Source organism: Mesorhizobium sp. CA8 (assembly GCF_020164955.1).
Lineage (GTDB): Bacteria > Pseudomonadota > Alphaproteobacteria > Rhizobiales > Rhizobiaceae > Mesorhizobium.
In genome coordinates this window covers 1-56,029 of record NZ_JAIUHG010000016.1, presented here as the reverse complement: position 1 = coordinate 56,029, position 56,029 = coordinate 1, and the positions used below count along the sequence as shown (strand labels likewise).

Genomic DNA, 56,029 nt, shown 5'->3' with positions numbered 1-56,029 from the left:
CGCTCAGCGGGTAGTAGATCATCGGCTTGTCGTAGATCGGCAGTATCTGCTTAGAAACCGCTAATGTAAGTGGATAAAGGCGTGTCCCGCTCCCACCCGCAAGGATAATTCCTTTCAACAAGCTCTCCTTGAACTACCGCGGCCCCCGCCTCGACGCCAAGTTGCCCGTGCTTAGGTTTCGGGCGCTTGCTTGTCAATGTCGGCTTTGACTGCTTCCCGACGTTACTTCACCCCTTTCTACCATCCGGCATGCGGTGGTTTCGAGCGAAATCCGACTACACAATGAAAAAGGGCCGGCGGGCGCTTGTCGCCCGCCGGCCCCTTTTTTCGTCGCTCTGGCTCAGCCGCGCTTGAGCAACGTCCACACGGCCGGCACAAGGCTGGCCGCCAAAGCCACCTTGATCAGGTCGCCGACGATGAAGGGCAGGACGCCGAACTGCCAGGACTTTTCCGGTCCGATGAGGATCGCCAGCCAGGCAAAGCCCATGGCCATCATGACCACCTCCGCCGTCAGCATGGCGCTGAACAGCTTGAAGGGATTGCGGTCCCAGCCGCGATCGGCGGCCCAGCCGGCGATCGCGGCCATGACCACGAAGCCCGCGAGGTAGCCGCCGGTCGAGCCCAGCATATAGGCGACGCCGATGCCCTTTTCCGGCGTGCCCTGGAAGACCGGCAAGCCAAAAGCGCCCTCGGCGAGGTAGAGAAGGAGCGTCGCGACGGCAAGGCGCAGGCCGAAGGCAGAGGCAATCAACAGCACGGCCAGCGTCTGCAGCGAAATGTCGACCGGGCCGAGCACCATTTTGGTCTTGGCCGAAAGCGTCAGCAGCAGGGTTCCGGCAAGCGCCAGGAAGAGCTGGGTCGCGAGCCGGGCAGCGCCGCGATCCGGCAGTGTGAGAGAAACAAGCGGGCGCATCGTGGTTGCAGTTGCCATGGTCTTCCCCGTTCTGGCTGATTTGCCGGGTGGCTGAGTTGCTGGCTTTAAAGCGCATCGCGCAAAAACGGATTCAGGCGGCGCGCTTTAAAAATTCGTCTTGGTGTATGTCGTTCTCCCAAACCGCGGCGCAGTTTTGGGCAACATGCATTGATTTTCCTATATTGGCTTCCGTATCGGACGGCAATCATTTTGCCGCATTGCAACGGAGCACGCCGGCATGGCCCTTGAATTCGACACCAGCTTCGATCCCGCCTATGGCCGGGCGGTTGCGGTTGCGCCGGGTGTGCTGCGCGTCACCTCCAGAAATCCAAGCCCGTTCACTTTCCACGGCACCAACAGCTATCTCGTCGGCCGCGACACACTGGCGGTGATCGATCCAGGGCCGGACGACGATGCCCATCTCGAAACGCTGCTTGCGGCGATCGCTGGCCGTCCTGTCAGCCACATTTTCGTCAGCCACACCCATCGCGACCATTCGCCGCTCGCGGCGCGATTGAAGGAGCTGACCGGCGCCCCGACGCTTGCCGAAGGCTCGCATCGGCCGGCCCGCGCCTTGCGCATCGGCGAGGTCAATCCGCTCGACGCCAGCGCCGACCTGGACTTCGTTCCCGATGTCGTGCTGGCCGACAATGCGCTGACCGAGGGCGACGGCTGGGCCATCCGCACCGTGCTGACGCCCGGCCACACCGCAAACCACGCCGTGTTTGCGCTCGAGGGAACCGGAACCCTGTTTTCAGCCGACCATGTCATGGCCTGGTCGACCTCGATCGTCGCGCCGCCCGACGGCGCCATGGCCGACTATATGAGCTCACTCGACAAGCTTTTGGCGCGCGACGATCGCTTGCTTTTGCCTGGCCATGGCGGAGCTGTGGCCGCGCCCCAAAGCTTCATGCGCGGCCTGAAGACGCATCGCAAGATGCGCGAAAGGGCGATCCTGGAACGCATCCGCGCCGGAGATCGGACGATCACGGAAATGGTCGCGGCGATCTATCGCGACACCGACCCGCGGCTGCACGGCGCAGCCGGCCTGTCGGTGCTTGCCCATCTCGAGGATCTGGTCGCGCGCGGACTGGTCGTCACCGACGGCGATCCGGCCATAGACGGCGTTTTCGCGCCCGCCGCGTAGGTCCGGAGTGCCTTACCGTTTCACGGAAACGGCGAAGCGCTCCCTCTTCCTTTTTGACGCAAATTCCTGACGGAAAACCGCTTCACACTTTTCCTGGAATTGCTCTACTCGGCTGGCGCCGCGCCGACCTGCCCGGCGACCTCCTGGTCGAGCTCGCCAAGGAAAGCCGTGATGCGGGCGGCGTTGTCGCCGAGGTCGTAGCGGCCGTAGCGCGAGGCCGAGCGCATGTCGACGATGACCTGCTCGCCGTCGTCGGTGATGCGGATGGCGACGTCGGCCGGCAATCCGAGCACGAAGCCCTTGGCCAGCGCGTTGATCGTCGCTTCGCTTTGGCCGTTGATGTCGGGATAAGGCGCCGTCAACTGCCAGTCGCGGCGGTCGAGCACGGTTTCGACAGCGTCGACGACGGTTTCGAAAGGCAGATTGTAGCTGCGCCCGCTTACCAGCGGATAGGCCTCCGCCTGCAGGGCCTGTTCGCCCGGCGTCGGCGGCGACAGCTCGTTCATGTCGGCGGTGCGGTCGCTGATGTCCAACGCCGGCGGATCGTCGAGATCGGTCGAGATGTCACGCAGCGGCGGATAGATCGTGGCCCAATAGACCGCGACGCCGTAGGGTGCCAACACCAGAAGCGCCAACAGCGCGCCGATGGAGAGATCGCGGCCGCCGCGATCGCCGAAGCTCCAGACCCGCGACAGGGCGAGGCCTGCCAGCAACAGGGCAAGCGCCGCCAATAGTGCTACGACCGCCAGCACCCACAGGAAAGGCGGCGTCTCGATGAGATCGAGCCGATAGCCGGCCACGACGGTCAGCAGAAGGACGAGCGAAAATGCGCCGATCCGCCGCGACCAGCCGGCCGCCCTCGACGTCTGCCGTTCAGGAATTGTAGCCATTGTCTGCCGCATTACCCCAGTCCGAACCGAGACTTAGAGGTTTTTAGCGCGGGCTTGAAGCCGAAGATCGAACATTTTTCGTCAATCCGTCGGCAGGCGGTAATCCTTGAACTGGGCGCGCAAACTGGTCTTCTGGATCTTGCCGGTGGCGGTGTGCGGGATTTCGCCGACGAAGGCCACGTCGTCGGGCATCCACCACTTCGCCACCTTGCCGCTCATGAAGGTCAGAATGTCGCCCTTGCTCGGCTCCCTGCCGGGCTTGCGCACGACGACGAGCAGGGGCCGCTCGCCCCATTTGGAATGCGGGATTCCGATGGCCGCCGCTTCCGCCACGTCCGGATGGCCGACGGCGAGATTCTCGAGATCGATGGTCGATATCCATTCGCCGCCGGACTTGATGACGTCCTTGGCGCGGTCGGTGATCTGCATATAGCCGCTGGCGTCGATATGGGCGACATCGCCGGTGTCGAACCAACCGTCGGCGTCGAACTGCTCGGCGCCGTCGCCGCCATAATAGGCGCGGGCTACCGCGGGGCCGCGCACCTTGAGATGTCCGAAAGTCTTGCCGTCCCAGGGTAGCGCGTTACCGTCGTCGTCGGTCACTTTCATTTCGACGCCGAAGGGCGGAAAACCCTGCTTGCCCTGGACATCGAGCCGCGCCTCGCCGGTCCGCATCGCATGTTGCGGCTTCAAGGTGCACAGCGTGCCCAGCGGCGACATCTCGGTCATGCCCCAGGCATGCACCACCTGCACGTCGTAATTGTCCTGGAACTTGGCGATGATGGCACGCGGGCAGGACGCCCCGCCAATCACGACCTTCTTCAGATAAGGCAGCTTCTTTCCGGTCTCCTCCAGATATTGCAGCAGCATCATCCAGACGGTGGGCACGGCGGCACTGAACGTCACCTTTTCGGTGTCGAGCAGTTCATAGATCGAGGCGCCATCCATCTTGCAGCCCGGCATCACCAGCTTGGTGCCGATCATCGGCCCGCTCTGGCCGAGCCCCCAGGCGTTGGCGTGAAACATCGGCACGACAGGCAGGACGACATCGCGCGTCGACAGGCCCATGGCGTCGGGCATCGCCGCCATCATCGCATGAAGCACATTGGAGCGGTGGCTGTAGAAAACGCCCTTCGGGTCGCCCGTCGTCCCGGAGGTGTAGCACATGCCGGCGGCGGTGTTCTCGTCGAACGTCTTCCAGGTGAAGGCGCCGTCGGCTTCGGCCAGCCATTCCTCGTAGGCGACGGCATTCGCCAGAGATGTTTGCGGCATATGCGCGTGGTCGGTCAGCACGATAACCCGTCGCAGCGATCGGACCGCGCCGGCTATCTTTTCCAGGAGCGGCACGAAGGTCAGGTCGACGAAGATCGCCTTATCCTCGGCATTGTTCATGATCCAAGCGATCTGCTCGGGAAAAAGCCTCGGGTTGAGCGTGTGATAGATCGCGCCAATGCCCATGATGCCGTACCAGGCCTCGATATGGCGGGCCGTGTTCCAGGCGAGGGTCGCGATGCGGTCGCCCAGGCTGAAGCCGTCGCGCTCCAGCCGTTGCGCCACCTTGAGTGACCGGTGATGAATCTCGGCAAAGGTCGTGCGCACGATCGGGCCTTCGATCGAACGCGACACGACCTCCCGGCTGCCGTGCTGGCGTTCCGCATGGTCGAGCAGCTTATGGCAAAGCAGCGGCCATTCCTGCATCAATCCAAGCATTAATTCCTCCCTTTGCGCATTCGCGTCATTTGTTTCACGCATTGTGAAACGAACCGGCGGTTTGTCCAGCCGCCATAAGTCGAAGCCGGTGGATGGATCGAAGGACCGGGAAAACCGCCATAATCCGGCCATCGTCGCCGTTAAGCTTCATTAACGGGCTGGGTGAGATTGGCGAATGGAGAGATTCGCATGGGTGCGCAGCTTGATGAAAAAGCCCTCGAAAGCACGCTTGCCGAAAGTCTAGACGATCTGACGCCGGACATCAAAACCGTTTCCGAAGATGAATTTGCCGAAGTCGTCGGCGGCGCGCTGGAGGCCGTCGGCGGAACGTTACTGTTCAAGATGCGGGTCGAAAACGGCGCGGAGGGCGAGCATGTCGCCGCCGCCTGCATCGGCGACGCCGGCAACCGCCAGTTCCTGCTGCTGACGCTGCCGACCAGCGGCGGCGCGCTCAAAGTCGAAGCCGCAGCGCGGAGCACCAATCCGGTCGCAGGCATTGCCGCCGCCTATGCCGGCCTTATGGATGCCTTCAAGACGGCCGCCTGACGACTGGAAAACAGACGTTCAATGAATGGTGATGACACCAAGCGGAACGCGCGCTTGCGCGATGCGGCTGGCGGACACATGTAAGTCTTCCCCGAGAACGTCTCACCGTTTCACGGAAACGACGAAACGCTCTCTCTGTTTTGACGCAATTCCGGACGGAAAACCGCTTCGCACTTTTCCTGGAATTGCTCCAGGAGACCATTCATGGACAAGCCCGCCAACCCAGCTCCCGGCTTTCAGCGCAATCCCGACAAGGTGATCAGGGTCGAACCCTATCGCGGCAGCGTCACCGTGCGCGCGGGCGACACCGTCATCGCCCGATCGACCAGGGCCAAGGTGCTTTCGGAACCGCCCTATCCGGCCGCCTTCTACATCCCCTTCGACAACATCGACTTCAGCAAGCTCGCCGGCACCGAGCACTCGACGCATTGCCCGTACAAGGGCGATGCCAGCTACTGGAGCGTCCAGCCGGCCGGCGAGGCAGGCAAGAATGCGATGTGGGCTTATGAGACGCCATTCGACGAAATGGCCGAAATCCGTAATCACGGCGCGTTCTATACGAACAAGGTGACGGTTGAAGCCGAACCGGGCTGAGCCTTCGTTGGCGCGCCACGGCACCTCAGTCGGTCGTGCCGTCGTTGCCTATACCCTCGGCATCGTCGAGGCGTACGAAGGTCATGCCCTTTTGCTTCAAGGCGAGCAGGCCCTGAACCACACCCTCGCCGGCGGCATGGGTCGGCTGGTTGATGTGGGCTATGATGACGTCGCCGTCCTTGGCGGCGCCGATACGGCGCGCCGTTTCCTTGGCGCCGAGCAGTGAGCCGCCGTCGCCGTTGACCGAGAAGCCTGCGATCTTAAAGCCCAGCCTGCGGATCATGCCGATCGCCGAGGGACTGTATTCGGCGGTGGCGCCGCGGAACCATCTCGGCGCCGGCCCGCCTGCCCCGGCAAGGGCGGCGGCGCCGGATTCAACCTCGGCCTGCACGGCGTCCGGGCTGCCGGCGCTGCGGATGCCGTAGATCTTCTGCGGCGTATCGACCGCCGGAATGTGGCGGCCGCCATGGTTCTCCAATTCGAACAGGTCGGGATGTGCCCGCATGATCCCGACGGCTTCGGCATTGCGTTTCAGCCAGATGCCTGTAACGAAGATCGTTGCCGGTATCCTGTTGTCGACAAGCGCCGAAAGTATCCTTGTGTCGGTCTTGCCGCCGCAGGCATCGAGCGTCAGGGCGACGCGACCGCCGCCGCCTTCAACGCCCTGCGGCTTCAGATGCAGCGTCGGCTCGAGCAGCGTCGCGGCATTGCCCGCCGACCCCGCGAACAGCGACAGCGCCATCGCGCAAAGGGAGTTTCGAAACAGGCTCATCATTCGTTCCAAACCGGCACGCCCGGGCATTCCCCGCGCCGCGCCAAAAAGCTTGTCCCTACAAAACCGGCATCTAGGCGAAAATGGGAACGGCAAACAGCGCAAAAAGCAGCAGTCGCGCAAATTTGCTTTCGCCTTACACCACGGCCTCCGGGGCCATCTCCGTTCGCGCCAGCAGTTGGAGCACGGCATCGACGACCGTGTCGGCCTCCAGGCGCCAGACGCAACACGCCTTGTTGGGGTCAGGCCGTTGGCACAGGTCGCCGCCGACGCAGTCGCAAGGCATGGCCGGGCGCACCGCGATGCTCGGCACGCCGACCGGTCCCCAGTGGACCGGGCTCTGCAGGCCGAAAAGGCCGACGACGGGAGTGCCGACCGCGGCAGCCATGTGCATGGGGCCGCTGTCGTTGCCGAGAAACAGCCGCGCCTGTTTGAACAACGCTGGCAAGGTCTCAAGCGGGAGCGCTCCGACAAGGTTGACGATCCGAGCCTTCGCAGCCGCCAAGACCTTTTCGACCACTTCGTTCTCGTCCGGGCTACCGACTAGAGCGACGTCCAGATCGGTTTCGGCCGATATCCGGTCGATTGCGGCGGCAAAGCGCTCGGGCTGCCAGCGGCGCCCGGGGAAGCTTGCCCCGACATGCACCGCGACGAAGGCGTTCGGCCGAAGGTGGAACTTGTCCAGCAGCGCCAAGGTTTTCGTCGTCTCCAGCGGCAGCGGCCGGATGTCGGGATCCCGCACGCGCAACTCTATGCCAAGCGCCTCCAGCGGCGAAAGATAACGATAAAGAAAGTGCTGCCCGCCATAGCCGAACGGCTTTGCCTTGACGTTGGCAGGTTGGCGCTCTAGCCGACTCGGCGGCCTTTCGGATGGATGATATCCGACGCGAACCGGTGCACCAATCAGCCCCGAGATGAACCGCGACGTCCTCGTATCTGTGATGTCGACGACCATATCGAAATGGCTCCGGCGCAACCTAAGGAGCGTGAGAATAAGCTCCTGCGCGCGCCGCAGCGGCGTGCCACGCATATGGGAACGGCGAAATGTCACGACCTCCGAGGCGACGTCGTTGGCCGTGAGGAAGCCGGCGAAGCGGCCATCGCAGAGGAAGATACGCACGCCGGGATATTCCAGTTGCAGATTCCTCGCAAGCGCGGAGGAAAGAACGAGATCGCCAATGTGCTTCGTTTGCAGGATCAGGATCGACCGTAGCGGGCCGGAGCGAAGCCGCGACATCCGTGTCCGGGCGCCGGACGGATCGGAGTCCACGAAGCTGGGCTGAGACGTAGACATGTGGAGCCGCCATGCGTGTGTTTCACGTGGCTCTCATACAAGACGGCAAGGTTGTGGACCAGAGTGACTCGCGCGCCCATAGGCACGAAAGACGGAGGCGCCGAGTCCGGCGTTTCCGGCCTTTCCTGGAATTGCTCCAGGAGGCGCGACGCAACCGATGCGGGGCTTTCCCGCGGATGTCAGACTGCGGCCTCCAGGGACATCTCCGTCCGTGCCAGGAGTTCCAGCGCGGCCTCGACGACCGGATCGACCTCCAGGCGCCAGACACAGCATGCCTTGCTCGGATCGGTCCGGCGGCACAGGTCGCCGCCGACGCAATCGCAAGGCATGGAAGGCCTGAGCGAGATGCTCGGCACGCCGACCGGCGCCCAACGGACCGGGTTGGTCAGGCCGAACAGGCCCACCACAGGCGTGCCTGCCGCGGCCGCTATATGCATAGGCCCGCTTTCATTGCCGAGAAACAGCCGCGCCTCCTTGAGCAGCGCCAGCAGAGTTTCCAACTCCAGCATGCCCGCCAGGTTGACGACACGCGTCTTCGCCGCCGCGATGATCCTGTCGGTCGCCTCGCTCTCGTCCGGACCGCCGACTAGAACCACCCGCAGGCCGGTTTGCCGCACGATCCTGTCGATTGCTTCGGCGAAGCGCTTCGGCTGCCAGCGCCGACCCGCGAAGCTTGCCCCGGCATGAACGGCAATGAAGGCGTTTGGCTGAATTCTGTGCCTGGCAAGCAGCGCCAGGGCGCGCGTCGTCTCGAAGGGCGGCGGCCGAATCGCCGGAGCCCTGACGCGCAGCGCGATGCCAAGTGCCTCCAACGGAGACAAGTAGCGATAGAGATAGTGCTTTTTGCCGAATCCGAAGGGCTTCATCCTGACATTGGCGGGTTGACGTTCGTGCCAGCGCAAAGGCCGCTCCGTCGGAAAATAGCCGACCCTGACCCGGGCGTTGACCAATCCGGAAATGATCCGTGAGGTCTTGGAGTCTGTGATGTCGATGGTCACGTCGAAGCGGTGCTGCCGCAAAGTCCGTACCATGCGGAAGAGCTCGCGTCCCCGCTGGAGCGGCGAGCCGCGCATCTTGGCGCGGCTGAAGGGGACGACCTCGGTGGCAATGCCGTGCGCCGTCAGGAAGCCGGCGAAATGCGCTTCGCAGAGAAACACGATCCTGACGCCCGGATATTGAAGTTGCAGGTTCTTCGCCAGCGCCGAGGCCAGCACGATGTCGCCGATGACTTTGGTCTGCAGGATCAGGATGGAGCGGCAGGCGGACGAGGAAATCTGCAATATGGGCTTCCGTCACCAATGAATTCGGTGTCGGAACCTCCCCTGAAACGATGTCGAGATTCAGGGCCGTCACGCGCACGTTCGCGTGACATTGCATACAAAACCGTAAGGCATCGGGACGCCGCTAGCCGAAGCCCGTCAGGCGCGTTTTGCCGCGCTCTTTGCTGCAGCCACCGCAGCCTGCGCGGCTGCGAGCCTGGCGATCGGCACACGGTAGGGCGAGCACGACACATAATCGAGGCCGACCTCCTCGCAGAAACGGATCGAGGCCGGATCGCCGCCATGTTCGCCGCAGATGCCGAGCTTGATAGCGGGCCGCGTCGTCTTGCCTTTTTCGGCCGCGATCCGCACCAGCTCGCCGACGCCGTCGATATCGAGCGACACGAACGGATCTTGCTCGATGATGCCCTTCCGCCGGTATGTTTCGAGGAAGGAGGCCGCGTCGTCGCGCGAGATGCCGAAGGTGGTCTGCGTCAGATCATTGGTGCCGAAGGAGAAGAATTCGGCTGCTTCGGCAATGACATGGGCGCGGATCGCCGCACGCGGCAGCTCGATCATCGTGCCGGTCAGGTAATCGATCTTGGTGCCGGTCTCCTGCATGACGCTTTGCGCCACCGCATCGATGCGCGCCTTGACGTATTGCAGTTCCTTCACAAGGCCGACCAGCGGCACCATGATCTCGGGCACCACCAGCGCCCCGGCCTTGCGGCCGGCCTCGACTGCCGCCTCGAAGATGGCGCGTGCCTGCATCTCGGCGATCTCCGGATAGGAGACGGCGAGCCGGCAGCCGCGATGGCCGAGCATCGGGTTGAATTCGTGCAGCGCCTCCGTGCGCTGCCTGAGCTTATCGGCTGAAACATTCATGGCGGTCGCGACCTCGGCAAGCTCGGCCTCGGTCTTGGGCAGGAATTCATGCAGCGGCGGGTCGAGCAGGCGGATCGTCACCGGCAGGCCGGCCATGATCTCGAACAGCTCGAGGAAGTCCGAGCGCTGCATGGGCAGGAGCTTGTGGAGCGCTGCGCGCCTGTCCTTCTCGGTGTCAGCCAGGATCATCTCGCGCATGGCGACGATGCGGTCGCCGTCGAAGAACATGTGCTCGGTGCGGCAGAGCCCGATGCCCTCGGCCCCGAAAGAGCGCGCCATGCGCGCGTCGAGCGGCGTTTCGGCGTTGGTGCGTACCTTCATGCGGCGCGCGGCATCCGCCCACTCCATGATGGCGGCGAAATCGCCCGACAGCTCCGGCTGCAGCATGGCGACCGCGCCCTTCAGCACCTGGCCGTTGCCGCCGTCGATGGTGATGATGTCGCCCTTGCGGAAGGTCTGGCCCATCGAGATGAGCGTGCCGGCCTTGTAGTCGACGCGCAGCGAGCCAGCGCCGGACACGCAGGGCTTGCCCATGCCGCGCGCCACCACCGCGGCGTGGCTGGTCATGCCGCCGCGCGTGGTGAGGATGCCTTCGGCGGCATGCATGCCGTGGATATCTTCCGGACTGGTCTCGATGCGCACCAGGATCGCCTTGCGCCCTTGCGCCTTGGCGTCCTCGGCATCGGCGGACGAAAAGACGATCTCGCCGGTGGCGGCGCCCGGCGAGGCCGGCAGGCCCATGCCGATGACATCGCGCGCCGCCTTCGGGTCGATGGTCGGATGGAGCAGCTGGTCCAGCGAGGCCGGATCGATGCGGGCGACCGCCTCCTCCTTGGTGATCAGCCCGTCCTTCGCCATCTCGACGGCGATCTTCAGCGCCGCCTTGGCGGTGCGCTTGCCGGAGCGGGTTTGCAGCATCCATAACTTGCCGCGTTCGATGGTGAATTCGAGATCCTGCATGTCGCGATAGTGCTTTTCCAGCCGGTCGGAGATGTCGACGAAGGCCTGGAAGGCGTCGGGCATAAGCTTCTGCAGCGACGGCTTGTCGGAGCCGGCGGCGATGCGCGCCGCCTCGGTGATGTTCTGCGGCGTGCGGATGCCGGCCACCACGTCCTCGCCCTGGGCGTTGACCAGGAACTCGCCGTAGAGCTGCCTGTCGCCGGTCGAGGGATTGCGGGTGAAGGCGACGCCGGTTGCGGACGTGTCGCCCATGTTGCCGAACACCATGGCCTGGATATTGACCGCCGTGCCCCAGCTTTCCGGGATGTCGTGCAGGCGCCGATAGGTGATGGCGCGGCTGTTCATCCAGCTCGAGAACACGGCGCCGATCGCGCCCCAGAGCTGCTCGTGCGGATCCTGCGGGAACGGCTTGCCGAGCTCTTCCTCGACCTTGGCCTTGTAGAGCGAAATCACGCCTTGCCATTCTTCGGCCGTCAGCTCGGTGTCGAGCTCATGGCCGAGGCTGGCTTTCTGGTCCTCCAGGATTTCCTCGAACACTTCGTGGTCGAGGCCCATGACGACGTCGGAATACATCTGGATGAAGCGGCGGTAGCTGTCATAGGCAAAACGCGCATCGCCGGAATCGGCTGCCAGAGCCTCGACCGTCTCGTCGTTGAGACCGAGATTGAGCACCGTATCCATCATGCCGGGCATGGAGGCCCGGGCGCCGGAGCGCACGGAGACCAGAAGCAGCTTCGACGGATCACCGAAGCGGCGGCCGGTGATCCGGCCGATATGGTCGAGAGCAGCGACGACATCCGCCTCGAGCGCTTCGGGGTAAGTGCGGCCGTTGGCGTAGTAGGCGTTGCAGACCTCAGTGGTGATGGTGAAACCGGGCGGCACCGGCAGCCCGAGGCTGCACATCTCGGCCAGATTGGCACCCTTGCCGCCGAGAAGGTTGCGGTCGCCGGCACGGCCCTCGGCGGCGCCATCGCCGAAGGTGTAAACCCACTTGGTCATGCTTGCCCTCCAGTTCGTGGAAGATAGAAACAGCCGGACCACGGCCCGGTTCCCCGCCTTCGCGATCCGAGCGATAGGATGCTGCAGTGCGAAAGGCAAGCACCGGTCCGGGCACTGTCGCGACTACAATCGATTAAGCAAAAGCTGCGTCAAAAAGACTTGCCGGAGGGCATGGCGCGATATAGAACATAACAAGAACGTAGTGGAGTAGCGTGATGAAACTCAACGGAAAACTCGACTATCTTGAACTGCCGGCGACGGGCGGCACGCTGGACAGCGTCAAATCCTTCTACAGCGCAGCGTTTTCATGGTCGTTCGCCGACTACGGCCCGACCTATTCCGCCTTTGCCGAAGGCCTCGACGGCGGCTTCCAGGCAGATGCCGACGAAGCGCCGGCCAAGCCGCTTCCGGTCATCTACTCCGAAAATCTCGAGGAAACGCTGGACGCGGTCGAGAGTGCCGGCGGCACCATCGTCAAGCCGATCTTTTCCTTCCCGGGCGGCAGGCGGTTCCACTTCACCGATCCGGCCGGCAACGAACTGGCCGTTTGGGGACATTAGGGAGTCGCAATTTCGAGTTGTTTTGCTGTTGACAGCCGGGGGGCAGCCGGGCTCATTCCAATGAACGGCGGCAACCTTCAAAAAGCAGACTGATGAAATTCGGCTCAAGCGGTGTTCGGGGTCTGGCTTCCGAATTGGTCGGACGGCCGAGCGGACTCTATACTGAGGGTTTTGCCCGGCGCTTGCGGTCGACCGGCTTTCGGCAAGGCGAGGTCTTCGTCGGGCGCGACCTGCGCGACAGCAGTCAAACGATAACCGAAGACTGCATGGCGGCGCTGGCCGCAAGCGGCTTCCAGCCGGTCGATTGCGGCCCCATCCCCACACCCGCGCTTGCCTTCTATGCGCGCCTGCACGGCACCGCGGCGCTCATGGTAACGGGCTCGCACATTCCCGCCGACCGCAACGGCATCAAATTCTATGGGCCGAAGGGCGAGATCGACAAGCAGGACGAGGCCGCGATCACCGCTCATGTCGCGGAGCTATCGGACCGATATCCCTGGCCGCCGGCCCATGCGGATTGGCAAACCGGCCATGAACAGGCGCTCGCGGTCTTTCGAGATCGTCTCGACGGCATACTGCCCCCTGGCGCCCTTTCCGGAATGAAGCTCGGCGTCTACCAGCACAGCACCGTGGCGAGGGAGTTGCTGGTCGAGGTTCTGCGATCTTTTGGCGCGGATGTGATCGCCGTCGGCAAAACGGAGGTTTTCGTGCCCGTCGACACGGAGGCCGTCGGCCGGGAAACGATGGCGAAGGTGAAGGACTGGATGCGCGAATTCAAATTCGACGCCGTGCTCTCTGCCGACGCCGATGCCGATCGTCCTCTCGTCATCGACGACAAGGGTGAGCTGTTTCGAGGCGACCTGATCGGGCTGGCTACGGCGCTCTTCCTCAAGGCCGAAATCGTGGTGACGCCGGTCACCTCCAATTCAGGCATCTCCGAGGCTTTCGGATTCAGCGTCAGGAGAACGAAGGTCGGGTCGCCCTTCGTCATAGAGGGAATGGACGCCGCGCAGAAGGCAGGCGGCATCGTGGTCGGCTTCGAGGCCAATGGCGGGGTTCTTCTGGGGTCGGATTGCCAGGTGAACGGCAGGACCTTGTCCGCGCTGCCGACGCGGGATTCATTTTTGCCCATCCTGGCGGTGCTGGGCACGATGGCGTCGACGGGCAAATCGCTCTCCGACCTGCGTGAAACCTGGAGCCTTCCGGTCTGCGCCAGCGAGCGGCTCGAGAACTTCCCTGTCGAGAAATCGCGCGGCTTGATGCGCAAGCTAGCCGACCGCGACGCGTTGCGGCAATTTCTTGCCCCCTTCGGCACCCTCGCGGATGTCGATGAGACCGACGGTCTCAGGGCACGGATGACCAGCGGCGAGATCATCCATCTGCGGCCTTCCGGCAACGCTCCCGAATTTCGCTGCTATGCCGAGGCCGGCAGTCATGACAGGGCGAGTGAAATTGTGGCAATGGCGCTGGAACGGGCGCGGGACGCCACACTGGCAGATGATTGAGAGGCCGTATAACGAAAGTGGCGACGGCGGTTGCCACAGCCCGGGAGCGCGGCCCGCTCTACAACTGGGGGTCGCGGCCGCTCGACCCCCGAGAGCATCGATGACGAAGACAGCGTTGATAACCGGCATTACGGGGCAGGATGGCGCCTATATGGCACAGCTCCTGCTTTCGAAGGGGTACACAGTATACGGGCTGGCGCGACGGTCGAGCACAGCCGAGGTCAACACCGCGCGCCTGAAATGGCTAGGGATCGAGAACGAAGTGCGGATCGTGGATGGCGACCTCACGGACCTGTCGGGCCTGGCCCGAGCCCTGCGCAACATAAGGCCGGACGAGGTCTATAATCTTGCCGCACAGTCTTTCGTCAAATCCTCCTGGCAGCAGCCGATCCTGACGGGCAACGTCACTGGCATCGGCGTCACGAATGTTCTCGAGGCGCTGCGTCTCGAAATTCCCGAGGCGCGTTTTTATCAGGCTTCGTCATCGGAGATGTATGGCCTTATCCAGGAGCCGATGCAGTCGGAGACCACGCCTTTCCATCCCCGTTCCCCCTATGCGGTGGCAAAGGCCTATGGTCACTGGATCACCGTCAACTACCGCGAGAGCTTCGGCCTGCACGCATCGAGCGGCATCCTGTTCAATCACGAATCGCCGCTGCGCGGCATCGAATTCGTGACCCGCAAAGTCACGGACGCCGTCGCGCGCATCAAGAGGGGCCTGGCAAGGGAACTGCGCCTGGGCAACATCGATGCCAAGCGCGACTGGGGCCACGCCAGGGACTATGTCCGCGCCATGTGGCTGATGCTGCAGCAGGATCAGCCCGACGACTATGTCGTCGCCACGGGCAGAACAACGACGGTGCGCGACATGTGCAGGATCGCCTTCGAGCATGTGAGGCTGAAGATGGACGATCATCTCGTCATCGATCCTGACTTGTTCAGGCCGGCGGAAGTCGAAATCCTGCTCGGCAATCCGGCCAAGGCAAAGGCGAAACTCGGATGGGAAGCGACGATCTCCCTGGAAGAGATGATTCGTGAAATGGTGGACGCCGATCTGGCGCGCCACGCGGCACCCAGGCGTTGAAAGGAAGCCCTTGCATTTACGGGTCGATGACTTGACGCACCGTCTTTCGCCACGCATCGACATGCGGACGATACGTCGTGGTTCGTGAGGCCGGCATGCGGGTTTTGATAACCGGCACCAACGGTTTCGTCGGTCCCTATGTGCTCGACGCGCTGCGCAGGATTTGCGGCCACGAAATTGCCGTTGCCGCGACCTCAAAGGACGGTGGTCCGCATCCCGCTTTCGGCCAGGTCGAGGAGTTGGACGTGACAGACGCGACTGCCGTGCAGGACGCCGTGGCCCGTCACCGGCCCACCCATGTCGTTCACCTGGCGGCGGTCGCGGCACTGGGTGCCGCCCAGGCCGACCCCCGAAACACGTGGCGCATTCATGTGGACGGCGCACTCAACCTGGCCAATGCCATCCTCGACAAGGCTCCGGACTGCTGGCTGATCCATATCGGATCCGGCCTGGTCTATGGCGAAAGCGCGAAAACCGGACGACCGCTCGACGAAAACACGCTGCTTGCTCCGATCGACGACTACGCCGTGACCAAGGCCGCGGCCGACCTCGCGCTCGGCGCACTTTCACGCCAGGGATTGAAGTGCGTCCGGATGCGTCCCTTCAACCATACAGGCCCGGGCCAGACGGAAGCCTTTGCGGTCCCGGCCTTCGCCATGCAGATCGCACGGATCGAAGCAGGCCTGGCTCAGCCGGTCATCCGCGTCGGCAATCTCGATGCGAGGCGCGATTTCCTGGATGTGCGCGACATCGCCAATGCCTATGCCCGCGCGGTCTTGACCAGCCGCGACCTTGCCCCGAACACCATTTTCAACATTGCATCCGGCGTTTCCTGGCGGATGGGAGACATCCTCGATCTGCTGCTCGCGCAAAGCAGCGCCAGGATCGTCACGGAGCAGGATCCCCTGCGGTTGCGACCGAGCGATCTGCCATGCATCGTTGGCGATGCGACCCGTGCCCGGACCTTGCTTGGCTGGGCGCCCGAGCATTCCTTCGAAGATACGCTTGCGGCCGTCCTGGAGGATTGCCGCGTGCGTGTGGCCCAGGCGTAGGCAGGGATGCATCGCCTGTTTCCCGGAGAGCGTAGGCTGAACCGCTGCCGTGGCCCCGCGTCGCTATCGCTTTAGAGCGTTTCACCGCTCGACAGAATCGGAAGGGATTCCCGCTCGGTTGGATTTGTGATTCAAGATGCTGGCTGGATTGGAGGCCAGCATCAGATGGTTCGACCTCTTTCCGATGATCTTCGCGAGCGGGTTGTAGCGGCAGTTTTGAGCGGCGAGAGCCGCCGGTCGGCCGCCAAGCGGTTCGGCATTTCGGTTTCGGCGGCGGTGAAGTTGTTGCAGCGTCATCAGGCGACCGGCTCGATAGCGCCTGGCAAAATGGGCGGGCGTCGCAAGAGGGTGCTGGAGCCGCACCGTGCCTTCATCGTGGAGCGGATCAATCAGACCTGTGAATTGACTCTGCATCGGCTGAAGGACGAGTTGGCCGCTCGTGGGGTCAAGGTCTCGCACAACGCAGTGTGGCAGTTCCTGCGCCGCGAAGGCCTGAGCTTTAAAAAAAACGCTGTTCGCCCTTGAGCAGGCACGCGCCGATATTGCCCGCAGGCGCCAGCGATGGCGATCCTGGCAGGCCGGCCTCGATCCGCAGTGCTTGGTCTTCATCGATGAGACCTGGATCAAGACCAACATGGCTCCCCTGCGCGGCTGGGGGCCGAAGGGCAAGCGGCTGCGCGGCCTGGCTCCACATGGCCACTGGCGCACGCTGACTTTCCTCGGCGCGCTGCGCTGTGATCGGCTCGCGGCACCTTGCGTCTTCGACGGACCGATCAACGGCCAATGCTTCCGCCTATGTCGAACAGCAGCTCATCACCGTGCTGAACCCGGCGATATCGTCGTCATGGACAATCTGGGAAGCCATAAGTCCGCTGCCATCAGGCAGATGATCAGGGCCGCTGGCGCCAGGCTCTGGTACCTGCCGCCCTACTCACCGGACCCTCAATCCGATCGAGCAGGCCTTCGCCAAGATCAAGCACTGGATGCGCCAGGCTCAGAAACGCACCGTCGAGGACACTTGGCGCCACATCGGCCACCTCGTCGCAACCATCGAGGCAACCGAATGCAAGAACTACTTCGAAAACGCCGGATACGCTTCCGTCAAAACATGAAAGACTCTAGTTGATTTTCCGGCATTGAGCTTTGCTCCGCCTCGTCCTATAAGGCCGCGCGCAGCGCGGCATGCCCCGCCTGCTGGGGCGTCGCCAAGCGGTAAGGCATCGGTTTTTGGTACCGACATTCCCAGGTTCGAATCCTGGCGCCCCAGCCAACTGCCATCAAGCAGATCCGGCCATTTTCGACCCTATTCCGAACAGAAAACCGCTCTTTCCTGCGATCGCCCGGTCAGCCTACGGAGGCCGGCTTCGGAAGCCATCGCTTTTCGATAAGGCAAACCATCGTGTAGGCAGGGTCAAAAACGTTTCCGACGTGATATCGGACAACCTGTCCCATCAGATGGGATGCGGCTTCGGCGGACAAGCCGTAGTCGCCGGTCAGCCAGTTAAGCATATCCGTGGTCGCGTGCTGCAGGGCCTGATCAAGCGGGCGCGCGTTGCCAATAGAGAAAATATGAGTCTCGTTCTCACCGCGAGGCCATACTAGCCGCCTATCCTTTTCAACGGTTAAGCGAAGCTCGATTTGAAAACAGGTTTCGATCCCGGTTCCGACAATCTCGCCATCGCCCTGCGCCGCATGGCAATCGCCGGCGAAGAAGAGCGCACCCTCCACGGCAACGGGGAACCAGACGGTCGCACCAGGCCGAAACCCGCGGTAATCCATGTTGCCGCCATTTTCTGCACTGGTCGCAGTAGAGAAAGCCTGGCCCATCGATGGCGCCACGCCAAAGCAGCCAATCATAGGCTCGACCGGCAAAATGAAGCTTTCAAGGCCCGGCGGCGGCTCCTGCAACGCCACAGTTCGCGATTCCGGGTCGATCCGCCAGGTGACTTTGTCCCGTGCCGGCAACCCGCGAGCAGCCTCCGGATCGACGACGTTTGGGGCCAGTGACGAGATCGTCCACCCGGTGGAGCGGATCGGGTCCATGCGCAGGATGTCCACGCGGAGGGCGTCGCCAGGTTCGGCCCCAGTCACGAAGATCGGGCCGTTCATTGGGTTTGGTCCCCGTGCCCGTTGCACATCGTTCTTATCGAAGCCCCGAGCGTCGAGCGTTTCCGTCGTCACCACATCGCCGGATGCAATTGTGAGCGCCGGCGCAACCATACCGAGGACATTGTGCCACGTGGTGTTGATGAGCCTGTGCGTTGCCATGGAATGGCAGTAGCGAAGACGTTGTGGCGCGGCAAGTGGCAGATCGGGCTCCGGGGCGTGCGACCGTTTCGTTTGCATGGGCGAGTCCCCCGCTGCGATGACGGCCTGGCACCGGCCTGACAAATCCAGTGCTCGACCTAAACCTTTTGTGCCGCCAGGCGTTGTGGTCCACGCGGCCGGGTTCTCCTGGCGGGTGGGCAAACAGCCTTCGGAGACGTTCAACCGATGTATTTCATGGCATTGGCCACCGACTATGACGGCACGCTGGCGCATGACGGCCTGGTCGCGGCCAGCACGGTCTCGGCGCTGGAGAAGCTGAAGAAATCCGGGCGCAAGCTGATCCTGGTCACCGGACGGGAACTGCCCGATCTCAAGGAGGTGTTTCCCGAACTTTCCCTGTTCGACAAGGTGGTCGCCGAAAACGGCGCGCTGGTCTACACGCCGGCCAGCGAGGAAGAGCGCACGATCGCCCCCTCGCCTTCCGCGGATCTTGTCGACAGGCTCAAGAAGCGCGGCGTGAAGCCGCTGTCCGTCGGCCGCTCGATCGTCGCCACCTGGGAGCCGCACCAAGCCACCGTGCTCGACGTCATCAAGCAGCTTGGGCTGGAGCTGGAGATCATCTTCAACAAGGGCGCGGTGATGATCCTGCCTTCCGGCATCAACAAGGCGACCGGGTTGGCGGCAGCGCTCGACGACCTGAAGCTGTCGCCGCACAATGTCGTGGCCGTTGGCGACGCGGAAAACGACCACGCCTTCCTCAGGGCTTCGGGCTGCAGCGTCGCGGTGGCCAACGCGCTGCCCGCCGTCAAGGAAACCGCCGACCTCGTCACCAAGGAAACGCGCGGCAAGGGCGTCGAGGAGCTGATCCGCAGGCTGGTCAAGCACGATCATCTGCTGGCTAAAAAACGCTTGCGCGGCGTGCTGCTCGGGACCTCACGCGGCAAGGACATTTACTTGTCGCCGATGGAGACGGTGCTGATCGCCGGCAGCTCGGGCATCGGCAAATCGACCTTGGCCACAGCGCTCACCGAGCGGCTGGTCGAAAAGGGTTTGCAATTCTGCATTTTCGACCCCGAGGGCGACTATGACGGACTGAAAGGCGCGGTGCCGCTCGGCAACGGCTCGACTGCACCGAACAAGGAACAGTTGCTGGAATTAATCGAGAAACCGCAGACCAATATCGTGGTCAACGGCCTGGCGTTGAAGGTCGATGAGAGGCCCGATTTCTTCGCTGAATTGCTGCCCGGCCTCGGCAATGTCCGCTATCGCACGGCAAGGCCGCACTGGCTGATCATCGACGAGGCGCATCATTTGATGCCCAAGCGACGCGGGGATACGCGATCCGTGCTTTCGATCGAGCTGCCCGGCACGGTGCTGATTACTGTCCATCCGGAAGCAATCTCGACCGATGCGCTCGGCCTGGTGACGGCGGTGATTGCGCTTGGGCCCAAGGCGAAGGGCGTGATCAAGACCTTCTGCAAGGAAACGGGGCTCCAGGCTCCAAAGAGCATTCCGTTGCCCAAAGGCGACCGGGTACTGTTCTGGCGGCCGCACGACGGCAAGAAGCCGTTCACGGTAAAGGCAATCGAGCCGGACCAGTCGCTGAAGCGCCACAGCCGCAAATATGCCGAAGGCGAGCTCGACGAGGCAGGCAGCTTCTACTTCACCGGTCCGAGGAAGGCGATGAACCTCAGGGCCCACAATCTCATCATCTTCGCGCAGATGGCGGAAGGCATCGACGACAAGACATGGGAGTACCATCTGCGCGCCGGCGACTATTCCAAATGGTTCCGCCAACAGATCAGGGACAAGGACCTCGCCCGAGAAACGGCTGAGGCGGAGAAGAACAAGGCATTGTCGGCCGACGAGAGCCGCAAGCTGGTGATCGACGCCGTGCGGCGGCGCTACACGGCGCCTGCCACGGCTGCGGAGAAGTAGATCGGCTCGCCAGCCTGAACCGGCCTAGCTCTCAGCTCGCCTCGCGCATCGCTTCGGCAGCCTGCAGATCGACCGAGACCAGCTGGCTGACGCCCTGCTCGGCCATGGTAACGCCGAACAGCCGGTCCATGCGCGCCATGGTGATGGGGTTGTGGGTGATGATGACGAAGCGCGTCTCGGTGGTCTTCGACATCTCGTCCATCAAATTGCAGAAGCGCTCGACATTGTGATCGTCGAGCGGCGCGTCGACCTCGTCGAGCACGCAAATCGGCGCGGGGTTGGTGAGGAACACGGCGAAGATCAGCGACATCGCCGTCAGCGCCTGCTCGCCGCCGGAAAGCAGCGTCATGGTCTGTGGCTTCTTGCCGGGCGGGCGGGCGAGGATTTCCAGCCCCGCTTCCAGGGGATCTTCCGACTCGATCAGCTGCAATTCGGCCGTGCCGCCGCCGAACAGGTGCGAGAACAGCCGCTGGAAATGGCCGTTGACGATCTCGAAGGCCGACAGCAGCCGTTCGCGCCCTTCGCGGTTGAGACTCTGGATCGCCTGCCTCAACTTGCGGATCGCCTCGATGATGTCTTCGCGCTCGGAGACGATGGTCTCGAGCCTGTCGGACAGCTCCTTCTGCTCTTCCTCGGCGCGCAGGTTGACGGCGCCGAGCCGCTCGCGCTCAATCTTCAGCCGGTCAAGCTGGCGTTCGATCTCGGCCATGTCGGGCATCGGATCGTCGGCTTCGAGGCCGGTGTGCTTGATGACCAGATGCGGCGGCGTGTTCAGCGCTTCCTGGATGCGCGCCTCGATCTCGGCGCGCCGCTCGTCGGCGGCGGTGAGCCGCTCCTCGGCGCGGACGCGGGTCTCGCGCGCCTCGGCGAGCGACTGGATGGCGGCGGTCGCCGCCTTGTCGAGCTCGGCCTGCTTGTTTTCCGCCTCCTGCAAGCGGTCGCTCGCCGCCTGGCGCAGCGCCTCCGCCTCGGAAAGCTGCGTCAGGAGCGCGCGACGCTTGGCGTCGATCTCGTCGGGCGCATCGGCCAACCGCTCGCGCTCGGCTTCGGCCTCCGCCTTGCGCTCGCCAAGCGCGGCGATCTGCGTCGAAGCATTTTCGGCGCGCTCCAGCCAGTTCTTGCGCTCGGCGCCGATGGCATCCAGCCGGCGCATGCGCGCCTCGGCCTCGCGCCGCAGCCCTTCATGCACGGCACGCGCATCGGCAAGCGTGGCGCGGTCGCGCGAGACGTTGGCGGAAGCCTGTTCGAGCTGCAGCTGGAGATCGCCCAGATCAGGCGCGTCCTTCAGCATCTCCTCGGCCTCGACGAAGGCGGCCTGCGTCTCCTCGTGGCTGTCGACGATGCGGGCACGGGCTTCGTCCAGGGCAGCGCGCCGGCTCACCAGCTCGCCGCCGGCCTTCTCGGCCTCGGCCAGGACGTTGCGGGCGGCATCCAGCGCATGTTGGGCGTCGCGGCCGGCCTGGCGCGCATTGCGTTCGGCCTCGCTTGCCTGGCGCATCGTCTGCTCGGCGCGCGCCAGCGCTTCCTCGGCCTCGCGCACGACGCGCGTCGCCTGCACGGCTTCGGCATCGAGCTCGGCCAGACGGTTCTTCTGCGCCAGCCGCAGCGCGGCGGCGGTCGGGGCATCGGCGCTCGCGGTCAAGCCGTCCCAGCGCCAGAGCGCGCCGTCGCGGCTGACCAGCCGCTGGCCGGGCGAAAGCTGCGCCTGGAGGCGGCGCCCGTCCGAGGTATCGACGATGCCGATCTGCGCCAAACGGCGGGCGAGTTGCGCCGGTGCGCGCACGACGCTGGCAAGGCTTTTCACGCCTTCGGGCAGTGACGCGTCGCCCGGCTGGATCGCGCTTTCGCCCCAATGCACCGGTGCGCTGCGGTCGAGCGGGACATCAAGGTCCTCGCCCAACGCCGCACCCAGCGCCGTCTCATAGCCGCGCTCGACGCTGATCTGCTCAAGCACAGAAGGGAAAAGATCGCCGCCGCTGGTGGCGTTGAGGATCTTCGCCAGCGTGCGCGCCTCGGTCTCGATGCGCGCCAGTTCCGCCCTGGCGTCCTGCAGCGGCGGGCGGGCGGCGTTTTCGGCTGCGCGCGCCTCGGCGACGGCCTGCTCGGCGGCGATGGCGCCGGCCTCGCTCTCTTCCAGCCGGGCAAGCGCATCCTCGACCAGAAGCCGCTTTTCGGCCGGATCGGGCAAGCCGGAAATGCGTGCGGCGATATCGGAAAGCTCGCGGTCGACCTCGGCCAGCTGACGGGCGAAGCGGTCGCGGCGCTCGGCGGTCTCGCGCAAACTGCGCTCGATCTGGTGGCGCGAGGCGGCGGCCTCGGCGCGTTCGGCGGTCAGCGCGGCAAGTTTTGCCTCGCTCTGCGACAGCGTCGCGCCGGCCTGCTCGAAGGCGACACGCGTGGTCGCCTCGCGCTCGGCGGCGCCCGCATTGTCCGAGTTGAGCTCAGCCTCCTCGGAGCGCAGGCGCTCGAGGATATCGGCATTGTCGCGCACCATCCGCTCCTCACGGGCGATGTCGGCGTCGAGCTGCTGCAGCCGGCGTTCGAGCTCGGCCTGGCGCGAGCGGATGCGGCCGGCCTCTTCCTCGATCTGCGTCTTGGCGATAGACAGGCGCTGGAAGGCGGCGGCCGCGGCTGCTTCGGCGTCGCGCAGGTCCGGCAGCCGGTGGGCGGCGATGCCCTGCTCCCTGGCTGCCGCCATCTGGGCCGCGGCGCGGTCGCCGACCAGCGTTGTGGCGACGGCGAGCGCCGAGCGCGCCTCGCCTTCCTGGGTCTTGGCCAAGGTCCAGCGCAGATGCAGAAGCGTCGCTTCCGCCTTGCGGATGTCGGCCGACAGGTTCTTGAAGCGCGAAGCCTGGCGCGCCTGGCGCTTCAGGCTGTCGATCTGGCCTTCCAACTCGCCGACGACGTCGTCCAGCCGCTCGAGGTTCTGTTCGGCGCCTTTCAGCCTCAGTTCCGCCTCATGGCGGCGCGTGTGCAGGCCGGAGATGCCGGCGGCTTCTTCAAGCAGCGCGCGGCGGGCTTGGGGTTTCGCCTGGATGAGCTCGCCGATGCGGCCCTGGCCGACCATGGAAGGCGAGCGCGCGCCGGTCGACTGGTCGGCGAACAGAAGCTGCACGTCCTTGGCGCGGGCTTCCTTGCCGTTGATGCGGTAGAGCGAGCCCGCTTCGCGCTCGATGCGGCGCGACACTTGCAATTCATCGGCATCGTTGAAGGCGGCTGGCGCGGTGCGGTCCGTATTGTCGAGGAAAAGCGTGACTTCGGCGGTGTTGCGCGCCGGCCGCGCGCCGGAGCCGGAGAAGATCACGTCGTCCATGCCGGACGCGCGCATGTTCTTGTAGGAGCTTTCGCCCATCACCCAGCGCAGCGCTTCGACGAGATTCGACTTGCCGCAGCCATTCGGCCCGACAATGCCGGTCAACCCGCGTTCGATGACGAACTCGCCGGGCTCGACGAAGGACTTGAAACCGAGGAGGCGAAGGCGCGAAAACTTCATTCGCGCCGCCCAATACTACAGGCGTGCGCGCCGAAGCCGGACCGCTTCGGCGCGGCCTGGATGTCAGAGCAGAGGGTCGATGATGGCCGACATTTCCTCAATCGACATCGCCCCTTTGTAGGTCTTTCCGTTGATGAAGAAGGTCGGCGTCGAGTCGACCTTGAACTCGTCCGCTCCGCGTTTCTGGACTGCTCTCACATCGTCCAGAAGTTTCTGGTCCGTCAAGCAGGCCTCGAAGGACTCCTGTGTAAAACCGGCCAGCTTGGAGATCTGCAGCAGTGCTTCCTTGGTGTTGCTGACGCCGACCCAGCTCGGTTGCTGCTTGAACAGCACGTCGACCATGGCGAAGTAGTTGTCCTTGGAGCAGCGCGCCAGCATGAAGCCGGCCTCGGCGCTCGGGTCGAAGGGGAATTCGCGCAGGATGTAACGGACCTTGCCGGTGTCGATGTATTTCGACTTCAACTGCGGGAAGGTGGTGTCGTTGAAATGCGCGCAATGCGGGCAGGTCATCGATGCGTATTCGACGATGGTGACCTTGGCGTCGTCCTTGCCGAGCTGCTTGTCGGGCAGCGCGCCGGGCTTGAGCAATTCCGCCATGTCGACGGTGCCTTGCGCCTCGGGCGCCTGGGCCGCCGCCGGCGTGGCGGCCGGCTTGGCAGGCGTAGACGGGTTGGCAGGCTTCACATCGGCCGCCTTCGCCTCCTCGCCCGAGTCGCTGCATGCGGCAAGCAGCGCCACCGCAGGAACAGCGGCCAGCGTGGTCAGAAGGTTTCTGCGTGACAGACTTTTGCCAAACGGGGCACGGTTCATGCGAATCACCTGATATCGGTTGGATTTTGCAATGCAAGGGCTAGAAAAGGCGAGAGTTGGCGCGAATTAAGGCATTGCGATCCCCAATCCAATCGCGAAACTCGATCATAAGCATCACGAATGCGCGAGATTGGCGACGCATTCATGACGCTTCTTACGACCCTTTGGGCTTCCTTTCACCCATAATTGTGGCGCCGAGTCGCTCCAGCGAAGCGCGCAAGCCGTCATCCTCGATCTTGCCGACCAGATGCGAAAGCTTCGATTTCTCGGCCTCGCTCAAAGGCCGCGGCGCCGGCTTCGGCCGTGCCTTTTGCGAAAGCACCGGTTTTTGCAGGATTTTGATGCGGCCGACCGCGTTGAAGCCCAGAAAGGCGTTGACGCGGTTGATGACCTCGCCGGCCTCGTGCTGCAGGTGCAGCGCGGCCATGCCTTCGCAGGCGATGATCAGCGTCGCCGGCTCGAACGGGTCGTCTTCATGCAGGCGGCGCGGCCAGTGTATCTTCTCCGGCCGCGAATGGCTGGCGAGCCGAGGCCCGGCGATCTCTTCCCAGGACTGCACCAGCCCGATCGAGATGCCGGCGCGCTTCTTCAGCACCGGATCGAGGATCTCGGTCGCGAGATCGCTCACCGGAACGGGATTGCCGAAGGGCCTTTTCCCTGCCATGTGCGTTCTCCAATCCCCAACTAATCCGATCAATGGCACCACTGAACCAGACCCGCAAGGCATCACAGCAGGCCGCGTCCGGCGATACGGACATCGCGTCCCGCCTGCTTGCCTGGTATGACGCCCACCATCGCGACTTGCCCTGGCGCGTCGCCCCGGGCGCGTTTGCGCGCGGCGTGCGGGCCGATCCCTATCGCGTCTGGATGTCCGAGGTAATGCTGCAGCAGACCACGGTCGAGGCGGTGAAAGCCTATTTCCGCAACTTCGTCGAGAAATGGCCGACGGTCGAGGCGCTGGCGGCGGCGGCAGCCGAGGACGTGATGAAGGCCTGGGCCGGGCTTGGCTATTATTCCAGGGCGCGCAACCTGAAAGCCTGCGCCGACCTCGTGGCGCTGCGGGGCGGCCGCTTTCCCGACACCGAGGCGGGCTTGCGCGAACTGCCCGGCATCGGTGCCTACACCGCGGCGGCGATCGCGGCGATCGCCTTCGACCAGCCGGCGGCGGTCGTCGACGGCAATGTCGAGCGGGTGATGACCCGGCTCTATTCAATCGAAACGCCGCTCAGCGAAGCGAAGCCTCAAATCCGCGCGCTGGTCGAAAAGCTGGTGCCGCGGACGCGGCCCGGCGATTTCGCCCAGGCGATGATGGATCTCGGCGCGACAATCTGCACGCCGAAGCGGCCGCGCTGCATGCTCTGCCCAGTGCGCGAGGATTGCAGCGCCATCCTCACCGGCGATCCGGAACGCTTCCCGGTCCGCCTGCCGAAGGACGACAAGCCGCTGCGCAAGGGTGCTGCCTTCGTCGCCGAGCGCGCCGACGGCGCCATCCTTCTGCGCAAACGGCCGGAGAAGGGATTGCTCGGCGGCATGACGGAGGTGCCGACCACCGGCTGGACGGCGCGGATCGATGGCGCCACGACGGCCGAGGCTGCGCCTTTTGCCGCCGATTGGCGGCGCGCCGGGCAGATCGGCCATGTCTTCACCCATTTCTCTCTCGAACTCGAAATCTTCCATGCCCACATCAAGCGCGATGCGCCGGCGGGGCACTTCTGGTCGGTGGCCCATGAAATTTCCGGGGAAGCGCTGCCTACCGTCATGAAAAAGGTGATCGAGGCGGCGATACCGGGCGCGACTAAGAAACAACCTACCCGCTGAAAGGCCTGCAATGACCGAGATACGCCACATCGTCTTCGACATCGGCAAGGTGCTGGTCCACTACGATCCGGACATCCCGTTCAGCCGGCTTATCCCGGACGCCGGGGAGCGGAAGTGGTTCTTCGACAATGTCTGCACCAGCGCCTGGAACGTCGAGCAGGACCGTGGCCGGACCTGGGAAGAAGCCGAGTCGTTGCTGATCGCCGAGCATCCCGCCCATGCCGAGAACATCCGCAACTTCCGCCGCCACTGGCATGATATGGTGCCGCATGCCTATGACGACAGTGTCGCGCTGCTCGAGGGCCTGATCGATGACGGCCGCGACGTGACGCTGCTCACCAACTGGGCGTCGGACACATTCCGCGAGGCTCGCGCCCGTTTTCCGTTCCTTGAAAAGCCGCGCGGCATCACGGTCTCCGGCGATATTGGCCTGATCAAGCCGGACCGCGCCATCTACGACCATCACGTCGCTTCGTTCGGGCTCGATCCCGCAGCTTCGCTGTTCATCGACGACAGCCAGAAAAATGTCGACGGCGCCAAGGCGGCGGGCTGGCAGGCCGTGCTGTTCACCGACGTCGCGGCGCTTAAAGCAGACCTTGAACGGCTCGGGATTACAGCCTGATCTGAATCGCTTGCGGCGATCCGTTGATGTTTTGATTCAGGTTCAGGTGGATCAGCCCCCTGCCCGCTCCATGCCAAGGCGGGCGATGCGGCGCAGCTCGTCGATCGGGGTGAGCCCGCCGCTGCGCTCATAGTGCCAGAAAGTCCAGCCATTGCAGGCATCCAGCCCCTGCACCTCGGCGCCGATCTTGTGGATCGAGCCGGCGCTATCGCCGATGGCCAGCGTGCCGTCGGCGCGCACTTTCGCCGCCCAGCGCTTCTTGGCGTCGTAAAGTGTGGCGCCCGGCGCCACAAGGCCGTTGTCGATCAGGCTGATGAAGGCGACGCGCGGCTCAGCGCGCTTGCCGGAAAGCACGGTGAGATCGGCGCTTTCCAGCGGGCGCACTGCGGCGATGCGCTCATTGGCGGCGTCGATATAGGCCTGCTCGCGCTCGATGCCGACAAAGTGGCGACCAAGGCGCTTGGCGACGGCGCCGGTGGTGCCGGAGCCGAAGAAGGGATCGAGCACCACGTCGCCCGGCTTGGTCGAGGCCATCATGATGCGGGCAAGCAAGGCTTCCGGCTTCTGCGTCGGATGCAGTTTGTTGCCGTTCTCGTCCTTCAGCCGCTCGCCGCCGGTGCAGATCGGGAACAGCCAGTCGGAGCGCATCTGCAGATCGTCATTCGACGCCTTCAAGGCCTCGTAATTGAAGGTGTAGCCCTTGGCCTTCTGGTCACGCGAGGCCCAGATCATTGTCTCATGCGCGTTCTGAAAGCGGCGGCCGCGGAAATTCGGCATCGGGTTTGTCTTGCGCCAGACGATGTCGTTGAGGATCCAGAAGCCGAGATCCTGCATGCGGGCGCCGACCCGGAAGATGTTGTGATAGGAGCCGATGACCCAGATGGTGCCGCTGGGCTTCAGCACGCGGCGCGCCGCGAGCAGCCAGGCGCGGGTGAAGGCGTCATAGGCCTCGAAACTCTCGAACTGGTCCCACTCGTCGTCGACGGCGTCGACCTTGGACTGGTCGGGCCGGTGCAGGTCGCCGTCGAGCTGCAGATTGTAAGGCGGGTCGGCGAAGATGACGTCGATCGACTTTTCCGGCAGCCTGTCGAGGGCGGCGACGCAATCGCCCTTCAGGATCGTGTCCAGCCATTCGGACTGTTGGGGAGCGTGGGAAAGCTCGTCGAGAAGACGCACGGCAGACATCGAAACACCCAAAAAAACGCGTTACGGTTTTACTCTCCGTTATGGTTACCGATCAGCGTAAACATTCGGTGAAGGCTCGCCGTTTGACCCACGGCGGTTTGCGAAGGCCGGCCCATTGGTGTATGCCGCGCCGCTTGAGCCAGCCAGGTCATTTCCTCCCACGCTTCGGATTGCCATGCCCCAGCCAGATCTTGTCATCTTCGATTGCGACGGCGTGCTCGTCGATTCCGAAATCATCGCCGCGCGCGTCGATGCCGAGCTTCTGACGTCGGCCGGATTCGAGATTTCGGCCGAGGAGCTTGCCGAGACCTATGCCGGCCTGACCTTCAAGGACATCATGCTGCGGGTCGAGGAGAAGTCGCGGATTCCGCTCCAGGCCTCGCTGATCGACCGCGAGGAAGAACTCGTCGACCGCAAGCTGCGCGCAGACGTGCGCATCATCGACGGCGCCCGCGAGGCGGTGGCGGCCGTAACCGCGCCACGCGCCGTCTGCTCCAATTCGCGCACCGAGCGGGTCGAATTCATGCTGGAGAAGGTGCGGCTGCTGCCGTTCTTCGCCGGCCGTATCTTTTCAGGACTTGATATCCCCAGCAAGAAGACCAAGCCGGCGCCGGACGTGTTCCTCTACGCTGCCGAAAAACTCGGCGCCAACCCGAAGAACACCTTCGTCATCGAAGATTCCGTGCATGGCATTGCCGGCGCCAGGGCGGCCGGCATGCGCGTCATCGGCTTCACCGGCGCAGGGCACAGCTATCCGGGCCACGCCGATGCGCTGACCGACGCCGGCGCCGAAACGGTCATCCGGCGCTGGGCGGAGCTCAAGAGCACGATCGCGGCACTGTCGGAGTGGTCGGAAGACGCCTAGTCTAGAAACCCAAGGACCCGGCTACGAGCGCGTCGTCAGCGTCGACAGCTGGTCGGTGTCGTAGCGGTTTCGCAGATCGGCGAGCGCTTTCGGATCCGGCGCACCCTGCGCCGTGAGTTCGGCAAGCTCTTCGAAATAATGCTCGTGACCGGGCGGAGAGACGGTCATCAGCACGCGCGCCGGCTTCTCGCTGACATTCGTGATGTTGTGCGGTATTCCCGGCGGGATGAACAGAAAGGTGCCGGGCGTTGCCCGAATCGTCCTGTCGCCGACATGCCATTCACACTCGCCCTCGAGCAGGTAAAAGGTCTCTTCCTGCACCCGGTGAACATGCCGCCCGGTGGCGAATTCCGGCGGGATCGTCCAGTCGAACATGCTCGTATGCCTGGTATTTTCATCGGTAACGAGGAAAGCCATTGGATGGCCACGCAACATGACGCCCTTCTTCTCGTCGGGCATGCGGATGACGGCATCAGCGCTCATATGATCCTCCTCTGACAGGGTGCTTGTTTCTGGCAAGCGTTCGCGCAACATCGGCCGTTCACACCGGAAAGTCGTGAATCCGTTGCCAAAAATTTGCTAAAAGACTCGAATGACAGCCAGGGGCGACGCCTACCAGTTCGGCCCGTTCCGCCTCGATCCTGAGGTGGGCATTCTCTTTTACGGGGCCGAGCCAACCATGCTCGGGCGGCGCGCCGTGGCGCTGCTGCGGCTGCTGATCCAGAATGCGGGCCAACCCGTATCGAAGGACGCGCTGATCGAGGCCGGCTGGGGCGGATCGGCGGTTGCCGACAACAATCTGACGGTTCAGATCGCAGCCTTGCGCCGGACTCTGGCCGACGCGGCGAATGTCGCGAGTTGGATCGAGACGCTGCCGCGCCGCGGCTATCGCTATGTCGGACCGGCCCTTGTCACCAATGTTCCCGATACCTCGGCCGCCGCCCGCGCCGCGTCGGCGCCGAGCTTGCCTGAGAAGCCCTCCGTCGCGGTCCTGCCGTTCTCGAATTTGAGCGGCGACCCGCAGCAGGAATATTTTGCCGATGGGATGGTCGACGACATCATCACAGGTCTGGCGCGCATCAAGTGGCTGTTCGTCATCGCGCGAAACTCGACCTTCAGCTACAAGGGTCGCGCCGTCGACGTGAAGCAGGTCGGCCGCGAGCTTGGCGTTCGCTATGTCCTCGAAGGCAGTGTGCGCAAGGCCGGCGGCAGCGTGCGTGTCACCGCGCAGATGATCGATGCTTCGACTGGCGCTCATGTCTGGGCCGAGCGCTACGATCGCAGCTCCGAAGACATCTTCGCGCTCCAAGACGAGATCGCACTGGCAGCAGTAGGAGCGATTGCGCCAAGCGTGCGGAAAGCCGAAATCGAACGAGTCAGGCGCAAGCGCCCCGACAGTCTCGATGCCTACGATCTCGTGCTGCAGGCCCAGCCCGACGTGGATTCAGGCATGCCGGAGCAGGTGACTAGGGCGCTGGTGCTGCTCGAGCGTGCGCTCGCGCTCGAACCGGCCTATGCGCTGGCGCATGGCAATGCCGCGATGTGCCATCATTGCCTGTTCCTCCGCGCCGGCCTGCAGGAGATCAACCGTGCGTCTTCGATCCGCCACGCGCGATCGGCCATCGTTCACGGGCAGGATGATGCGCTCGCCCTCACATGGGCGGGCTTTTCCATCGGAATGGATGCGCATGATCGCGCCGGTGCGTTCGCGGCATTGGAAGCTGCGCTTGCCATCAGCCCGTCATCGGCGCTGACCTACATCCTCGGCAGCGTCATGCTTGGATGGAGCGGTGAAGCGGAGCGCGCGATAGAGTGGAGCGAGCAGGGCGTGCGGCTGAGCCCGTTCGATTCATGGGCCTGGGCTGCATTTGATGCGCAGGCGATGAGCCATTTGCTGCGCGGCCGTTACGAAGAGGCTTGCCGTGCTGCCTACAAGTCCGTCCAAGCCAATCCGGCGCACAGCATCACCTATGTGCAATTGGCCGCCGCGCTGGCCAAGCTTGGCCGATTGGACGAAGCGAGGGCGGCTGCCGCCCGCGTGATCGAGCTTCAGCCCGGCTTTCGCTACAGCCGCCAGTTTGCAGGCGTGAATTGCGCGCCCGCGCTCGCGCAGGCTCTTGGCAGCGCACTACGGGCAGCCGGATTACCTGAGTAGATGACGAACAGCGCGTGTTTCGTTGGCCAGCGAGACGCCGTTGTTTCCTGCCCTTGCTCAGTTCGTCGCCGGAGCGCGCTTCTTCCGCTTGCCTTTCGACTTATCCGCCGAGGCGGCCGGCGTATTCTCGTCATAGCCGGCATAGGCCTGGTAGTCGCGTGCGGTCGGCTCCGGCACCACGACGTTGTTGTCGACGAAGACGAACTGGGTAGCGGCCGACGGGTCGGTAACCTGCACCTGGTAGGGATGCAGCTGCGAATAAAGCACCTCGTCGCCGTGCTGAACCGCGATGCGGATCGGCATGGTGATGGTGCCGGGCGCGAACATCGGCCCCGGCACGACCTTGCCGGCGACGGCTATCTTCATCGACATCTGACCATTGGCATGGGTGCAATCGCGCGTCACATCGGTGATCGAGGCCTGGTAGATGATCTTGGACGGATCGTGAGCGGGATCGACGGGCTGGCCGTTGGGGCCGGTCTGGGCGGCCGCGGCTGCTGCCTCGGCCTCGGCTTGCGCCGCGGGGTCAAGCTTCTTTTTCTTGGGCTTCGCCGTTGCACCCTTGGCATAGGTGTTGAAATAGGCGGTGCCGTCGCGCAGCGACACTTTCGGGCAATAGGCGCGCAACTGGCTGGCGAGTATCTTGGGATCCTGCGGCGGCGGCGGCGCGGTCGGATCCTTCTTGGTCAAACCAAAGTTAAGAATGCCACTGTCGCCCGATTGGCAGCCGGCGGCGGCAAGCATAAAGCCGGTAAGCGCCAGACCCGCGACAAATCGACGGTTGACCGAATAAAACGCCATGAAACTGCACTTCCCTCTCACAAAGCCGGTGACGTATAGCAACCGCGCGGCAAAAATGCGACTGAGCCGGCTCGGAAAATTAGCAATTGCCGTGGATGACGCGACCGGCAGCAATGGGCCTTTGACGATGCAATATGTGAGTACCCGCGGGGATGCGCCCGCGCTTGGATTTTCGGACGCGGTGCTGGCTGGCCTCGCGCGCGACGGCGGGCTTTACGTGCCGCGCGAATGGCCGCAGTTTTCGGCCGCCGACATCCGCGCCATGCGCGGGCTTGCCTATCCGGACCTTGCCATCCGCGTCTTGACGCCGTTCCTCGGCGGCGAGATCGCGGCGCCGGTCTTCGAGCGGCTGGTGCGAGAAGCCTATGCGACTTTCCGGCATGAGGCCGTCTGCCCGCTGGTGCAGACCGGGAAAAACACCTTCATCCTCGAGCTCTTCCACGGGCCGACGCTGGCCTTCAAGGATGTGGCCATGCAGTTGCTGGCGCGGCTGATGGACCATGTGCTTGCCGAACGCGGCCAGCGCGCCACCATCGTCGGCGCGACCTCGGGCGACACGGGCGGTGCCGCGATCGACGCCTTCGCCGGCCGCGACCGCACCGACATCTTCATTCTCTTCCCGCACGGCAAGGTCTCACCGGTGCAGCAGCGCCAGATGACGACGTCGAGCGCCGCCAACGTCCACGCGCTGTCGGTCGAGGGCAATTTCGACGACTGCCAGGGCCTGGTGAAGGACATGTTCAACGACCACGGCTTTCGCGACCGGGTGTCGCTTTCGGGCGTCAATTCGATCAACTGGGCCCGCATCATGGCCCAGATCGTCTATTATTTCTCATCGGCCCTGTCGCTCGGCGCGCCCGACCGGCCGGTCTCCTTCACTGTGCCGACCGGCAATTTCGGCGATATCTTCGCCGGCTACGCCGCCAAGCGCATGGGGCTGCCGATCGAGCGGCTGATCATCGCCACCAACGACAACGACATCCTGGCGCGCACGCTGGCGAGCGGCGAATACCGCACCAAGGGCGTGGTCGCCACGACCTCGCCGTCGATGGATATCCAGGTATCGTCGAATTTCGAGCGCCTGCTGTTCGAGGCGGCCGGCCGCGACGCCGAGACGGTCAGGCGCTACATGAACGGGCTGAAGCAATCGGGCTCCTTCACCATCGAGGGAGGCGAGCTCAAGCGCATCCGCGCCGAGTTCGACGCCGGCCGCGCTACTGTCGACGAGGTCGCCGCCACCATCCGCACGACGCTGGAGAACAGCAACTACCTGCTCGATCCGCACACGGCCGCCGCCGTCCATGTCGCGGCCGCCCATGCCTCCGGTCCGGTGCCCATGGTGGTGCTCGGCACCGCCCATCCGGCGAAATTCCCGGCAGCGGTGGAGGCCGCGAGCGGCATCGCCCCTGTCCTGCCCGCATGGCTAGGCGGCTTGATGACAGCCGACGAAAAATACACGATACTTCCATCCGACTTGAAAATGATGGAAGATTACGTGAGCCGCCACTCGCGGGCGGCGCGTTAAGGAGTACTTGCCATATGGGTGTTGAGGTAAGCCGTCTGTCGAACGGCCTGACAGTCGCCACCGAAACCCTTCCAAGCATCGAATCGGTTGCCCTAGGGGCCTGGGTCAAGTCAGGCGCCCGCAATGAGCGGGACGACGAGCATGGCATGGCCCATCTGCTCGAGCACATGGCGTTCAAGGGCACCAAGCGCCGCAGCGCCTTCGAGATCGCCTCGGAAATCGAGAATGTCGGCGGCGAGATCAACGCCGCCACCAGCGTCGAGACGACCTCATATTACGCCAGGGTGCTTTCCGACGACGTGCCGCTCGCGGTCGATATCCTGGCCGATATCCTGCAGGAGTCCGAATTCGATCCCGACGAGCTCGAGCGCGAGCAGCATGTGATCCTGCAGGAGATCGGCGCCGCGCACGACACGCCCGACGACATCGTCTTCGACCGCTTCACCGAAACGGCCTTCCGCCATCAGACCATCGGCCGCTCGATCCTGGGCACGCCGGAGACGGTCAAATCCTTCACCTCCAAGCAGCTGCACAACTTCATCGAACGGCAATATGACGCAGAGCGGATGGTCATCGTGGCCGCCGGCGACGTCAAGCATGACAATTTCGTGCGCGAGGTCGAAAAACAGCTCGGCGGCTTTCGTTCCAAGGCGGCGGGCAATATCCCGCAATATGCGCAATATGTCGGCGGCGACTTCCGCGAGGACCGCGACCTGATGGATGCGCAGATCGTGCTGGGCTTCGAGGGCCGCGCCTATCATGTGCGCGATTTCTACGCCTCGCAGGTGCTGTCGATGATCCTGGGCGGCGGCATGTCGTCGAGGCTGTTCCAGGAGGTGCGCGAGAAGCGCGGCCTCTGCTATTCGGTCTATGCCTTCCATTGGGGATTTTCCGACACCGGCATCTTCGGCGTGCATGCCGCGACCGGGCAGAGCGACATCGCCAAGCTGGTGCCGGTGATCATCGACGAATTGCAGAAGGCTGGCGAGAGCATCCAGCAGGACGAGCTCGACCGGGCGCGCGCGCAATATCGCGCCGGCCTCATCATGTCGGCCGAGAGCCCGGCCAGCCGCGCCTCGCAGATCGCCAGGCAGCTGCTTCTGTTCGGGCGACCGATCGCCAAGGAGGAATTGATGGAGCGGCTTTCGGCGCTGACCATCGAGCGGCTGACCGACCTCTCCTCGCGGCTGTTTTCGACCAAGCCGACGCTCACCGCGGTCGGCCCTGTGGGCACGCTTGCGCCCTACGAGGCGATCCTCGAATCGCTTGCGGGCCCGCAGACGACGGCCCGCCGGCTCGCCGTCTGATCTTCGACCAAAACCGTGTTCGCGCTTCCTTTCTTTCGCCGCGACCTGCCGGCACTGAAGGGCGACAAGGTCACGCTGCGCGTGCCCCTGACCAACGACTACCGCGAATGGTCGGCGGTGCGGGGCGAAAGCCGTGCTTTCCTCGAACCTTGGGAGCCGCGCTGGCAGCCGGATGAGCTTGACCGCACTGCCTGGCGGCTGCGCATCAGCCGCTACCGCGAGGACTACGCGCAAGGCACGGCCATCGCCTTCTTCATCTTCGAAAAATCGAGCGGCAAGCTTGCCGGCGGCATCACGCTCGGCAACATCCGCCACGGCGTCGCGCAGAGCGGCCATATCGGCTACTGGATCGGCGAACGCTTCGGCGGCCGCGGCCTGATGACTGAGGCGGTCAAGCTGGTGTCGCGCTTCGCCTTCGATACGCTCAGGTTGCACCGGATCGAAGCTGCCTGTATTCCCGAAAACGCCCGGTCGATCCGCGTGCTTGAAAAAGCCGGATTCCGGCGCGAAGGACTTCTGCGATCCTATCTCAGGATCAATGGCATCTGGCAGGATCACTACCTCTACGCCCGAATCGCGGACGATCCCCCGGGCGAAGGAACGAAGGGCTGATTGTGACGAATTCTCCGCGATTAGCGTCGCTGTTCGCCCTCATCATGACGGTCGTCGTCACGCTTTTTTCGGCCATGCCGGCCTTCGCCGTCGAGCCGATCAAGATCGCGCGCGACGACAAGGCGCTGGACCTCTCCGGCGCGGTGGAGATCTACCGGAACCAGGGCGAGAATTTCCAGGTCTCGACCGCGCCCGGGCCCGACGGCATCGTGCGGCGCATCGAGGTGGAGGCCAATGACGCGCGCTCGAGCGGCGACTGGGCCGTCTTCGCGCTCGCCAACTCCACCGACCAGCAGCTCGACCGGCTGATCGTCGCGCCGCATTTCCGCCTGGTGAATTCCGGTCTCTTCTGGCCCGACCTCGGCTCGACGCGCATCGCCGCGATCACGCCCAGCGAAGGCTTCGCGCTCGACCGCCAGACAAGCCCTGACGCCGACGTGTTCCGGGTGACGCTGAACCCCGGAACGGTGGTGACGTTCATCGCCGAGCTCGCCTCGCCAAAGCTGCCGCAGGTCTATCTCTGGGAGCCGGATTCCTACAAGGACTCGGTCAATTCCTACACGCTGTTCCGCGGCATCGTCATCGGCATTTCAGGCCTTCTGGCGCTGTTCCTGACCATCCTGTTCGTGGTCAAGGGAACCTCGATGTTCCCGGCCACCGCGGCGCTCGCCTGGGCGGTGCTGGCCTATATCTGCGTCGACTTCGGCTTCCTCAACAAGATCATCGAGATATCGCCCGGCAACGAGCAGATATGGCGGGCCGGCACGGAGGTGGCTCTAGCCGCAACCTTCGTGGTGTTCCTGTTCGCCTATCTCAACCTCAACCGGTGGCACGGCCATTTCAGCTATGGCGCGCTGGTCTGGATCCTGGGTCTGCTTCTGATCGCCGGCGTCGCCATCGTCGATCCGGCGGTCGCCGCCGGCATCGCCCGCCTCTCCTTTGCCGCCACCGCGCTCACCGGTCTCGGCCTCATCATCTTCCTTGGCATTCGCGGCTATGACCGCGCCATCATGCTGGTGCCGAGCTGGGTGATGGTGCTCCTATGGCTATGCGGGTCGTGGATGGCGATCACGGGCATGCTGGACAACGACATCGCCCAGCCGGCGCTGGGCGGCGGGCTGATCCTGATCATCCTCTTGATCGGCTTCACGGTCATGCAGCACGCCTTTGCCGGCGGCGCGCTGCACCAGGGCCTGTTCTCCGACCTCGAGCGGCAGGCACTGGCCGTGGCGGGCTCGGGCGACATCGTCTGGGACTGGGACGTGCTGCGCGACCGCGTGGTGACCAAGCCGGACATCAGCCTGCAGCTCGGCCTTGCGCCGAACAGCCTTGGGGGTGCTGCCCGCAACTGGCTGCCGGTGCTGCATGCCGACGACCGCGACACGTTCCGCACCACGCTCGACGTGGTGCTGGAGCATCGCCGCGGCAAGGTGGCGCAGAATTTCCGCCTGCGCGGCGCCGACGGCCACTACCATTGGTTCTCGCTGCGCGCCCGCCCGGTTATCGGCTCCGACGGCGAGGTGATCCGCTGCGTCGGCACCATGGTCGACGTTACCGAACAGAAGAAGTCCGAGGAAAGGCTGCTGCACGATGCCGTGCACGACAATTTGACCGGCCTGCCGAACCGCGAATTGTTCATGAACCGGCTGGAGGCGATCATCTCGATCGCCCGCACCGAGGAGAAGGTGCGCCCGACGGTCTTCATCATCGATATCGATCGCTTCAAGCAGGTCAATGACGGTCTGGGCATTTCCGCCGGCGACACCATTCTGCTCACTGTTGCGCGCCGGCTGCACCGGCTGCTCAAGCCGAAGGATTCGCTGTCGCGCTTTGCCGGCGACCAGTTCGCGCTGATGCTGCTTTCGGAGCAGGACCCGGCCCGCATCGCGGCAATCGCCGACGCCATCAAGCATGCGATCAACAATCCGATCACCTTCGCCAAGCGCGAGATCGTGCTGACCGCCTCGATCGGCCTGATCACCTGGACGACGGCGCAGACTTCCGCCGAGGACATGGTCAAGGACGCCGAGCTTGCCATGCACCAAGCTAAGCGCTTCGGAGGCGACCGGATCGAGCCGTTCCGGCCCGCCTTCCGCACCGTCGGCACCGACCGGCTGCAGTTCGAATCCGACCTTCGCCGAGCCATCGAGCGGCGCGAGTTCACGCTAGCCTACCAGCCGATCGTGCGGCTGGAGGACGGCAGCGTCGCCGGCTTCGAGGCGCTGCTGAGATGGGACCATCCGCGCCGCGGCATGATCCCGCCGGGGGACTTCATCCCGGTCGCCGAGAATTGCGGGCTGATCGTGCAGCTCGGCCTGTTCGCCATGCAGCAGGCGGCCGAGGACCTGGCGGGTTGGCAAAAGCAGATCGGCGACGCGCCGCTGTCGGTCTCGGTCAACCTCTCCAGCCGCCAGCTCATCCGCCGCGACCTGGTCAGCGACGTGCGCTCCGTCATCGCGCGCGCGAATCTGAAGCCGCGCTGCTTCCGGCTGGAGCTCACCGAATCCCTGGTGATGGACAATCCCGAGCAGACCGCGCATGTGCTGACCAAGCTGAAGCAGCTTGGCATCGGGCTGTCGCTCGACGATTTCGGCACCGGCTATTCCTCGCTCTCCTATCTGACGCGCTTCCCCTTCGACACGATCAAGATCGACAAGAGTTTCGTCGACGACTCCACGCCGAAGCGCGCCGTGCTGCTCAAATCCATGGTCAATATGGCGCATGAGCTCGGGCTTTCGGTCGTGGCGGAAGGCATTTCGGATGAAAGCGATGCGCTGGAGCTGCGCCAGATGGGCTGCGAATATGTCCAGAGCTTCATGTTCGGCGCGCCGATGCCCGGCGACCAGGTGCTGAAGACGCTGAGGGAGCAGTATCCGCTGACCCAGGCTTAGAGGCCGTTTGGAAACTCTACTCCTGCGGCCGTCTGGCGGCGCTTTCTGCGCTTCCGGTGCCCACGTGCGTTAAGCACGCTCCGCTCCGGTTCTCGAAATCACCACCATATGACTCGCATGAGCGAGTTTCGAAACGGCCTCTGCGTCTGCTCGGTACGGCAGGCTAGGCATGCCCCGCGGCGGCACTGAGATGGGCGAGGTCGATGCCGATCGAGGCGAGGATGCGGTCGTATTTGCGTTCGATGTCGGTGTCGAAGAGAAGCTCGGGCGTCGCCGGACAGGTGAGCCAGCCATTCTCGGCGATCTCCGTTTCGAGCTGGCCGGCGCCCCAGCCGGAATAGCCGAGCGCCATCAGCGCATGGCGCGGGCCGCGTCCCGTGGAGATGGCGCGCAATATGTCGACGGTTGCCGTCAGGCAGATATCGTCGGAGACGTTGAGCGAGGATTCCACGCGATAGTCGCCGGAATGCAGCACGAAGCCGCGGCTGCGGTCGACCGGCCCGCCATTGCGCACGACGAAATCGCGCGTATGCGCCGGCAGGCGGATCGCTTCCTGCTCGTTCATGATGCCGAGCTGCACAAGCAGGTCCGGAAACAGCATCTGCTGCGTCTGGTTGATGATCAGGCCCATCGCGCCCTCGTCGCTATGGGCGCAGACGTAGATGACGGAGCGCGCGAAACGGTCGTCCTTCATGCCCGGCATGGCAATCAGGAACTGATCGTCGAGGAAGCCGCGGCCGGCGGCCGCCTTCTTGTGGCGCAGCAAGTCCATGGCTTGAGCGTAACGCGTTTCGGCAGCGCCGAAAAGATGGTGCCGGTCCCCGATGTCACGCAAATATGATACCGGGAAGGTGACGAAGTCATTGCGCGGCCAAGAACGGACGGTCAAATCACCGCTATGCGATATATGAAAATACTGGTTCTCGGCATCGTTTTCGGGTGGGCTGCAAGCCTCCCGGCCGAGACCTCCTCCTCGAACTGGTACAACAGTGAAGGCGGCAAGGTACGGCTGGTGACCACCGGCAAGCCCGACGAGGCCGGCAAGATCCACGGCGTGCTCGACATCGCCTTGAAGCCCGGCTGGAAGACCTATTGGCGCGATCCGGGGGATGCCGGCGTGCCGCCGCAGCTCGACATATCCGGCAGCACCAACATCGCCGACGCGCAATTGTCATTCCCGCCGCCGCAGCGGCATGACGACGGCTACGGCAAATGGGCAGGCTACGATCGTCCGGTGTCGCTGCCGGTGACCTTTACGGTGTCATCGCCCGGCCAACCGGCGACCATCGATGCCCATGTCTTCCTCGGCATCTGCGAGACGATCTGCATTCCGGTGCAGACCCGGCTCAGCGTCGATCCCGGCTCCGATCCGGATAACGCGACCGACGCCGCACTGGTGAAAACCGCGCTTGCGACGCTACCCTCCCCGGCCCGGTCCGATTTCGGCGTCAGCGTGCTGCCCGGCGATCACGAAACTCTTGTCGTCCAGGCGCAGTCGCCCGGCGATCCGCAATCCGTCGACTTCTTCATCGCCGGCGAGCGCGACTACATGTTCGGCGCGCCGGTGCGCAGCCAAAGGGACGGCAAGCTCGTCTTCACCGTGCCGATCCTCGACCGGCCGTCGGCGACGCCGACCGATGGCGGGCTATATTACACGCTGACCAGCGCCGAGGGCTCGGTCGACGGGTTGCTGCCTTTCCCTTGATCCAGGGTTGTGAAGAGGTTGCCGGAGCCCGCGCAGTCCGATATCGAAAACATCGGTCCTTCCCATCCCCCAAGCGAGGCTCCCCATGACCATTTCGGTTGGCGAAAAACTGCCCGAAGTAACCTTCAAAATGATGACCGCCGACGGCGCCAAGCCGATCACCGGCGATGAGATATTCGCCGGCAAGAAGGTGGTGCTGTTCGGCGTTCCCGGCGCCTTCACGCCGACTTGCAGCAACAACCACCTGCCGGGCTATCTGGAGAACCATGACGCCATTCTTTCGCGCGGCGTCGACACGATCGCCGTCGTCTCGGTCAACGACGTGCATGTCATGGGCGCCTGGGCGCGGTTCACCGGTGGCGAAGGCAAGATCCTCTATCTCGCCGACGGCAGCGGTGATTTCGCCAAATCGGTGGGGCTGGACAACGATCTTTCCGCCGCCGGCATGGGGCTGCGCTCGAAGCGCTTTTCGATGATCGTCGACGACGGCAAGGTCATGGCGCTCAATGTCGAGACCAAACCGGGCGTCGACGAGTCCGGCGCTGCCAAGATCCTCGAGCAGCTCTGATGCTCGACACCATCTGGCGCGCAGTGGCGATCGGCATCGGCGCCACGGTGTTCATGGACATCTGGGCGATCATCCTCAATAAGGCAATCGGCCAGCCATTGCCCAACTGGGGCATGGTGGGACGCTGGGTGCGGCATCTGCCGGAGAGGGTCTTTCACGACGATATCGGCAAGGCGGCGCCCTATGCGCATGAAAAGGCGCTCGGCTGGGCGTTCCACTACCTCGTCGGCATTCTCTACGGCGTGATCCTTGTCGTGCTCGCCGGCGCGGGCTGGCTGGCGACGCCGACATTCCTGCCGGCCTTCATCCTCGGCATCGTCACGGTCGGGGCGGGCTGGTTCCTGCTGGCGCCTGGCATGGGCGCCGGCTGGGCGGCATCCAAGCTCCCCAACCCGACGAAGGTGCGCGCGCTCAACCTCCTGGCGCACACGGTGTTCGCGCTCGGCATGTTCTCGACGGCGCTGCTGATCCGCTGACGATTCCGGCACCGGCAGATGAGCTGAAATCAGAACAGACGGTTCAGGTCTCTGCGCCCGTCCACGACGCGAACGATCTCCACCAACTCTATTGGGCCATTATCGGTGTCCGGTATAGTTTCAAAGAACAACACAAACGGCGGCGCCACCAACATGCGCGCCGCGGCCCGAATGTCAGGCCGTCTTACGCCCATACGTGGCTGGTCCGCCAACTGCCGCGCCCGGTCCTCTATCCAGTCATAGTAGCGATCGGCGGCCCTCATGCTTTCGCTGCCGATGGCTACATAGATGTCGATTAAATCGGCTCTGGCCGCGGTAACCAGACTACCTTAACGGCCATTCGGCGCGGCGTCCTTTAGCCTCTGCCGAGCTTCGTTTCTGAGGGCGTCAAAGTCCAAAGGCTCCGGTCTCCCGCTCGCCTTGCCCTCATCCCAGAGCCGTTGCAGACGGTGCAGGTCCTCTTGGCGCAGTTCTCGCTTAGCCAACCAGTCGCGCACCGCTTCGCGCACGATTTCGCTCGTGGTCGCGTATTCCCCGGTTTCCACGGCCTCACGCATGACGGCCGCCTGCTGCGTCGTGACCGCCACGCTGATTTTTTCCACGTTTGCCATGGCAGCTATCCTTGCTCTATGGTAGAAAATAATACCCCCTTGCAGGAATCAATGGCACTGCTGATCCGGTAGCCGATCAAATGCTGTGATCGCACCTCCTCCCGCCATCGACCGGCAGGCCGGCAGGCCTAATTAGCTTTGAGTCGAACGTCGCGCCTTCGCAACCGCCGGCCGCTTCGGCTGCGCTAGGGGCTGCGCCGCCACGACAGGCTTCACCGGGCCTTTCTTGAACGGCGCCATGCCTTGCCTGGCCAGTTCGTCGGCACGCTCGTTCTCCGGGTGGCCGGCATGGCCTTTCACCCAATGCCACGTGACCTTGTGGCGCCGGTTGGCCTCGTCGAGCGCCTGCCAGAGCTCGCCATTCTTGACCGGCTTCCTGTCGCCGGTCTTCCAGCCGTTCTTCTTCCAGCCATGGATCCATTTGGAGATGCCGTCCATGACGTATTTGCTGTCGGTGTAGAGGTCGACCGCGCAAGGCTCCTTCAGCGCATTGAGCGCCGTGATGGCGGCGAGCAGCTCCATGCGGTTGTTGGTGGTCTCGGCCTCGCCGCCCGACAACTCCTTGGTGACGCCGTTGTAGCGCAGCACCGCGCCCCAGCCGCCGGGCCCGGGATTGCCCGAGCAGGCGCCGTCGGTGAAGATCTCGATCTGTTTGTTCATGTCAGCCCGTATTCGGATGGCGACTTGATGGCGCGATGGAAGCGCATGCGGCGGATATATTCGGTCGGATCGCGCTTCATCACCAGCCCGCCATCCGGAACGGTCAGCCAGTCATAGAGGCGGGTCAGCATGAAGCGCAGCGCCGAGCCGCGCGCCAGCATCGGCAGCGCCGCCTTCTCGTCGCCCGAGAGCGGCCGCACCGACTGATAGCCGGCCAGCAGCGCCGTGCCCTTGGTCAGATTGAAGGAAAAATCCTTCTCGAAGCACCAGGCGTTGAGGCAGGTGGCGACATCATAGGCATAGAGATCGTCGCAGGCGAAATAGAAGTCGATCAGCCCCGACAGTTTCTCGCCGAGGAAGAAGACATTGTCCGGGAACAGATCGGCATGAATGATGCCCTTCGGCAGGCCGGTGGGCCAGTTGCGCTCGAAATCGACGAAATCGGCATCGACCTCGGCCGCCAAGCCGGGCTCGACCTCGTCGGCCCGCTCGCGCGAGGCCGCCCAGAGCTTGCGCCAGCCGTCGATGGCCAGCGCGTTCGGCCTTCGCATCTGAAAATCCTGGCCGGCAAGATGCAGGCCGGCGAGCGCCTTGCCGACCTCGCCACAATGCGCGGCGGTCGGGCGCCTGAGCGATAGGCCTTCGAGGAAGGTGATGATGACGGCGGGCCGGCCGGCGAGCGTGCCGATGACGGTGCCGTCATGCGCGGTGACCGGCAGCGGGCAGGAAATGCCCTTCCTGGCGAGATGGCCCATCAGGCCGAGAAAGAACGGCAGGTCGGCCTTGTCGACGCGCTTCTCGTAGAGGGTCAGGATGTAGGAGCCGGTCGAGGCATGGACCAGGAAATTGGAATTCTCGGTACCTTCGGCGATGCCCTTGTAGGAAAGCAGCTCGCCCACCGGATAGGCCTTGAGGAATGCGGTCAGCTCGCCTTCGTTGACGTCGGTGTAGACGGCCATCCGGTTTCACGCCGCTCCATTGACGAAGGCCATGTCGGCCGCCGTCAGTTCGACATCGCGCAGCACCCGCATCACCGGAAAATCCTCCGTTTCCGTGGCCGTGATGGCCAGATCGATGGTGACTTCGAAGCGCTGCCGGAACGCGTCGATGATCTCATCGACGATGATTTCCGGCGCCGATGCGCCGGCCGACAGGCCGAGCGTCCTGATCCCGGCGATCTCATCCCACGGAATTTCGGCGGCGCGCTGCACGAGAAGCGACATCGTGGCGCCGGCGCGCTCCGCCACTTCGACAAGGCGGCGCGAATTGGACGAATTGGGAGCGCCGACGATAAGGAAAAGATCGGCGCCCGCCGCCGTCTCCTTCACCGCTTCCTGGCGGTTGGTCGTGGCGTAGCAGATGGATTCGGCCGCGGCCGCGTGTAGTTCGGGAAACCTCTCCTGGAGCGCCCGGATAATGCCGGCGGTGTCCTCGACCGACAAGGTCGTCTGAGTGACGAAGCCCAATGCCGAAGCGTCGACGGGCACGAAGCGCGCGGCGTCGGCCTCGGTCTCGATCAGCGTAACGGCGCCTTCCGGCAATTGGCCCATCGTGCCGATCACCTCCGGGTGCCCGGCATGGCCGATCAGGAGCACATGGCGCCCGAGCCGCTGGTGGCGCATCGCCTGTTTGTGCACCTTGGAGACGAGCGGGCATGTGGCGTCGAGATAGAAAAGATTGCGCGCCTCGGCATCCGCCGGCACCGATTTCGGCACGCCATGCGCGGAAAAGACCACGGGCGACTGGCGATGCTCCGGCGGAATCTCGGACAGTTCCTCGATGAAGACGGCGCCGAGGCTCTGCAGCCCTTCGACGACGTAGCGGTTGTGCACGATTTCGTGGCGGACATAGACCGGCGCGCCATATTTCTTCAGCGCCAGCACGACGATCTGGATGGCGCGGTCGACGCCGGCGCAGAAGCCGCGTGGCTGGCAGAGCCTGATCGTCAGCGGTGGTTTTTTCTCGGTCATGAATACGAAGCCGGTTCAGTCGGAATCAAGAGCATGATGCCGAAAAGTGTGAAGCGGTTTCGGACCACATCATGCTCTATCTCTTTGTTGTAGGCGAAATGAGGTGCGCACCCCTGCCCTGTCAAGAGCGGCGGCGCTCACTGCTCCTTCGCCGGGCGGCGCAGTCTTAGAATCAGCACGGCTGCAAGGGCGGCGGCCAGCCCGTACCAGGTGACGGCGTATTGCAGGTGGTTGTTCGGCAGATCGATGATGGTGACGCCACCGACCGGCAGGCCGCTGGGATTCGGCGTCTTGTCGGCATCGACGAAGAACGGCACCAGCACGAAGCCGGCAGGCAAGCCGGCGGTCGCCGCCATGACGTCGCGGTCCTTCCAATAGAAGATGTTCTTGGCGACGTCATTGTCGGGAAGCATCATCGACGGCTTTGCAGGCAGCGGATTGCGGGCAAGTCCGGTCACCGTCACCTTGCCGGCGATTTCGCCCCGTTGGCGCTTGGCCGGGTCCTTGAGATCGTAGGGAACGAAGCCGCGGTTGACGAGCACGAAGCGGCCATCCTCCAACTGCAAGGGCGTGTAGACGTTGAAGCCGCTGTCGCCTTGCCAGGTGGAAAAGAAGTGCCGCTCGCCCTTGTGCAGGAACGTGCCGGTCACCGTCACCGGGGTGTAATCGACATCGTGGGAAGCGGCGAATTGCCTCTCGACTTCCGCCAGCGGCAACGGGGCGGAATGCGTGCGCTTGTCGATGGTCGCGAGCAGGTCCTCCTTCCAGTGCAAGCGCTGGACCTGCCAGGTGCCGAGCCCGATCAGCACGGCGAACAGCACGAGGCCGAGACCGATGAGCAACGCCGCGCGCGGCCGCGAACGGTCGGCAACCGAGCCTGTCGTCTCATTCATTCCTGGGATTCCAGCCTGCCTTCAGCAGCCTTCTTCGAATATTGCAAGGTGATCAGCACGCCCTTGATGAGGCGCAGCGCCGTCAGGCAGAGAACCAGCGCCAGCGGTATCCACAAAGTGAAGTGCAGCCAGAGCGGCGGGCTGAGCGTCACCTCCATCCATAGCGCCAGGCCGACGACGATGAAGCCTATGATCAGGATGACGAACACCGCCGGTCCGTCTCCGGCATCGGCGAAGGAATAATCGAGCCCGCAATTGTAGCAGCGCTTGCCGACGGTGAGGAAACCCGAGAACAGCTTGCCTTCGCCGCAGCGCGGGCAGCGGCCGTGCAGGCCGGCCGAGATCGGATCGATGGGTGGCCAGACCGCTTTATCTTCGCTCATGTTCTCACCGTAGACCTTTTCGCCCCAAAGAATAAGGCGGCCACGTCGCCGCAGCCGCCTTTGGGATTCCGAAACCTGTCGGTTTAATGGCCTTCGCTCAGCGCGCCGTTCGAGGCCCAGACATAGATGGCGCTGAACAGGAACAGCCAGACCACGTCGACGAAGTGCCAGTACCAGGCGGCCGCCTCGAAGCCGAAATGCTGCTTCGGGGTGAAGTCGCCGCGCCACGCGCGGATCAGGCAAACGAGCAGGAAAATGGTGCCGATGATGACATGGAAGCCGTGGAAGCCGGTGGCCATGAAGAAGGTGGCGCCGTAGATCGAATCCCTGAAGCCGAACGGAGCGTGCATGTACTCGTAGGCCTGCACCATGGTGAACAGCATGCCGAGGCCGACGGTCAGCACCAGGCCGTTGATCAGGCCCTTGCGGTCGCCATGCAGAAGCGCGTGGTGCGCCCAGGTCACCGTCGTGCCCGACAGAAGCAGGATGATGGTGTTGTAGAGCGGCAGGTGGAAGGGATCGAGGACTTCAAGCCCCTTCGGCGGCCAGACACCGCCGGTGAAAGCGGTACGGGCATACTGGTTCGCCTCGCCAGGGAAGAGACTTGCATCGAAGAAGGCCCAGAACCAGGCGACGAAGAACATCACCTCGGAGGCGATGAACATGATCATGCCGTAGCGCAGATGCAGCGACACGACGCGCGTGTGGTAGCCCTCATGCGCTTCCTTGATGGTGTCCGACCACCAGGCGAACATCGTGTAAAGCACGATGATCATGCCGATGAAGAACAGCCACGGATTGGCGATGTTGTGGCCGAAGACCGGGAAGTTGCCGCCCTTCAGATACTGCATCAGGCAGACGCCGCCGACAGCGGTGACCAGCGCACCGACCGAGCCCAGGAAAGGCCAGGGGCTCGGGTTGACGAGATGGTAGTCGTGGTGTGGTTTTGCGTGCGCGTCTGCCATATCAACCCCCGAGGCTTGCTTCGGAATCTGGAACTTTGTTGCTGCTGCCAGCGGCCGGCGCCGACGAGGCGACCGGCTGTTTCTTTTCGACCGGGAACATCGTGTAGGATAGGGTGATCGTCTTCAAGTCCTTGAGTTCCGGCACATTGACGATGTCTGGATCGACGTAGAACACGACCGGCATGTCCAGCGTCTCGCCGGGCCTCAGCGTCGTGTCGGTGAAGCAGAAACACTCCACCTTGTTGAAATACGCGCCGGCCATTTCAGGCTGCACGTTGAACGAAGCGCGGCCGGTGATGGGGCGATCGAACCTGTTGGTTGCGCTGTAATGCGCCTGGGTCGTCTCGCCGATCTTGATCGTCACCGAACGGGCGACCGGCTCGAACTGCCAGGGAATGCCGTTGGTGTTGGCATCGAAGCGGATGGTGATGTCGCGTTCGAGCACACGGCCGGCATATTGCTTCTCGGCGCGTTGCGTGGTGCCGCCATAGCCGGTGACCTGGCAGAACATCTTGTAGAGCGGCACCGCCGCATAGGCCATGCCGATCATACCGGCGAAGAAGGCGAGGCACACAGCGGCGACGATGCCGTTGTTGACCTTGCGGGGCTTGCTCAAGTCGCCGCTCATCAGCCGCCCCCAAGCAGACCCGAGCCGGTGAGGCTCGCGCCATGGTGACCGAAGCGCACGATGGTGGCGGCATAGAAGATGATGACGAGCGCCGCCAGCGCGACGCCGATGGCGATGGAGCGGTTGCGGCGCGCCTTGCGCTGACGCTCGGTCAACGTGACCAGTTCGAGGTTCTTTTCGGCCACGGTCATACCCCCCCCATCATGAGCGCGCGCCCGACGACGCAATCGACGAGATAGGCGGCGAAGATGGCGAAGAGATAGAGCAGCGAATAGCCGAACAGCGCCTTGGCCGGCTTCATCGCGCGGTCGTCGTCAGTCATGGCAAGCACTTTCCAGGCATACCAGACGAAGCCCGCGCCGAGGACCGCCGAGACGACGCCATAGCCGGCCGTGGTGTAACCAAGCGCCCATGGCAGCACGCCGACCGGCGCCAGGATCAGCGCATAGGCAAAGATCTGCCTACGGGTCGAGGCATGGCCGGCGACATTCGGCATCATCGGGATGCCGGCGCGGGCGTAGTCGTCGGACTTGAAGAGAGCCAGCGCCCAGAAATGCGGCGGCGTCCACAGGAAAATGATCAGGAACAGGATCACGCTTTCGAGGCTGACCGAGCCGGTCACGGCGGCCCAGCCGATCACCGGCGGGATGGCGCCGGCGGCGCCGCCGATGACAATGTTCTGCGGCGTCCAGCGCTTCAGCCACATGGTGTAAATGACGGCGTAGAAGAAGATGGTGAAGGCGAGAAGCGATGCCGACAGCCAGTTAACCAGCACGCCGAGCGTCATCACCGACAGCACCGAGAGCACTAGGCCGAAGCTCAGCGCCTCGCCTGGGGTGACGCGGCCGGACGGAACCGGGCGGCCGGCGGTCCTGGTCATCACGGCGTCGATGTCGGCGTCGTACCACATGTTGAGCGCGCCGGAAGCACCGGCGCCAATGGCGATTGCGAGGATGGCGATCACCGCCATGAGCGGATTGATGGCGACGGGCGCCGCGATCATGCCGACAAACGCCGTGAAGACGACCAGCGACATGACGCGCGGCTTCAGGAGGGCGAAGAAATCGCCTGCGGTCGCTTCCGACATGCGAAAACCCGCTTCCTCCATCAATCTGTCTTCGGCAAGGGCCATGCGCACTTAAAGTCCATCATTCCGTTGGCCAAGACCGCCGGGCAAGCCGGCGGCCTCGTATGCGTAGGGGCGCCTACTTGATCTTCGGCAGCTGTTCCCACTGGTGGAACGGCGGCGGCGAAGGCAGCTGCCATTCGAGCGTGGTGGCACCCTCGCCCCACGGGTTGGCGCCGGCGACGCGCTTCTTCTGGAAGGCTTCGAACACGCCGTAGAGGAAGATCGCAACGCCGACGGCCGCGATGTAGGAGCCGTAGGACGACACCATGTTCCAGCCGGCGAATGCGTCCGGATAGTCGACGGTGCGGCGCGGCATGCCGGCAAGGCCGAGGAAGTGCTGCGGGAAGAAGATCAAGTTGACGCCGACGAAGGTGACCCAGAAGTGGGTGTTGGCGATCACCGGCGAGTACATGTAGCCGGTCATCTTGGGGAACCAGTAGTACCAGCCGGCGAAGATGGCGAACACGGCGCCCAGCGACAGCACGTAGTGGAAGTGGGCGATCACGAAATAGGTGTCGTGCAGGGAGCGGTCGAGGCCGGCATTGGCCAGCTGGACGCCGGTGACGCCACCGATGGTGAACAGGAAGATGAAGCCCAGCGCCCACAGCATCGGCGGCTTGAAGGAGATCGAGCCGCCCCACATGGTGGCGATCCAGGAGAAGATCTTCACGCCGGTCGGCACCGCGATGACCATGGTGGCGAACACGAAGTAACGCTGGGTGTCGAGCGACAGGCCGGTCGTGTACATGTGATGGGCCCAGACGATGAAGCCGACAGCGCCGATCGCGACCATGGCGTAGGCCATGCCGAGATAGCCGAACACCGGCTTCTTCGAGAAGGTCGAGACGATATGGCTGACGATGCCGAAGCCCGGCAGGATCAGGATGTAGACTTCGGGATGGCCGAAGAACCAGAACAGGTGCTGGAAGAGGATCGGGTCACCGCCCTGATCCGGCACGAAGAAAGCGGTGCCGAAATTGCGATCGGTGAGCAGCATGGTGATGGCGCCCGCCAGAACCGGCAGCGAGAGCAGGAGCAGGAAGGCGGTGATCAGCACCGCCCAGGCAAACAGCGGCATCTTGTGCAGCGTCATGCCGGGAGCGCGCATGTTGAAGATGGTGGTGATGAAGTTGATGGCGCCGAGGATCGACGACGCGCCGGCGATATGGATCGCCAGGATAGCCAGGTCCATCGCCGGTCCCGGCTGGCCGGAGGTCGAGAGCGGCGGATAGATCGTCCAGCCGCCACCGACGCCGAAAGCGCCCGGCGCGCTTGGCACGAACATTGAGGAGAGCAGCAGGATGAATGCCGGCGGCAGCAGCCAGAAGGAGATGTTGTTCATGCGCGGGAAGGCCATGTCCGGCGCGCCGATCATGATCGGCACCATCCAGTTGGCGAAGCCGCCGATCAGCGCAGGCATGACCATGAAGAAGATCATGATCAGGCCGTGCGCGGCGCCGAAGGCATTATACATGCTCTTGCCGCCGTCGATGGCGGCGTCGCCCTGCATGCCGTAGACCATCTGCGCCAGGCCGCTGAAGATCTGGATGCCCGGCTCCTGCAGCTCCATGCGGATGGCGACCGAGAGCGCGGCGCCGATGACGCCGGCTATGATCGCGAAGATCAGGTAGAGCGTGCCGATGTCCTTGTGGTTGGTCGAGTAGACCCAGCGGACCCAGCCATGCGGCCTGTGGTCGCCGTGATCGTGAGCTGCAGCCTCTGCCATGTTCCGCTCCGTTCCCTAAATCTTGCTAACCCGCGGCATCAGTTGCCGGCGGCCGCTACCTTGTTGGTACCATAGATCTCGGCCATCAGCGCCTTGTTGGCAGCAGGCACGTCGGTCTTGGCCGTCTCCAGCCAGGTCTTGAACTGCGCATCGGATACGACGCGCACGGCGATCGGCATGAAGGCATGGTCCTTGCCGCAGAGCTGCGAGCATTGCCCGTAGTAGAGGCCTTCTTTCTCCGCCTTGAACCAGGTCTCGTTGGTGCGGCCGGGAACGGCGTCCATCTTGATGCCGAAGGACGGCACGGCGAAGGAGTGGATGACGTCGGCCGCGGTGATCAGCACGCGGGTCATGGTGTTGACCGGCACGACCAGCTCATTGTCGACCGCGAGCAGGCGCGGATAGAGGGCGCGATCTTCCTTGCCGGCCTTGGCGCGGTCGGCGTCCTGGAGAAGCGCCGAGTTGAAGGAGAAGGTCTTGTCGACCTGGTACTCGTAGTCCCAGTTCCACTGGTTGCCGGTCGCCTTGACGGTGAGCTTGGCTTCTTCCGGCGGGGTGTATTGAGCGGTGAGCAACTGGAAGGAGGGAATGGCGATCAGCAGAAGCACGATCACGGGCCCAACTGTCCAGATCACCTCGATCAGCGTGTTGTGGCTGGTCCTGGACGGCACCGGGTTGGCGCTGGCGCGGAACCTGACGATGCAGACCAGCAGAAGCACCAGCACGAGGATGGTGATCGGGACGATGAACCACATTGTGTAGTTCCCGAACCGCTCGATCTGCCGCATCATGTCGGTCGCCGGCGCCTGGAAGGTCACTTCCCATTCCCGCGGCTGGTCGGCGCGGGCCGCCGCACTGGAGAAGAGCACGGCCGAAGCGGCCGCACCTGCCAAGAATTCAGCGCTTGCCAGGAATTTCCTCATCGCCCTCTCGTCTCCCACTTCCCGCGATCTGGTCGCACCAATAACGGACGCTGCCAGGATCGGGAATCCCGGTCTGTCCCTAGGGTGGTTCAAACCATACTCTATTTCCCTCCGCAAGAAAGGAGCGGAGGAAACCGTGCGGCATTTTTGCGCGTAGGCCGAGGGACATCTTCTGCGCCCGCCGCGCTATATGCGCAACGGTCGCAATTCGGGCGAATTTGCTTTGGAAAAGCATGGAATTGCCGGTATCGGGGCGGGCCGGCGACGGTCTCATCCTTTACTTGGCCCCGGCGCGGCTTAAAGTGCCGTGATTCGCAATGGAGCCGTCATGACTTCCTGGCTTTCGAGAACCTTGGCGAAGGTCGTTCTTGCCCTTGCCTTGCTCGGCGTCGGCATAGCCGTTGGCGCCGCCGCCTCGCCGAACAATGCCACGCCCCCGAGCGGCACGGTGAAGTCGACGCATGGCGCGTGGTCGATCATCTGCGACACGCCGGCGGGCGCGACGTCCGAACAATGCGTGATGATGCAGAACGTCGTCGCCGAGGACCGTCCTGAAATGGGCCTTTCGGTCGTGGTGCTGCGCACTGCCGACAACAAGGCCGAGATCCTGCGCGTGCTGGCGCCACTCGGCGTGCTGCTCCCCAACGGCCTCGGCCTCAACGTCGACGGCAAGGACATCGGCCGCGCCTATTTCGTACGCTGCTTCCAGGACGGCTGCTACGCCGAGGTGATCCTCGAAAAGCCATTGCTCGACACGTTGAAGAGCGGCACCTCGGCCACCTTCATCGTCTTCCAGACGCCCGAGGAAGGCATCGGCATTCCCGTCGACCTCAAGGGCTTTGCGGAAGGTTTCGCCGCCCTACCTTGATCTTCTTGCCCATGCGCCGCTCCTGACGTCGAGGTCCGGTGGCGAATGCGCGTTTGGCGGCCAGGAGGCTCAATGCGCGCGAATTTATCCACTTTCGTCACCGGTCTGGCGCTGGTCGTTGCGGTTTCGGCCGCGCGGGCCGAGGAGGCCGAAATCCTCCAGAAGCCGGAACCGGCGGCGATCCTCGATATCGCCAAGGGTTTCGGCTCGGCCAGGATGGGCAGGGACGATAATGGCGACCCGATGATTTCCGGGCGGGTCGAGGGCGTCAAATACGTGATCTATTTCTATGGCTGCGAAGACCACGAGAACTGCAAGTCGCTGCAGTTCTCGACCGGCTACACCGACCCGCTGACCGCCGACCAAGCCAACGCCTGGAACGCAAAATACCGCTGGGTGAAGGCCTATTCGGGCGACGGCTCGAATTTCAAGATGGATGTCTCTTTCGCCGGCGGCATCACCAAAGCCAATCTCGAGGAACAGTTTTCCAACTGGAACGCGATGGCCGCCAACATCAAGAACTTCCTGAGCGGCGAGTGACGGCGGCGCAATCGTCGGCTTGATCCTGTTGGCGATTGTGCAATGGCGGCTTCGCGCCTACATCCGGTGCAACGATTTTGTTTCCACGAATGGATTTGCCATGAACAGCCTGATCGGCCAATTCGATATTTCCGACGATCGCGTCAAAGAGATCGTCACCGAGACCATCAAGGGCGCCGACGACGGCGAGCTGTTCCTGGAATACAGCGAAAGCGAAGCGCTGATGTTCGACAATGGCCGGCTGAAGACGGCCAATTTCAACACCGACCAGGGTTTTGGCCTGCGCGCCGTGGCCGGCGAGGCCAGCGGCTACGCGCATTCCAGCGATCTCTCCGAGGCCTCGCTGCTGCGCGCGGCCGATGCCGTCTCGGCGGTCAAGGGCGGCTATTCCGGCACATTGGCCGGAGCGCCCGCCCGCACCAACCGCCATCTCTATGGCGACGAGAACCCTATCCCCTCGCCGTCTTTCGAGGCCAAGGCAAAGCTGCTGCAGGAGATCGACGGCTGGCTGCGGGCCAAGGATCCGCGCGTGCGCCAGGTGACGGCCTCGCTCGCCGCCTCCTGGCAGCATGTCGAGATCATGCGCGGCGACGGCCAGATCGTGCGCGACATCCGCCCGCTGGTCCGGATCAACGTTTCGGTCGTGGTCGGCAGCGGCGACCGGCAGGAGAGCGGCTCCTATGGCATGGGCGGCCGCAAGAGTTTTGGCGAATTCGTCAGCGAGGAAAGCTGGAAGCATGCAGCCAGCGAGGCGCTGAGGCAGGCGCTGGTCAATCTCGAGGCCGTCCCTGCGCCGGCGGGCACGTTCGACATCGTGCTCTCCAGCGGCTGGCCGGGCGTGATGCTGCACGAGGCGGTCGGACACGGGCTCGAAGGCGATTTCAACCGCAAGAAGACATCGGCCTTCGCCGGCCTGATGGGCCAGCAGGTGGCGGCAAAGGGCGTCACCGTGGTCGATGACGGCACGATCCCCGAGCGGCGCGGATCGCTCACCGTCGACGACGAAGGCACGCCTTCGGCGCGCAACGTGCTGATCGATGACGGCATACTGGTCGGCTATATGCAGGACCGCCAGAACGCCCGGCTGATGGGCATGAAGGCGACCGGCAACGGCCGCCGCGAGGGTTATGCGCACCAGCCGATGCCGCGCATGACCAACACCTACATGACCTCCGGCGACATGCAGCCGGAAGAGATCATCGCCTCGGTCAAGAACGGCATCTATGCCGTTTCCTTCGGCGGCGGCCAGGTTGACATCACCTCCGGCAAGTTCGTGTTCGGCTGCACCGAAGCCTACATGATCGAGGACGGCAAGGTGACGCAGCCGATCAAGGGCGCGATGCTGATCGGCAACGGTCCTGACGCCATGCACCGCGTCAGCATGATCGGCAACGACATGCAGCTCGACACCGGCATCGGCATGTGCGGCAAGGCCGGACAGGGCGTGCCTGTCGGCGTCGGCCAGCCGCATCTGCGGATGAACCAGATGACGGTGGGCGGCACCAGGGTTTGAGGCCTTTCGTTCGCTGCCCGAACGACCATCCGAGCAGTCCCCGCGCCAGGCGATTGATTCCGGCTTGAATGCATCCTCCACCTTGAAGTGAACACAATCGTGTTAGGACATTAGTAATTGTTTAATTGGCGGGGCAGGCGTTTGCGCATTAGCTTCTCGCCAGTCTTCTGGTTGCGGTGGTGTCGGCAATGCAGCGCTCCCCTGGCGTCCTGACCTCTTCTTTCCTCCTTGGCCTCGTTTCGTTAGTTGGCGCCTCGTCGCTGCAAGTCGGCCCTGCAGCGGCGCAGTCGTCGCTGTTCAAGCCAACGTCGACACGACCTGCTGCAAGCTCCGCCGCCGTCGGTAGCAGCACCAGCGTTCCATATGGCTGGCTCGATTTCTGTCATCGCCGGCCGAAAGAGTGCAAGGTGCCTACGCTGCCCGCCGCGAGCATCAGGCTGACCGCGCAGAACATGAACATCCTCAAACGGATAAACCGGACGGCGAACCGTTCCATCAAGCCGGTCAGCAATTACGACCACTGGGGCACGATGATGGACCATTGGGACTATCCGACCGATGGCAAGGGCGATTGCAAGATCTACGCGCTCTACAAGCGCAAGCTTCTCCAGGACGCGGGATTTCCCCGGCAGGCGCTGCTGATGACGGTGGTGCGCGATCTTCACAATGAGGGCCACACCATCCTGACGGTGAAGACCGACAAGGGCGATTTCGTGCTGGACAATCTGGTCGACGAAATCCGGCCCTGGAACGCCACCGGCTATTATTTCCTGAAACGCCAATCGCAGCAGAACCCGAATGTCTGGGTTTCGCTCAACCAGCGCGGCGGCACGGCGAAACGGCTGTCTCCAAGCTCGTAGATCAGGATGACGTTTCGTTGAATCGCCATCCTGATCTAACTCTTTGTTGGAGCATGATCTTCTCCGAAAACCGGTTCCCACTTTTCGGGATCATGCTCTAGACTAAAGCCAGAGCGTTTTGCCGTTTCACGGAAACGGCGAGCCGCTCTATCTCCCTGGGATGCAATTCCGGAGGGGAAGGCTACGGTGAAGTCGCCGAGCTCGACCCTTTCACCTTTTTCCCGCAATCGCTCCCGGCGCGACCAGAGCGGTCCGGTCTGCTTTTGACGGATTTGGCCGTCACATTCTCAACCTCGCAAATCGTGGGCCGTAAAATCCGGCCTACGGACGGGCCATTGCCGCCAGGCAAGCCTTGCTGGCCTACTGCTGGCAGGGCGGCTCGCCAGGACGCCCACAGGTCGGCTTCTTGTTTCCCTGCGGCGGCTGCTCCTTGGGCTGCTGCGGCAGGCGCCGTTCCTGTATCTGAGGCCGAGGCCGCTGCTGCTGCAAGCGTCTTTCTTGCATCTGAGGCTCAGGCCTCAACTGCTGCAGGCGTCTCTCTTGCATCTGAGGCCTTGGCTGCGCCTGGAACTCTGGCCTTTGCGGCCTGAGCACCTGCACGTCCGGCCTTTCCTGCTTGAAGTTGCGCTGGACCTTGGCGCCTGCGCCGGCGGAGCCCTCTTCGCCGTTCGGCAGCCTGCGGAACTTCCTGTTTCCGTTGGCCGCGCCCTGATTCTGGTCGGAGAACACGCTCGGATTGTTTCTCCTGAGCCGCTCCTGCACGCTCGGCCGGTTGTCGGCCGGCGCGCCGTTGACGGTCGGCAGCTTGCGGAACTTCTTGCCTCTATCGCCTCCGACGACCGAGCCTTGATCGCTCGGGCCGACAGTTGTCTGGCCTGCCGACAAATCTTTGCGTGTCAGCTTCCTCGGCCTGCCTTCGTTCTGGCCGGACAACGCATTCGGATTGTTCTTCCCGAACCTCTGCTGAGCGTTCTGCCCGTTCTCGCCCGGCGCGCCATTGACGGTCGGCAGCTTGCGGAGCTTCTTACCTCTATCGCCTCCGTTGTCCGAGCCTTGATCGCTCGGGCCGACAGCTGTCTGGCCTGCCGACAAATCTTTGCGTGTCAGCTTCCTCGGCCTGCCTTCGTTCTGGCCGGACAACGCATTCGGAT

The 56,029-nt window shown here is 63.8% G+C and carries 52 protein-coding genes, 1 tRNA gene and 2 pseudogenes (1 of these 55 cut by a window edge); 25 read left to right on the top strand and 30 right to left on the bottom strand.

Annotated elements, in window-relative coordinates:
* Together rfbA and LB553_RS18335 are read right to left on the bottom strand one after the other, a co-directional pair.
* A protein-coding gene (gene rfbA / locus LB553_RS18340; RefSeq protein WP_224515500.1) for a glucose-1-phosphate thymidylyltransferase RfbA crosses the window boundary here: on the bottom strand, positions 1–118 show its 5' end (the start). The gene continues 773 nt to the left of window position 1, outside the view; only the first 118 of its 891 coding nucleotides appear in the window; its start codon is at positions 116–118; its stop codon lies off the left edge, out of view.
* Between the two features lie 222 nt (positions 119–340).
* Positions 341–931: a biotin transporter BioY gene (locus LB553_RS18335; protein ID WP_224515498.1), complete on the bottom strand. Its 591-nt coding sequence runs from the start codon at positions 929–931 to the stop codon at positions 341–343.
* A gap of 220 nt (positions 932–1,151) precedes the next feature.
* On the opposite strand from LB553_RS18335, the gene LB553_RS18330 reads away from it, so the two are divergent.
* Positions 1,152–2,060, top strand: coding sequence for an MBL fold metallo-hydrolase (locus LB553_RS18330; protein ID WP_224515495.1), 909 nt, complete (start codon positions 1,152–1,154; stop codon positions 2,058–2,060).
* A gap of 104 nt (positions 2,061–2,164) precedes the next feature.
* Here LB553_RS18330 and LB553_RS18325 read toward each other — a convergent pair whose 3' ends face one another.
* Both LB553_RS18325 and LB553_RS18320 read right to left on the bottom strand, forming a co-directional pair.
* Positions 2,165–2,950, bottom strand: a complete 786-nt coding sequence (locus LB553_RS18325) for a DUF1499 domain-containing protein (protein ID WP_224515493.1) — start codon at positions 2,948–2,950, stop codon at positions 2,165–2,167.
* An 81-nt stretch (positions 2,951–3,031) separates the two neighbouring features.
* The gene (locus LB553_RS18320; protein WP_224515490.1) at positions 3,032–4,660 is read right to left on the bottom strand and encodes a fatty-acid--CoA ligase; all 1,629 of its coding nucleotides are present in this window, start codon (positions 4,658–4,660) and stop codon (positions 3,032–3,034) included.
* A 189-nt stretch (positions 4,661–4,849) separates the two neighbouring features.
* Here LB553_RS18320 and LB553_RS18315 point away from each other — a divergent pair, with 189 nt between their 5' ends.
* A complete protein-coding gene (locus LB553_RS18315) occupies positions 4,850–5,206 on the top strand; it encodes a hypothetical protein (RefSeq protein WP_224515489.1) in 357 nt (118 codons plus the stop codon).
* A 204-nt stretch (positions 5,207–5,410) separates the two neighbouring features.
* Entirely contained in the window at positions 5,411–5,800 is a 390-nt protein-coding gene (locus LB553_RS18310) for a DUF427 domain-containing protein (RefSeq protein WP_224515487.1), read from the top strand.
* 25 nt (positions 5,801–5,825) lie between these two features.
* Here the strand turns inward: LB553_RS18310 and LB553_RS18305 are convergent, their stop codons facing one another.
* From LB553_RS18305 to ppdK, 4 genes are all read right to left on the bottom strand, one after another.
* Entirely contained in the window at positions 5,826–6,542 is a 717-nt protein-coding gene (locus LB553_RS18305; RefSeq protein ID WP_412033357.1) for a polysaccharide deacetylase family protein, read from the bottom strand.
* Positions 6,543–6,708: 166 nt separating this feature from the next.
* On the bottom strand, positions 6,709–7,809 hold the full coding sequence (locus LB553_RS18300) for a glycosyltransferase family 9 protein (protein ID WP_224515481.1): 1,101 nt from the start codon (positions 7,807–7,809) through the stop codon (positions 6,709–6,711).
* Between the two features lie 236 nt (positions 7,810–8,045).
* Positions 8,046–9,146, bottom strand: a complete 1,101-nt coding sequence (locus tag LB553_RS18295) for a glycosyltransferase family 9 protein (RefSeq protein ID WP_224515478.1) — start codon at positions 9,144–9,146, stop codon at positions 8,046–8,048.
* A 138-nt stretch (positions 9,147–9,284) separates the two neighbouring features.
* Positions 9,285–11,969: a pyruvate, phosphate dikinase gene (gene ppdK, locus LB553_RS18290; protein WP_224515475.1), complete on the bottom strand. Its 2,685-nt coding sequence runs from the start codon at positions 11,967–11,969 to the stop codon at positions 9,285–9,287.
* 215 nt (positions 11,970–12,184) lie between these two features.
* Between ppdK and LB553_RS18285 the strand changes: the two genes are divergently transcribed.
* The 6 genes and pseudogenes from LB553_RS18285 to LB553_RS18260 all read left to right on the top strand — a co-directional run bounded on the left by LB553_RS18285 (position 12,185) and on the right by LB553_RS18260 (position 17,440).
* Positions 12,185–12,529 (top strand): VOC family protein, encoded by a 345-nt coding sequence (locus tag LB553_RS18285; protein ID WP_224515472.1) that lies wholly within the window; start codon positions 12,185–12,187, stop codon positions 12,527–12,529.
* Positions 12,530–12,621: 92 nt separating this feature from the next.
* Positions 12,622–14,034, top strand: coding sequence for a phosphomannomutase (locus LB553_RS18280; RefSeq protein WP_224515469.1), 1,413 nt, complete (start codon positions 12,622–12,624; stop codon positions 14,032–14,034).
* Between the two features lie 100 nt (positions 14,035–14,134).
* Complete coding sequence (gene gmd, locus LB553_RS18275; protein ID WP_224515466.1) at positions 14,135–15,118, top strand: GDP-mannose 4,6-dehydratase; 984 nt, start codon at positions 14,135–14,137, stop codon at positions 15,116–15,118.
* 95 nt (positions 15,119–15,213) lie between these two features.
* The gene (locus LB553_RS18270) at positions 15,214–16,170 is read left to right on the top strand and encodes an NAD-dependent epimerase/dehydratase family protein (RefSeq protein ID WP_224515465.1); all 957 of its coding nucleotides are present in this window, start codon (positions 15,214–15,216) and stop codon (positions 16,168–16,170) included.
* A gap of 165 nt (positions 16,171–16,335) precedes the next feature.
* Positions 16,336–17,282 (top strand): annotated as a pseudogene (locus LB553_RS18265) (IS630 family transposase).
* Between the two features lie 83 nt (positions 17,283–17,365).
* Positions 17,366–17,440 (top strand) — tRNA-Gln (locus LB553_RS18260).
* Between the two features lie 74 nt (positions 17,441–17,514).
* Here LB553_RS18260 and LB553_RS18255 read toward each other — a convergent pair.
* Positions 17,515–18,438, bottom strand: a complete 924-nt coding sequence (locus LB553_RS18255; RefSeq protein WP_224515633.1) for an acetamidase/formamidase family protein — start codon at positions 18,436–18,438, stop codon at positions 17,515–17,517.
* 225 nt (positions 18,439–18,663) lie between these two features.
* On the opposite strand from LB553_RS18255, the gene LB553_RS18250 reads away from it, so the two are divergent.
* The gene (locus LB553_RS18250; RefSeq protein WP_224515463.1) at positions 18,664–20,376 is read left to right on the top strand and encodes an HAD family hydrolase; all 1,713 of its coding nucleotides are present in this window, start codon (positions 18,664–18,666) and stop codon (positions 20,374–20,376) included.
* A 31-nt stretch (positions 20,377–20,407) separates the two neighbouring features.
* On the opposite strand, the gene smc is transcribed toward LB553_RS18250, so the two are convergent.
* The 3 genes from smc to LB553_RS18235 all read right to left on the bottom strand — a co-directional run bounded on the left by smc (position 20,408) and on the right by LB553_RS18235 (position 25,343).
* Positions 20,408–23,869 (bottom strand): chromosome segregation protein SMC, encoded by a 3,462-nt coding sequence (gene smc / locus LB553_RS18245; protein ID WP_224515460.1) that lies wholly within the window; start codon positions 23,867–23,869, stop codon positions 20,408–20,410.
* 63 nt (positions 23,870–23,932) lie between these two features.
* Positions 23,933–24,679: a DsbA family protein gene (locus tag LB553_RS18240; RefSeq protein WP_224515458.1), complete on the bottom strand. Its 747-nt coding sequence runs from the start codon at positions 24,677–24,679 to the stop codon at positions 23,933–23,935.
* Positions 24,680–24,833: 154 nt separating this feature from the next.
* Positions 24,834–25,343, bottom strand: coding sequence for a DUF721 domain-containing protein (locus LB553_RS18235; RefSeq protein WP_224515456.1), 510 nt, complete (start codon positions 25,341–25,343; stop codon positions 24,834–24,836).
* A 32-nt stretch (positions 25,344–25,375) separates the two neighbouring features.
* Here LB553_RS18235 and mutY point away from each other — a divergent pair, with 32 nt between their 5' ends.
* Entirely contained in the window at positions 25,376–26,497 is a 1,122-nt protein-coding gene (gene mutY, locus LB553_RS18230; protein WP_224515453.1) for an A/G-specific adenine glycosylase, read from the top strand.
* Positions 26,498–26,507: 10 nt separating this feature from the next.
* Complete coding sequence (locus tag LB553_RS18225; protein ID WP_224515452.1) at positions 26,508–27,119, top strand: HAD family hydrolase; 612 nt, start codon at positions 26,508–26,510, stop codon at positions 27,117–27,119.
* A 51-nt stretch (positions 27,120–27,170) separates the two neighbouring features.
* Here LB553_RS18225 and LB553_RS18220 read toward each other — a convergent pair whose 3' ends face one another.
* Positions 27,171–28,304: a site-specific DNA-methyltransferase gene (locus LB553_RS18220; protein WP_224515450.1), complete on the bottom strand. Its 1,134-nt coding sequence runs from the start codon at positions 28,302–28,304 to the stop codon at positions 27,171–27,173.
* A gap of 175 nt (positions 28,305–28,479) precedes the next feature.
* On the opposite strand from LB553_RS18220, the gene LB553_RS18215 reads away from it, so the two are divergent.
* Positions 28,480–29,169: an HAD family hydrolase gene (locus tag LB553_RS18215; protein ID WP_224515446.1), complete on the top strand. Its 690-nt coding sequence runs from the start codon at positions 28,480–28,482 to the stop codon at positions 29,167–29,169.
* Between the two features lie 21 nt (positions 29,170–29,190).
* Here the strand turns inward: LB553_RS18215 and LB553_RS18210 are convergent, their stop codons facing one another.
* Entirely contained in the window at positions 29,191–29,652 is a 462-nt protein-coding gene (locus LB553_RS18210; protein WP_224515444.1) for a cupin domain-containing protein, read from the bottom strand.
* 109 nt (positions 29,653–29,761) lie between these two features.
* Between LB553_RS18210 and LB553_RS18205 the strand changes: the two genes are divergently transcribed.
* A complete protein-coding gene (locus LB553_RS18205; protein WP_224515442.1) occupies positions 29,762–31,324 on the top strand; it encodes a winged helix-turn-helix domain-containing tetratricopeptide repeat protein in 1,563 nt (520 codons plus the stop codon).
* A 57-nt stretch (positions 31,325–31,381) separates the two neighbouring features.
* On the opposite strand, the gene LB553_RS18200 is transcribed toward LB553_RS18205, so the two are convergent.
* Entirely contained in the window at positions 31,382–32,125 is a 744-nt protein-coding gene (locus tag LB553_RS18200) for a hypothetical protein (RefSeq protein WP_224515440.1), read from the bottom strand.
* A gap of 127 nt (positions 32,126–32,252) precedes the next feature.
* Between LB553_RS18200 and thrC the strand changes: the two genes are divergently transcribed.
* The 4 genes from thrC to LB553_RS18180 are packed head-to-tail and all read left to right on the top strand — an operon-like array spanning position 32,253 to position 38,460.
* Positions 32,253–33,650, top strand: a complete 1,398-nt coding sequence (gene thrC / locus LB553_RS18195; RefSeq protein WP_224515631.1) for a threonine synthase — start codon at positions 32,253–32,255, stop codon at positions 33,648–33,650.
* A gap of 14 nt (positions 33,651–33,664) precedes the next feature.
* Positions 33,665–34,957 carry a M16 family metallopeptidase gene (locus LB553_RS18190; protein ID WP_224515438.1) on the top strand — a complete coding sequence of 431 codons (1,293 nt, stop codon included), beginning with the start codon at positions 33,665–33,667 and terminating at the stop codon, positions 34,955–34,957.
* Between the two features lie 15 nt (positions 34,958–34,972).
* Positions 34,973–35,569, top strand: coding sequence for a GNAT family N-acetyltransferase (locus tag LB553_RS18185; protein WP_224515435.1), 597 nt, complete (start codon positions 34,973–34,975; stop codon positions 35,567–35,569).
* Between the two features lie 44 nt (positions 35,570–35,613).
* Positions 35,614–38,460, top strand: coding sequence for an EAL domain-containing protein (locus tag LB553_RS18180; RefSeq protein ID WP_263484118.1), 2,847 nt, complete (start codon positions 35,614–35,616; stop codon positions 38,458–38,460).
* 163 nt (positions 38,461–38,623) lie between these two features.
* Here the strand turns inward: LB553_RS18180 and LB553_RS18175 are convergent, their stop codons facing one another.
* Complete coding sequence (locus LB553_RS18175; protein ID WP_140748798.1) at positions 38,624–39,232, bottom strand: YqgE/AlgH family protein; 609 nt, start codon at positions 39,230–39,232, stop codon at positions 38,624–38,626.
* A gap of 126 nt (positions 39,233–39,358) precedes the next feature.
* Between LB553_RS18175 and LB553_RS18170 the strand changes: the two genes are divergently transcribed.
* The 3 genes from LB553_RS18170 to LB553_RS18160 all read left to right on the top strand — a co-directional run bounded on the left by LB553_RS18170 (position 39,359) and on the right by LB553_RS18160 (position 41,209).
* The gene (locus LB553_RS18170) at positions 39,359–40,165 is read left to right on the top strand and encodes a protein-disulfide reductase DsbD domain-containing protein (protein ID WP_318011509.1); all 807 of its coding nucleotides are present in this window, start codon (positions 39,359–39,361) and stop codon (positions 40,163–40,165) included.
* An 85-nt stretch (positions 40,166–40,250) separates the two neighbouring features.
* Entirely contained in the window at positions 40,251–40,733 is a 483-nt protein-coding gene (locus LB553_RS18165; RefSeq protein ID WP_224515429.1) for a peroxiredoxin, read from the top strand.
* A complete protein-coding gene (locus tag LB553_RS18160; protein WP_224515425.1) occupies positions 40,733–41,209 on the top strand; it encodes a DUF2938 domain-containing protein in 477 nt (158 codons plus the stop codon). The genes LB553_RS18165 and LB553_RS18160 overlap by 1 nt, the downstream gene beginning before the upstream one ends.
* A 29-nt stretch (positions 41,210–41,238) precedes the next feature.
* Here LB553_RS18160 and LB553_RS18155 read toward each other — a convergent pair whose 3' ends face one another.
* From LB553_RS18155 to coxB, 13 genes are all read right to left on the bottom strand, one after another.
* Positions 41,239–41,472, bottom strand: coding sequence for a type II toxin-antitoxin system RelE/ParE family toxin (locus LB553_RS18155; RefSeq protein WP_318011508.1), 234 nt, complete (start codon positions 41,470–41,472; stop codon positions 41,239–41,241).
* Positions 41,473–41,538: 66 nt separating this feature from the next.
* Positions 41,539–41,820: a type II toxin-antitoxin system ParD family antitoxin gene (locus tag LB553_RS18150; protein WP_224515424.1), complete on the bottom strand. Its 282-nt coding sequence runs from the start codon at positions 41,818–41,820 to the stop codon at positions 41,539–41,541.
* A 132-nt stretch (positions 41,821–41,952) separates the two neighbouring features.
* Positions 41,953–42,480 (bottom strand): ribonuclease HI, encoded by a 528-nt coding sequence (gene rnhA, locus LB553_RS18145; RefSeq protein WP_224515421.1) that lies wholly within the window; start codon positions 42,478–42,480, stop codon positions 41,953–41,955.
* Entirely contained in the window at positions 42,477–43,439 is a 963-nt protein-coding gene (locus tag LB553_RS18140) for a homoserine kinase (RefSeq protein ID WP_224515419.1), read from the bottom strand. Before LB553_RS18140 ends, rnhA begins: the two co-directional genes overlap by 4 nt.
* Before the next feature lie 6 nt (positions 43,440–43,445).
* On the bottom strand, positions 43,446–44,450 hold the full coding sequence (ispH, locus tag LB553_RS18135; RefSeq protein ID WP_224515417.1) for a 4-hydroxy-3-methylbut-2-enyl diphosphate reductase: 1,005 nt from the start codon (positions 44,448–44,450) through the stop codon (positions 43,446–43,448).
* A gap of 137 nt (positions 44,451–44,587) precedes the next feature.
* The gene (locus tag LB553_RS18130) at positions 44,588–45,343 is read right to left on the bottom strand and encodes an SURF1 family protein (RefSeq protein WP_224515415.1); all 756 of its coding nucleotides are present in this window, start codon (positions 45,341–45,343) and stop codon (positions 44,588–44,590) included.
* The gene (locus tag LB553_RS18125; protein WP_224515413.1) at positions 45,340–45,726 is read right to left on the bottom strand and encodes a DUF983 domain-containing protein; all 387 of its coding nucleotides are present in this window, start codon (positions 45,724–45,726) and stop codon (positions 45,340–45,342) included. The genes LB553_RS18130 and LB553_RS18125 overlap by 4 nt, the downstream gene beginning before the upstream one ends.
* A gap of 83 nt (positions 45,727–45,809) precedes the next feature.
* A complete protein-coding gene (locus LB553_RS18120; RefSeq protein WP_224515411.1) occupies positions 45,810–46,691 on the bottom strand; it encodes a cytochrome c oxidase subunit 3 in 882 nt (293 codons plus the stop codon).
* A 1-nt stretch (position 46,692) separates the two neighbouring features.
* The gene (locus tag LB553_RS18115) at positions 46,693–47,319 is read right to left on the bottom strand and encodes a cytochrome c oxidase assembly protein (RefSeq protein WP_224515409.1); all 627 of its coding nucleotides are present in this window, start codon (positions 47,317–47,319) and stop codon (positions 46,693–46,695) included.
* Positions 47,319–47,510 (bottom strand): hypothetical protein, encoded by a 192-nt coding sequence (locus tag LB553_RS18110; RefSeq protein WP_224515407.1) that lies wholly within the window; start codon positions 47,508–47,510, stop codon positions 47,319–47,321. The genes LB553_RS18115 and LB553_RS18110 overlap by 1 nt, the downstream gene beginning before the upstream one ends.
* Positions 47,507–48,451 carry a heme o synthase gene (locus LB553_RS18105; RefSeq protein WP_224515405.1) on the bottom strand — a complete coding sequence of 315 codons (945 nt, stop codon included), beginning with the start codon at positions 48,449–48,451 and terminating at the stop codon, positions 47,507–47,509. Before LB553_RS18105 ends, LB553_RS18110 begins: the two co-directional genes overlap by 4 nt.
* A 73-nt stretch (positions 48,452–48,524) precedes the next feature.
* Entirely contained in the window at positions 48,525–50,174 is a 1,650-nt protein-coding gene (gene ctaD, locus LB553_RS18100; protein ID WP_224515403.1) for a cytochrome c oxidase subunit I, read from the bottom strand.
* Positions 50,175–50,212: 38 nt separating this feature from the next.
* Positions 50,213–51,214 (bottom strand): cytochrome c oxidase subunit II, encoded by a 1,002-nt coding sequence (coxB, locus tag LB553_RS18095; RefSeq protein ID WP_412033355.1) that lies wholly within the window; start codon positions 51,212–51,214, stop codon positions 50,213–50,215.
* A 211-nt stretch (positions 51,215–51,425) separates the two neighbouring features.
* Between coxB and LB553_RS18090 the strand changes: the two genes are divergently transcribed.
* From LB553_RS18090 to LB553_RS18075, 4 genes are all read left to right on the top strand, one after another.
* A complete protein-coding gene (locus LB553_RS18090; RefSeq protein ID WP_224515399.1) occupies positions 51,426–51,965 on the top strand; it encodes an invasion associated locus B family protein in 540 nt (179 codons plus the stop codon).
* 72 nt (positions 51,966–52,037) lie between these two features.
* The gene (locus LB553_RS18085) at positions 52,038–52,505 is read left to right on the top strand and encodes a YbjN domain-containing protein (RefSeq protein WP_224515397.1); all 468 of its coding nucleotides are present in this window, start codon (positions 52,038–52,040) and stop codon (positions 52,503–52,505) included.
* A 100-nt stretch (positions 52,506–52,605) separates the two neighbouring features.
* Complete coding sequence (gene tldD / locus LB553_RS18080) at positions 52,606–54,018, top strand: metalloprotease TldD (RefSeq protein ID WP_224515395.1); 1,413 nt, start codon at positions 52,606–52,608, stop codon at positions 54,016–54,018.
* Positions 54,019–54,206: 188 nt separating this feature from the next.
* Positions 54,207–54,878, top strand: coding sequence for a transglutaminase-like cysteine peptidase (locus tag LB553_RS18075; RefSeq protein WP_224515393.1), 672 nt, complete (start codon positions 54,207–54,209; stop codon positions 54,876–54,878).
* Between the two features lie 360 nt (positions 54,879–55,238).
* On the opposite strand, the pseudogene LB553_RS18070 reads toward LB553_RS18075, so the two are convergent.
* A pseudogene (locus tag LB553_RS18070) lies at positions 55,239–56,029 on the bottom strand (peptidase C14 caspase catalytic subunit p20); the annotation flags it as partial.

Excerpts from the sequence above, each read along its gene's own strand:
- LB553_RS18335 (WP_224515498.1), bottom strand. The coding sequence starts at position 931 with ATGGCAACTGCAACCACGATGCGCCCGCTTGTTTCTCTCACACTGCCG.
- LB553_RS18330 (WP_224515495.1), top strand. The coding sequence starts at position 1,152 with ATGGCCCTTGAATTCGACACCAGCTTCGATCCCGCCTATGGCCGGGCG.
- LB553_RS18325 (WP_224515493.1), bottom strand. The coding sequence starts at position 2,950 with ATGGCTACAATTCCTGAACGGCAGACGTCGAGGGCGGCCGGCTGGTCG.
- LB553_RS18320 (WP_224515490.1), bottom strand. The coding sequence starts at position 4,660 with ATGCTTGGATTGATGCAGGAATGGCCGCTGCTTTGCCATAAGCTGCTC.
- LB553_RS18315 (WP_224515489.1), top strand. The coding sequence starts at position 4,850 with ATGGGTGCGCAGCTTGATGAAAAAGCCCTCGAAAGCACGCTTGCCGAA.
- LB553_RS18310 (WP_224515487.1), top strand. The coding sequence starts at position 5,411 with ATGGACAAGCCCGCCAACCCAGCTCCCGGCTTTCAGCGCAATCCCGAC.
- LB553_RS18305 (WP_412033357.1), bottom strand. The coding sequence starts at position 6,542 with ATGGCGCTGTCGCTGTTCGCGGGGTCGGCGGGCAATGCCGCGACGCTG.
- LB553_RS18300 (WP_224515481.1), bottom strand. The coding sequence starts at position 7,809 with ATGTCGCGGCTTCGCTCCGGCCCGCTACGGTCGATCCTGATCCTGCAA.
- ppdK (WP_224515475.1), bottom strand. The coding sequence starts at position 11,969 with ATGACCAAGTGGGTTTACACCTTCGGCGATGGCGCCGCCGAGGGCCGT.
- LB553_RS18285 (WP_224515472.1), top strand. The coding sequence starts at position 12,185 with ATGAAACTCAACGGAAAACTCGACTATCTTGAACTGCCGGCGACGGGC.
- LB553_RS18280 (WP_224515469.1), top strand. The coding sequence starts at position 12,622 with ATGAAATTCGGCTCAAGCGGTGTTCGGGGTCTGGCTTCCGAATTGGTC.
- gmd (WP_224515466.1), top strand. The coding sequence starts at position 14,135 with ATGACGAAGACAGCGTTGATAACCGGCATTACGGGGCAGGATGGCGCC.
- LB553_RS18270 (WP_224515465.1), top strand. The coding sequence starts at position 15,214 with ATGCGGGTTTTGATAACCGGCACCAACGGTTTCGTCGGTCCCTATGTG.
- LB553_RS18255 (WP_224515633.1), bottom strand. The coding sequence starts at position 18,438 with ATGGCAACGCACAGGCTCATCAACACCACGTGGCACAATGTCCTCGGT.
- LB553_RS18250 (WP_224515463.1), top strand. The coding sequence starts at position 18,664 with ATGTATTTCATGGCATTGGCCACCGACTATGACGGCACGCTGGCGCAT.
- smc (WP_224515460.1), bottom strand. The coding sequence starts at position 23,869 with ATGAAGTTTTCGCGCCTTCGCCTCCTCGGTTTCAAGTCCTTCGTCGAG.
- LB553_RS18240 (WP_224515458.1), bottom strand. The coding sequence starts at position 24,679 with ATGAACCGTGCCCCGTTTGGCAAAAGTCTGTCACGCAGAAACCTTCTG.
- LB553_RS18235 (WP_224515456.1), bottom strand. The coding sequence starts at position 25,343 with ATGGCAGGGAAAAGGCCCTTCGGCAATCCCGTTCCGGTGAGCGATCTC.
- mutY (WP_224515453.1), top strand. The coding sequence starts at position 25,376 with ATGGCACCACTGAACCAGACCCGCAAGGCATCACAGCAGGCCGCGTCC.
- LB553_RS18225 (WP_224515452.1), top strand. The coding sequence starts at position 26,508 with ATGACCGAGATACGCCACATCGTCTTCGACATCGGCAAGGTGCTGGTC.
- LB553_RS18220 (WP_224515450.1), bottom strand. The coding sequence starts at position 28,304 with ATGTCTGCCGTGCGTCTTCTCGACGAGCTTTCCCACGCTCCCCAACAG.
- LB553_RS18215 (WP_224515446.1), top strand. The coding sequence starts at position 28,480 with ATGCCCCAGCCAGATCTTGTCATCTTCGATTGCGACGGCGTGCTCGTC.
- LB553_RS18210 (WP_224515444.1), bottom strand. The coding sequence starts at position 29,652 with ATGAGCGCTGATGCCGTCATCCGCATGCCCGACGAGAAGAAGGGCGTC.
- LB553_RS18205 (WP_224515442.1), top strand. The coding sequence starts at position 29,762 with ATGACAGCCAGGGGCGACGCCTACCAGTTCGGCCCGTTCCGCCTCGAT.
- LB553_RS18200 (WP_224515440.1), bottom strand. The coding sequence starts at position 32,125 with ATGGCGTTTTATTCGGTCAACCGTCGATTTGTCGCGGGTCTGGCGCTT.
- thrC (WP_224515631.1), top strand. The coding sequence starts at position 32,253 with ATGCAATATGTGAGTACCCGCGGGGATGCGCCCGCGCTTGGATTTTCG.
- LB553_RS18190 (WP_224515438.1), top strand. The coding sequence starts at position 33,665 with ATGGGTGTTGAGGTAAGCCGTCTGTCGAACGGCCTGACAGTCGCCACC.
- LB553_RS18180 (WP_263484118.1), top strand. The coding sequence starts at position 35,614 with ATGACGGTCGTCGTCACGCTTTTTTCGGCCATGCCGGCCTTCGCCGTC.
- LB553_RS18175 (WP_140748798.1), bottom strand. The coding sequence starts at position 39,232 with ATGGACTTGCTGCGCCACAAGAAGGCGGCCGCCGGCCGCGGCTTCCTC.
- LB553_RS18170 (WP_318011509.1), top strand. The coding sequence starts at position 39,359 with ATGCGATATATGAAAATACTGGTTCTCGGCATCGTTTTCGGGTGGGCT.
- LB553_RS18165 (WP_224515429.1), top strand. The coding sequence starts at position 40,251 with ATGACCATTTCGGTTGGCGAAAAACTGCCCGAAGTAACCTTCAAAATG.
- LB553_RS18160 (WP_224515425.1), top strand. The coding sequence starts at position 40,733 with ATGCTCGACACCATCTGGCGCGCAGTGGCGATCGGCATCGGCGCCACG.
- LB553_RS18155 (WP_318011508.1), bottom strand. The coding sequence starts at position 41,472 with ATGAGGGCCGCCGATCGCTACTATGACTGGATAGAGGACCGGGCGCGG.
- LB553_RS18150 (WP_224515424.1), bottom strand. The coding sequence starts at position 41,820 with ATGGCAAACGTGGAAAAAATCAGCGTGGCGGTCACGACGCAGCAGGCG.
- rnhA (WP_224515421.1), bottom strand. The coding sequence starts at position 42,480 with ATGAACAAACAGATCGAGATCTTCACCGACGGCGCCTGCTCGGGCAAT.
- LB553_RS18140 (WP_224515419.1), bottom strand. The coding sequence starts at position 43,439 with ATGGCCGTCTACACCGACGTCAACGAAGGCGAGCTGACCGCATTCCTC.
- ispH (WP_224515417.1), bottom strand. The coding sequence starts at position 44,450 with ATGACCGAGAAAAAACCACCGCTGACGATCAGGCTCTGCCAGCCACGC.
- LB553_RS18130 (WP_224515415.1), bottom strand. The coding sequence starts at position 45,343 with ATGAATGAGACGACAGGCTCGGTTGCCGACCGTTCGCGGCCGCGCGCG.
- LB553_RS18125 (WP_224515413.1), bottom strand. The coding sequence starts at position 45,726 with ATGAGCGAAGATAAAGCGGTCTGGCCACCCATCGATCCGATCTCGGCC.
- LB553_RS18120 (WP_224515411.1), bottom strand. The coding sequence starts at position 46,691 with ATGGCAGACGCGCACGCAAAACCACACCACGACTACCATCTCGTCAAC.
- LB553_RS18115 (WP_224515409.1), bottom strand. The coding sequence starts at position 47,319 with ATGAGCGGCGACTTGAGCAAGCCCCGCAAGGTCAACAACGGCATCGTC.
- LB553_RS18110 (WP_224515407.1), bottom strand. The coding sequence starts at position 47,510 with ATGACCGTGGCCGAAAAGAACCTCGAACTGGTCACGTTGACCGAGCGT.
- LB553_RS18105 (WP_224515405.1), bottom strand. The coding sequence starts at position 48,451 with ATGGCCCTTGCCGAAGACAGATTGATGGAGGAAGCGGGTTTTCGCATG.
- ctaD (WP_224515403.1), bottom strand. The coding sequence starts at position 50,174 with ATGGCAGAGGCTGCAGCTCACGATCACGGCGACCACAGGCCGCATGGC.
- LB553_RS18090 (WP_224515399.1), top strand. The coding sequence starts at position 51,426 with ATGACTTCCTGGCTTTCGAGAACCTTGGCGAAGGTCGTTCTTGCCCTT.
- LB553_RS18085 (WP_224515397.1), top strand. The coding sequence starts at position 52,038 with ATGCGCGCGAATTTATCCACTTTCGTCACCGGTCTGGCGCTGGTCGTT.
- tldD (WP_224515395.1), top strand. The coding sequence starts at position 52,606 with ATGAACAGCCTGATCGGCCAATTCGATATTTCCGACGATCGCGTCAAA.
- LB553_RS18075 (WP_224515393.1), top strand. The coding sequence starts at position 54,207 with ATGCAGCGCTCCCCTGGCGTCCTGACCTCTTCTTTCCTCCTTGGCCTC.